Origin of the sequence: Pseudoalteromonas sp. SG44-5 (assembly GCF_014164175.1) — a bacterium.
GTDB classification, from domain to species: Bacteria; Pseudomonadota; Gammaproteobacteria; order Enterobacterales; family Alteromonadaceae; genus Pseudoalteromonas; species Pseudoalteromonas nigrifaciens.
Genome location: NZ_JACJES010000006.1, coordinates 115,344 through 173,014, shown reverse-complemented (window position 1 = coordinate 173,014; position 57,671 = coordinate 115,344). Strand labels below are relative to the sequence as shown.

55 protein-coding genes and 1 tRNA gene (2 of these 56 cut by a window edge) are annotated in these 57,671 nt (G+C 39.8%); 26 read left to right on the top strand and 30 right to left on the bottom strand.

Going from position 1 to position 57,671, the window contains the following annotated elements; all coding sequences use genetic code 11:
- The 6 genes from H5079_RS09460 to H5079_RS09435 all read right to left on the bottom strand — a co-directional run.
- Positions 1-163, bottom strand: the beginning of a protein-coding gene (locus tag H5079_RS09460; RefSeq protein ID WP_182683951.1) for an HD-GYP domain-containing protein. The gene continues 1,052 nt to the left of window position 1, outside the view; 163 of the gene's 1,215 nt are visible here — the first part of the coding sequence; it begins with the start codon at positions 161-163; its stop codon lies off the left edge, out of view.
- A 128-nt stretch (positions 164-291) separates the two neighbouring features.
- The gene (locus H5079_RS09455) at positions 292-492 is read right to left on the bottom strand and encodes a Rho-binding antiterminator (RefSeq protein WP_182683950.1); all 201 of its coding nucleotides are present in this window, start codon (positions 490-492) and stop codon (positions 292-294) included.
- A 59-nt stretch (positions 493-551) separates the two neighbouring features.
- Positions 552-626, bottom strand: a tRNA-Arg gene (locus H5079_RS09450).
- Positions 627-836: 210 nt separating this feature from the next.
- On the bottom strand, positions 837-1,643 hold the full coding sequence (locus H5079_RS09445; protein WP_182683949.1) for a phosphotransferase: 807 nt from the start codon (positions 1,641-1,643) through the stop codon (positions 837-839).
- 7 nt (positions 1,644-1,650) lie between these two features.
- Complete coding sequence (pnuC, locus tag H5079_RS09440; RefSeq protein ID WP_041454551.1) at positions 1,651-2,274, bottom strand: nicotinamide riboside transporter PnuC; 624 nt, start codon at positions 2,272-2,274, stop codon at positions 1,651-1,653.
- A gap of 41 nt (positions 2,275-2,315) precedes the next feature.
- Positions 2,316-2,567: a hypothetical protein gene (locus H5079_RS09435; protein ID WP_011329082.1), complete on the bottom strand. Its 252-nt coding sequence runs from the start codon at positions 2,565-2,567 to the stop codon at positions 2,316-2,318.
- Between the two features lie 95 nt (positions 2,568-2,662).
- On the opposite strand from H5079_RS09435, the gene H5079_RS09430 reads away from it, so the two are divergent.
- Entirely contained in the window at positions 2,663-2,902 is a 240-nt protein-coding gene (locus H5079_RS09430; RefSeq protein ID WP_011329083.1) for a DUF2960 domain-containing protein, read from the top strand.
- A gap of 13 nt (positions 2,903-2,915) precedes the next feature.
- On the opposite strand, the gene alr is transcribed toward H5079_RS09430, so the two are convergent.
- From alr to rpsF, 9 genes are all read right to left on the bottom strand, one after another.
- Positions 2,916-3,995, bottom strand: a complete 1,080-nt coding sequence (alr, locus tag H5079_RS09425) for an alanine racemase (protein ID WP_182683948.1) — start codon at positions 3,993-3,995, stop codon at positions 2,916-2,918.
- The gene (dnaB, locus tag H5079_RS09420; protein WP_041454554.1) at positions 3,995-5,374 is read right to left on the bottom strand and encodes a replicative DNA helicase; all 1,380 of its coding nucleotides are present in this window, start codon (positions 5,372-5,374) and stop codon (positions 3,995-3,997) included. The genes alr and dnaB overlap by 1 nt, the downstream gene beginning before the upstream one ends.
- A gap of 114 nt (positions 5,375-5,488) precedes the next feature.
- Entirely contained in the window at positions 5,489-6,427 is a 939-nt protein-coding gene (locus tag H5079_RS09415; protein WP_182683947.1) for a DUF4097 family beta strand repeat-containing protein, read from the bottom strand.
- A 9-nt stretch (positions 6,428-6,436) separates the two neighbouring features.
- The gene (locus H5079_RS09410) at positions 6,437-6,922 is read right to left on the bottom strand and encodes a hypothetical protein (RefSeq protein WP_089368705.1); all 486 of its coding nucleotides are present in this window, start codon (positions 6,920-6,922) and stop codon (positions 6,437-6,439) included.
- Positions 6,909-7,457, bottom strand: coding sequence for an RNA polymerase sigma factor (locus tag H5079_RS09405; RefSeq protein WP_011329088.1), 549 nt, complete (start codon positions 7,455-7,457; stop codon positions 6,909-6,911). The genes H5079_RS09410 and H5079_RS09405 overlap by 14 nt, the downstream gene beginning before the upstream one ends.
- A gap of 230 nt (positions 7,458-7,687) precedes the next feature.
- Positions 7,688-8,140, bottom strand: a complete 453-nt coding sequence (gene rplI / locus H5079_RS09400) for a 50S ribosomal protein L9 (protein ID WP_011329089.1) — start codon at positions 8,138-8,140, stop codon at positions 7,688-7,690.
- 36 nt (positions 8,141-8,176) lie between these two features.
- Positions 8,177-8,404 (bottom strand): 30S ribosomal protein S18, encoded by a 228-nt coding sequence (gene rpsR, locus H5079_RS09395; protein ID WP_002962753.1) that lies wholly within the window; start codon positions 8,402-8,404, stop codon positions 8,177-8,179.
- Positions 8,405-8,416: 12 nt separating this feature from the next.
- Positions 8,417-8,734 (bottom strand): primosomal replication protein N, encoded by a 318-nt coding sequence (gene priB, locus H5079_RS09390; RefSeq protein WP_182683946.1) that lies wholly within the window; start codon positions 8,732-8,734, stop codon positions 8,417-8,419.
- A gap of 44 nt (positions 8,735-8,778) precedes the next feature.
- A complete protein-coding gene (gene rpsF / locus H5079_RS09385) occupies positions 8,779-9,120 on the bottom strand; it encodes a 30S ribosomal protein S6 (protein WP_011329092.1) in 342 nt (113 codons plus the stop codon).
- Between the two features lie 363 nt (positions 9,121-9,483).
- On the opposite strand from rpsF, the gene H5079_RS09380 reads away from it, so the two are divergent.
- Both H5079_RS09380 and H5079_RS09375 read left to right on the top strand, forming a co-directional pair.
- Complete coding sequence (locus tag H5079_RS09380; RefSeq protein WP_011329093.1) at positions 9,484-11,367, top strand: propionyl-CoA synthetase; 1,884 nt, start codon at positions 9,484-9,486, stop codon at positions 11,365-11,367.
- A gap of 117 nt (positions 11,368-11,484) precedes the next feature.
- Entirely contained in the window at positions 11,485-12,756 is a 1,272-nt protein-coding gene (locus H5079_RS09375) for a mechanosensitive ion channel family protein (RefSeq protein ID WP_011329094.1), read from the top strand.
- A gap of 84 nt (positions 12,757-12,840) precedes the next feature.
- Here the strand turns inward: H5079_RS09375 and H5079_RS09370 are convergent, their stop codons facing one another.
- A complete protein-coding gene (locus tag H5079_RS09370; RefSeq protein WP_197107643.1) occupies positions 12,841-13,758 on the bottom strand; it encodes a LysR family transcriptional regulator in 918 nt (305 codons plus the stop codon).
- A 118-nt stretch (positions 13,759-13,876) separates the two neighbouring features.
- On the opposite strand from H5079_RS09370, the gene H5079_RS09365 reads away from it, so the two are divergent.
- Together H5079_RS09365 and H5079_RS09360 are read left to right on the top strand one after the other, a co-directional pair.
- Positions 13,877-15,019 carry an alkene reductase gene (locus H5079_RS09365; protein WP_182683945.1) on the top strand — a complete coding sequence of 381 codons (1,143 nt, stop codon included), beginning with the start codon at positions 13,877-13,879 and terminating at the stop codon, positions 15,017-15,019.
- A gap of 110 nt (positions 15,020-15,129) precedes the next feature.
- Complete coding sequence (locus tag H5079_RS09360) at positions 15,130-16,005, top strand: endo alpha-1,4 polygalactosaminidase (protein ID WP_182683944.1); 876 nt, start codon at positions 15,130-15,132, stop codon at positions 16,003-16,005.
- A gap of 32 nt (positions 16,006-16,037) precedes the next feature.
- Here H5079_RS09360 and H5079_RS09355 read toward each other — a convergent pair whose 3' ends face one another.
- Complete coding sequence (locus H5079_RS09355; RefSeq protein ID WP_182683943.1) at positions 16,038-16,511, bottom strand: VOC family protein; 474 nt, start codon at positions 16,509-16,511, stop codon at positions 16,038-16,040.
- A 186-nt stretch (positions 16,512-16,697) separates the two neighbouring features.
- Here H5079_RS09355 and H5079_RS09350 point away from each other — a divergent pair, with 186 nt between their 5' ends.
- On the top strand, positions 16,698-17,084 hold the full coding sequence (locus H5079_RS09350) for a lipoprotein (RefSeq protein WP_011329099.1): 387 nt from the start codon (positions 16,698-16,700) through the stop codon (positions 17,082-17,084).
- A 40-nt stretch (positions 17,085-17,124) separates the two neighbouring features.
- A complete protein-coding gene (locus tag H5079_RS09345; protein ID WP_089368711.1) occupies positions 17,125-17,487 on the top strand; it encodes a DUF1971 domain-containing protein in 363 nt (120 codons plus the stop codon).
- Between the two features lie 103 nt (positions 17,488-17,590).
- Here H5079_RS09345 and H5079_RS09340 read toward each other — a convergent pair whose 3' ends face one another.
- Positions 17,591-18,712 carry a glycosyltransferase family 4 protein gene (locus H5079_RS09340; RefSeq protein ID WP_011329101.1) on the bottom strand — a complete coding sequence of 374 codons (1,122 nt, stop codon included), beginning with the start codon at positions 18,710-18,712 and terminating at the stop codon, positions 17,591-17,593.
- 232 nt (positions 18,713-18,944) lie between these two features.
- On the opposite strand from H5079_RS09340, the gene H5079_RS09335 reads away from it, so the two are divergent.
- The 6 genes from H5079_RS09335 to H5079_RS09310 all read left to right on the top strand — a co-directional run bounded on the left by H5079_RS09335 (position 18,945) and on the right by H5079_RS09310 (position 29,617).
- Entirely contained in the window at positions 18,945-20,288 is a 1,344-nt protein-coding gene (locus H5079_RS09335) for an L-cystine transporter (RefSeq protein WP_182683942.1), read from the top strand.
- A gap of 248 nt (positions 20,289-20,536) precedes the next feature.
- A complete protein-coding gene (locus tag H5079_RS09330; RefSeq protein WP_011329103.1) occupies positions 20,537-21,133 on the top strand; it encodes a DUF6515 family protein in 597 nt (198 codons plus the stop codon).
- A 120-nt stretch (positions 21,134-21,253) separates the two neighbouring features.
- On the top strand, positions 21,254-23,122 hold the full coding sequence (gene gss, locus H5079_RS09325) for a bifunctional glutathionylspermidine amidase/synthase (protein WP_182683956.1): 1,869 nt from the start codon (positions 21,254-21,256) through the stop codon (positions 23,120-23,122).
- A gap of 294 nt (positions 23,123-23,416) precedes the next feature.
- Entirely contained in the window at positions 23,417-23,932 is a 516-nt protein-coding gene (dps, locus tag H5079_RS09320) for a DNA starvation/stationary phase protection protein Dps (protein WP_182683941.1), read from the top strand.
- A gap of 852 nt (positions 23,933-24,784) precedes the next feature.
- A complete protein-coding gene (locus H5079_RS09315; RefSeq protein ID WP_011329106.1) occupies positions 24,785-27,724 on the top strand; it encodes a TonB-dependent receptor in 2,940 nt (979 codons plus the stop codon).
- 153 nt (positions 27,725-27,877) lie between these two features.
- Entirely contained in the window at positions 27,878-29,617 is a 1,740-nt protein-coding gene (locus tag H5079_RS09310) for a SulP family inorganic anion transporter (protein ID WP_011329107.1), read from the top strand.
- 62 nt (positions 29,618-29,679) lie between these two features.
- Here the strand turns inward: H5079_RS09310 and H5079_RS09305 are convergent, their stop codons facing one another.
- Both H5079_RS09305 and H5079_RS09300 read right to left on the bottom strand, forming a co-directional pair.
- Positions 29,680-30,390 (bottom strand): VC0807 family protein, encoded by a 711-nt coding sequence (locus tag H5079_RS09305; RefSeq protein WP_011329108.1) that lies wholly within the window; start codon positions 30,388-30,390, stop codon positions 29,680-29,682.
- 173 nt (positions 30,391-30,563) lie between these two features.
- Positions 30,564-31,466 carry a LysR family transcriptional regulator gene (locus H5079_RS09300; RefSeq protein ID WP_011329109.1) on the bottom strand — a complete coding sequence of 301 codons (903 nt, stop codon included), beginning with the start codon at positions 31,464-31,466 and terminating at the stop codon, positions 30,564-30,566.
- Between the two features lie 101 nt (positions 31,467-31,567).
- On the opposite strand from H5079_RS09300, the gene H5079_RS09295 reads away from it, so the two are divergent.
- The 3 genes from H5079_RS09295 to H5079_RS09285 all read left to right on the top strand — a co-directional run bounded on the left by H5079_RS09295 (position 31,568) and on the right by H5079_RS09285 (position 33,456).
- Positions 31,568-31,906, top strand: coding sequence for a multidrug efflux SMR transporter (locus H5079_RS09295; RefSeq protein ID WP_011329110.1), 339 nt, complete (start codon positions 31,568-31,570; stop codon positions 31,904-31,906).
- Positions 31,903-32,229, top strand: a complete 327-nt coding sequence (locus H5079_RS09290; protein WP_011329111.1) for an SMR family transporter — start codon at positions 31,903-31,905, stop codon at positions 32,227-32,229. The genes H5079_RS09295 and H5079_RS09290 overlap by 4 nt, the downstream gene beginning before the upstream one ends.
- Positions 32,230-32,478: 249 nt before the next feature.
- On the top strand, positions 32,479-33,456 hold the full coding sequence (locus tag H5079_RS09285) for a GGDEF domain-containing protein (protein WP_182683940.1): 978 nt from the start codon (positions 32,479-32,481) through the stop codon (positions 33,454-33,456).
- A 392-nt stretch (positions 33,457-33,848) separates the two neighbouring features.
- On the opposite strand, the gene H5079_RS09280 is transcribed toward H5079_RS09285, so the two are convergent.
- Complete coding sequence (locus H5079_RS09280) at positions 33,849-34,187, bottom strand: YajD family HNH nuclease (RefSeq protein ID WP_041454557.1); 339 nt, start codon at positions 34,185-34,187, stop codon at positions 33,849-33,851.
- A 366-nt stretch (positions 34,188-34,553) separates the two neighbouring features.
- Between H5079_RS09280 and H5079_RS09275 the strand changes: the two genes are divergently transcribed.
- Complete coding sequence (locus tag H5079_RS09275) at positions 34,554-34,862, top strand: hypothetical protein (RefSeq protein WP_011329115.1); 309 nt, start codon at positions 34,554-34,556, stop codon at positions 34,860-34,862.
- A gap of 52 nt (positions 34,863-34,914) precedes the next feature.
- On the opposite strand, the gene H5079_RS09270 is transcribed toward H5079_RS09275, so the two are convergent.
- A complete protein-coding gene (locus H5079_RS09270) occupies positions 34,915-35,529 on the bottom strand; it encodes an ACP phosphodiesterase (RefSeq protein WP_182683939.1) in 615 nt (204 codons plus the stop codon).
- 523 nt (positions 35,530-36,052) lie between these two features.
- On the opposite strand from H5079_RS09270, the gene H5079_RS09265 reads away from it, so the two are divergent.
- Positions 36,053-36,424: a hypothetical protein gene (locus H5079_RS09265; protein WP_182683938.1), complete on the top strand. Its 372-nt coding sequence runs from the start codon at positions 36,053-36,055 to the stop codon at positions 36,422-36,424.
- Positions 36,425-36,517: 93 nt separating this feature from the next.
- On the opposite strand, the gene H5079_RS09260 is transcribed toward H5079_RS09265, so the two are convergent.
- Positions 36,518-37,492, bottom strand: a complete 975-nt coding sequence (locus H5079_RS09260) for a transposase (protein ID WP_182683937.1) — start codon at positions 37,490-37,492, stop codon at positions 36,518-36,520.
- A gap of 199 nt (positions 37,493-37,691) precedes the next feature.
- On the opposite strand from H5079_RS09260, the gene H5079_RS09255 reads away from it, so the two are divergent.
- Both H5079_RS09255 and H5079_RS09250 read left to right on the top strand, forming a co-directional pair.
- Positions 37,692-39,527 (top strand): type I restriction enzyme endonuclease domain-containing protein, encoded by a 1,836-nt coding sequence (locus tag H5079_RS09255; protein ID WP_231613351.1) that lies wholly within the window; start codon positions 37,692-37,694, stop codon positions 39,525-39,527.
- Between the two features lie 4 nt (positions 39,528-39,531).
- A complete protein-coding gene (locus tag H5079_RS09250; protein WP_182683936.1) occupies positions 39,532-40,443 on the top strand; it encodes a hypothetical protein in 912 nt (303 codons plus the stop codon).
- Between the two features lie 129 nt (positions 40,444-40,572).
- Here H5079_RS09250 and gcvP read toward each other — a convergent pair whose 3' ends face one another.
- From gcvP to H5079_RS09230, 4 genes are all read right to left on the bottom strand, one after another.
- Positions 40,573-43,464, bottom strand: a complete 2,892-nt coding sequence (gcvP, locus tag H5079_RS09245) for an aminomethyl-transferring glycine dehydrogenase (protein ID WP_182683935.1) — start codon at positions 43,462-43,464, stop codon at positions 40,573-40,575.
- Positions 43,465-43,628: 164 nt separating this feature from the next.
- Positions 43,629-44,018: a glycine cleavage system protein GcvH gene (gene gcvH, locus H5079_RS09240; protein WP_011329122.1), complete on the bottom strand. Its 390-nt coding sequence runs from the start codon at positions 44,016-44,018 to the stop codon at positions 43,629-43,631.
- A 59-nt stretch (positions 44,019-44,077) separates the two neighbouring features.
- Complete coding sequence (gcvT, locus tag H5079_RS09235; protein ID WP_011329123.1) at positions 44,078-45,160, bottom strand: glycine cleavage system aminomethyltransferase GcvT; 1,083 nt, start codon at positions 45,158-45,160, stop codon at positions 44,078-44,080.
- Positions 45,161-45,317: 157 nt separating this feature from the next.
- On the bottom strand, positions 45,318-45,917 hold the full coding sequence (locus tag H5079_RS09230; RefSeq protein WP_182683934.1) for a hypothetical protein: 600 nt from the start codon (positions 45,915-45,917) through the stop codon (positions 45,318-45,320).
- Between the two features lie 127 nt (positions 45,918-46,044).
- Here H5079_RS09230 and H5079_RS09225 point away from each other — a divergent pair, with 127 nt between their 5' ends.
- Together H5079_RS09225 and H5079_RS09220 are read left to right on the top strand one after the other, a co-directional pair.
- Positions 46,045-46,890, top strand: coding sequence for a LysR family transcriptional regulator (locus H5079_RS09225; RefSeq protein ID WP_011329125.1), 846 nt, complete (start codon positions 46,045-46,047; stop codon positions 46,888-46,890).
- 173 nt (positions 46,891-47,063) lie between these two features.
- Positions 47,064-49,220: a TonB-dependent receptor domain-containing protein gene (locus H5079_RS09220; protein WP_086993267.1), complete on the top strand. Its 2,157-nt coding sequence runs from the start codon at positions 47,064-47,066 to the stop codon at positions 49,218-49,220.
- Positions 49,221-49,400: 180 nt separating this feature from the next.
- Here H5079_RS09220 and rlmB read toward each other — a convergent pair whose 3' ends face one another.
- The 3 genes from rlmB to H5079_RS09205 all read right to left on the bottom strand — a co-directional run bounded on the left by rlmB (position 49,401) and on the right by H5079_RS09205 (position 53,612).
- Entirely contained in the window at positions 49,401-50,144 is a 744-nt protein-coding gene (rlmB, locus tag H5079_RS09215; RefSeq protein WP_011329127.1) for a 23S rRNA (guanosine(2251)-2'-O)-methyltransferase RlmB, read from the bottom strand.
- Entirely contained in the window at positions 50,141-52,633 is a 2,493-nt protein-coding gene (gene rnr, locus H5079_RS09210) for a ribonuclease R (protein ID WP_011329128.1), read from the bottom strand. The genes rlmB and rnr overlap by 4 nt, the downstream gene beginning before the upstream one ends.
- A 244-nt stretch (positions 52,634-52,877) precedes the next feature.
- On the bottom strand, positions 52,878-53,612 hold the full coding sequence (locus H5079_RS09205; RefSeq protein ID WP_086993265.1) for an enoyl-CoA hydratase/isomerase family protein: 735 nt from the start codon (positions 53,610-53,612) through the stop codon (positions 52,878-52,880).
- Positions 53,613-53,923: 311 nt separating this feature from the next.
- Here H5079_RS09205 and H5079_RS09200 point away from each other — a divergent pair, with 311 nt between their 5' ends.
- The 4 genes from H5079_RS09200 to queG form a co-directional block, all read left to right on the top strand.
- Positions 53,924-54,790 (top strand): DMT family transporter, encoded by an 867-nt coding sequence (locus H5079_RS09200; protein WP_179806989.1) that lies wholly within the window; start codon positions 53,924-53,926, stop codon positions 54,788-54,790.
- Positions 54,787-55,479 (top strand): glycerophosphodiester phosphodiesterase family protein, encoded by a 693-nt coding sequence (locus tag H5079_RS09195; RefSeq protein WP_182683933.1) that lies wholly within the window; start codon positions 54,787-54,789, stop codon positions 55,477-55,479. Before H5079_RS09200 ends, H5079_RS09195 begins: the two co-directional genes overlap by 4 nt.
- Positions 55,480-55,503: 24 nt before the next feature.
- Entirely contained in the window at positions 55,504-56,724 is a 1,221-nt protein-coding gene (locus tag H5079_RS09190; RefSeq protein ID WP_041454561.1) for a methyl-accepting chemotaxis protein, read from the top strand.
- 109 nt (positions 56,725-56,833) lie between these two features.
- Positions 56,834-57,671: the 5' portion of a tRNA epoxyqueuosine(34) reductase QueG gene (queG, locus tag H5079_RS09185; protein WP_220488969.1), read on the top strand. The gene runs 302 nt beyond the window's last position; 838 of the gene's 1,140 nt are visible here — the first part of the coding sequence; the start codon lies at positions 56,834-56,836; its stop codon lies off the right edge, out of view.

The following is a 57,671-nucleotide window of genomic DNA, read 5'->3' as shown; positions in this document are numbered from 1 at the left end:
GTAGCTCTAGCACCCCTTCTGTTACTAAACGCTTAATTATTGACTTATCACGCACTAGTCCACTGGTTTTGATTTTTATACTACTAATGCTTTCATGCTGCTTGGTAACATTGTCAACAAACATGCCAGGGACAAGCTCAGATATAGGTAAAGTGATAAGCATAAGTGTGGGAGGTTCTACAATTATAAGGCGTGTCTCTTAAATAGCACTTTTTAACCTTAAATGTCTACTTTTAAAGTTTTTACTAGTAATAAATAGCTACAAACTAAGCGAGTGAAATCGTTTTAATTTTATCTAGCCGTATTTTTATTATTTTGTTTGTTGGCTCTTTCTTGCAGCACCAAAAACTCGCCTTCGCCTTTAATATTTTCTAAGGTTTTAGCAACACCCACTAAGGTTTGGGTATCTAATGTGATAGCCACTTTATTTGCACGCATGCAATAAAGCTCAAGCTGATCGTAGTCGCCACATTTAATTGGTAGATAAGTCATAATGAATATTTTTTAAAGGATAATACTAAAAGTTAGCAAGTGTATTAGAGGAATGCAAATGGCGCTCTCGGTAGGGATCGAACCTACAACTCAGCCTCCGGAGGGCCACGTGATATCCATTTCACCACGAGAGCACATTTGTTGCCGCCACATCAACTCGCGATATCAATGCTTTGGCATGCGTAATGATAAAGACATCTAAAGGTAAATGCTAGCGCCATTCGTTCATATGCTTATTATTTAAACGCTTTTAAATAAAAGACTTAGTGGTAGCTGGTAAATCAGCTATTTGTTGCTAAAAACCAAGTGGGTCACTAGCTAAAATTAGCCACTAAAGAGATAAGTTAATGTTGCAGCGCTATTAATGCGTCTAATTGCGCGCACAGAGGCATCACTTTTTCATTTATTGAGCGATCGCTATACCAGCAAACACACAGTACTAAAAACACTACTTGATAATACTCTAGCTTATTAATAGAGCAGTAAAAGCGTTGCGAAAACGGTAACTGCTGTTGATAGGTTTTAAGTAACTGTTGCTTACCCTCCCTGTCTAGTTCAAAACTTACAGCTATTGCGGCTAAATCAAAGTAAACGTCGTTGGTTTTGGCGTACTCAAAATCGATTAAAAACATGCCTTGCGGGTTCTCTATGATGTTTTCTTTTACTAAGTCATTATGACAAAAGCCTTCATCACGTGGTAGCTTTTCTATTTCTGCTACCGCCACACCTACAGTTTGGCTATATTGTTGATATAACGCTGTATGTTGATAAAAATCCAGCTCTTGCTTTATATTCATCGCCTCGCTAACCACATTATGACAATGTAAGCCAACCAACTTTTTAATTAGCTCAGGGGTATAATTGCTTTGGGCTGTGTCGCCTTCTATGTATTCAAAAATAGCGAGCCTGTTAGCTTTGTCTAACCAAAGTGGTTTAGGGCACAATTGCATCTGTGCAAATCGAGCTTGTGCAGCTAAGCCTAATGTAGGCCAGTGATCGCGGTAACTTTTTAATAAATAAGCATACTGTTGATTATTTAGCGCAGCGCGCACTAAAAAGTTGTCATTGCTTAAACCACTATGTAATCGCTCACTACTAAGTAGTGTTAATTGTGCATTAAACCCGTTGATAATATCGCTAATTGACTGCATGAATGTCTTATAACTGCGCTATAGGTTTAGCTTGTTTTTGCTCGTACTCTTCGTACCAAGTTTTAAACCCCCATGCAGCCACTATGGTGTAAAAAATAAAGAGCGCGAGCGTTGGGTAGTAGCCTTTTTCGTAATATAAATACATAGACGCGGCATCTATTACAATCCAATACAGCCAATTTTCGAGTACTTTTTTTGCCACTAAATAAGTAGTAACTACCGCAAAACAGGTTGTAAAGCTATCAAGGTAAGCAAAGTCTGCATGGGTGTAATTTTTCATAAAGTAACCAATGGCAAGAGCAACTATGCTGGTCACTATTATCAATATTATATGACGATTCATTGACCATGAGGTAATACTTAAACTATCGTTGTTAGTTTTGCCTTTACGCCATACTAGCCAACCAAACACCGCCATATACATATAATAAAAATGCAGTAACGACTCCATTAATAACGCGCCATTCCAATACATAATAGTATAAATAAGGGTGCTAAAAAATGCGGCTGGCCAACACCATAAACTCTCTTTTATTGCTAATAATAAATAAGCCATAGACAGCCCCACTGCAATATACTCCCAATGCGACATTGCTGTAAAACCGCTTAAGGTTTGTGTTAAAAAATCCATATTGTGTGGTTCCGTGTTACTACTAATATGCATATTAGCCGTTATTGTGGAGACAAATCGCCAGATAGAAATTTACATACAAAAATAGCTTTACCAAACTCTTCATACGAGCGTTTAATTTCGGTACTTAACACTTGCATTACTAAATCGTAATCACCAAAAATTTGCGTTGATAAGGTATTAGTAATTACTTTTAAATTATCGTACTCGTTTAAGCGATCTATAAAGCCTTTTATAAACGGGATATAGTCTTGATGAAGTGGGTATTTGCTGATCTCTACTGTTAATTTCATTTTTATCTCTTTATTATTTCATTTTAAAAAAATCATTCAATGGTGATTCAATACAGTGTAAAATCACCCTAATTCGCAATCGAAATGAGCTTAATATGGCACGCAGAATAACCTATACATTTAAAAACCAACCGCGCGAAATTAATTTCGCTAAAGATAAATACCACGACATGTATCAGGCAATTGCCGCCGCTGAGGGTATCGATCTTACTAATTATTTATCTATGGTACAGCAAATCGAAATGACTTCGAAAGGCTCAGCGTCGGTGCGTAATTTTCGCGACCAAGAGTTTGCCCGTATGGGCTTTAGCGATATTTACTTTATAAAAGAGTAATAGTACCAGCAGTTTAACGCTGATACTGATAGCTTACCCTTGGTGTAATATTACACAATAACTCGTAAGGTATAGTATCGGCGCACTGGGCTATTTCTTCTACTGGTAGCTCAGGCCCCCACATAGTTACCTCGTCACCTACTTTAATATTATGTGTATTATTGCCTATATCTAAGGTGATCATATCCATAGCTACGCTACCTACAATACCATAACGCTGCTTATTTATTATTACCGGAGTGCCCGCCCTCGCATGGCGCGGATAACCATCACCATACCCCATAGCAACAACCGCTAACTGGGTCGGCTTATCACTTTTCCAACGCCCGCTGTAACCCACCGCTTCATGGGCAGCTACATTACGCACTGCAATTACTTTTGTGGTTAAGCGCATAACCGGCTCTAATTGATACGTTTTACCTGTGGTATTTGCCATAGGCGATACACCATAAAGCATTAACCCTGGGCGTACCCAATCACCGTGGCCACTTGGCCAAGCTAAAATACCGGCAGAATTTGATAAACAATGTGCCTGCTCAACGTTTTCTGCCAAGCGATTAAATAATGCTATTTGTTGCATTGTTTTACTGCTATCAACATCATCCGCGCACGAAAAATGGGTCATTAAATTAACCGTATTATTCGCATTGGCTGTTTTTTGTAAGCGATTATAAAACTCATCAAATTGCTCAGGTGCAATACCTAATCGATGCATGCCGGTATTTATTTTTAACCAGCAGTTTATAGGAGCCTCAAGCTGCGCATTTTCCAGTGCTGCTAATTGGTTTTCGTCATGAATAATGGTTTGAAAATTATTAGCTAATAAAATGGGTAAATCGGCTTCATCAAAAAAGCCTTCTAACAATACAATTGGCTTAGTTAAACCGCCAGCACGCAGTGCCAGCGCTTCATCTATACGTGCCACAGCAAATGCATCGGCATCGTTTAAGTGCTGCGCTATGGTTACTAAGCCATGCCCGTAGGCATTGGCTTTTAGCACTGCCATTACTTTGCTATTAGGCGCAAAGCTCTTAACTTGCGCAAGATTATGCGCAAGTGCTGTTAAGTTAATTTCGGCTATAGCTAGGCGCATTAATAATCGTCATCTACTGCTGGCCCCGCATAATTATCAAAGCGAGAAAATTGACCTTGGAAGGTTAAACGTACTTTACCAATAGGACCGTTACGTTGCTTACCTATGATTATTTCGGCAATACCTTTATCGGTACTGTCTTCGTTGTACACTTCATCACGATAAATAAACATGATTAAATCGGCATCTTGCTCAATAGAGCCCGACTCACGTAAATCTGAGTTAATTGGACGTTTATCGGCACGTTGCTCAAGCGTACGGTTAAGCTGCGAAAGCGCAACAACCGGACATTTTAGCTCTTTTGCTAATGCTTTAAGTGAACGTGAAATTTCGGCAATTTCAAGCGTTCGGTTATCAGCAAGGCTAGGTACTCGCATTAATTGCAAGTAATCGACCATGATCATACTAATACCACCATGATCGCGGGCAATACGTCGTGCACGAGAGCGTACATCAGTAGGTGTTAAGCCCGAGGCATCATCAACGTACATTTTGCCTTTTTCCATCAACAAACCCATGGTTGATGAAAGTCGTGCCCAATCGTCATCATCTAACTGACCAGTACGCACTTTAGTTTGGTTAATACGCCCAAGAGACGCCAACATCCTCATCATAATTTGTTCTGAGGGCATCTCTAGTGAGTAAATTAATACCGGCTTGTCTTGGGTCATTGCAGCATGTTCTGCAAGGTTCATCGCAAAAGTGGTTTTACCCATAGATGGACGTGCCGCAACTATAATTAAGTCAGATGGTTGCAAACCTGTGGTCATTTTATCAAGGTCGGCATAGCCGGTACTCACACCTGTTACACCGTCTTGCGGTGATTGATAAAGCTCTTCTATTTTATCAACTGTTTTTTCAAGTATGCTATGAATGCTTTGCGGGCCTTCATTGTTTTTTGTACGTTGCTCAGCAATTTTAAATACTTTACTCTCAGCAAAGTCGAGCAAATCGTGGCTGGTGCGCCCTTCGGTATTAAAACCTGCTTCGGCAATTTCATTTGCTACACCAATCATTTCACGTACCACAGCACGTTCGCGCACAATACTTGCGTAAGCGTCAATATTAGCAGCACTTGGGGTGTTTTTGGCTATTTCAGCTAAATAAGCAAAACCACCAATTCCTGCTAATTTATTATTTTTTTCTAGGCTCTCTGAAATAGTAATTAAATCGATCGGATCGCCAATTTCAGCAAGCGTTGTCATCGCTTCAAAAATAAGCTTATGCGTGCGGGTATAAAAATCCTGTGATACAACAAGCTCTGCTACGCGGTCAAATGCTTGGTTATCAAGCATTAAGCCACCTAAAACAGATTGTTCTGCTTCTATTGAATGGGGAGGAACTTTAAGGGTATCGACTTGCTTATCTCGTTTGGCCATGACTTCACAGTACTAAAATACAATGGTGCCTATTCTATCTACTTGCAGGGGCTGTGCAAATAGAAAAGCAGGAAATCTTTTCCTGCTTTTTGTAATCATAGCCAGTAGCGAATGTTATTTAGTATGAAGTTCGAGTCGCCCGCTAATTGTATTCATTTCAACGTTAGCATTACCGCCATTAATACTAAATTTTAAACTACTGGCTGGGCCATATTTAGCTTTACTGACTTTATCGCTAGTCACTTTATTAATTATTTTGCCATTCGCATGCGCTTCAATTTCAAACTTAGCCGATACATCTGCCGCAAAGTAAAATTCACCATCGCCACTTACCGATTCAAAACGAACATCTGCGCCCTTTAGCAGCTCTTTAATATGCACTTCGGCCTCACCATTAACGGTATTAATTCGTAAGTTTTTAATGCTCGACAAAGTAAAGTCTATATCACCATTTACGTTTTCAAGGCGAACATCGCTTGCCGTTGAGTTTGATTTAACATCGCCATTTACGGCGCTAAAGCGCAACTTCCCGCTTGAGTTTTTATCGTTAATTTCGCCATTTACGGTTTCAAATACAATATTACCACTTAAGTTCTGCGCCTTTACATCGCCATTAACACTGGTAAGTTTAATATTACCCGCTAAATTACTTGCGCTTATCTCACCATTAACCACATCTATTTCTGCACTGTTTTGTAGCTCTTTTGCACTGACAGATACATTCACACCAGCAAACTCAAGCGCACTACTTCTGGGCATAAATATAGTTAACTTTGAACCATCACCACTGTTACCCCAATCCGTATTACGTGGCATGTTTACAATAAACTGGGTTCTATCACCACTGGTTTTAAGCTCATAGCCATCGGCTTTGTCATCAAGTTCGCCCGACACTTTAAATTCGCTTTTATCCCAGCCCGTTATGTTTATATCACCACGTTGGTTTTCAATATAAATAGTGCCGCCATTGGCTACCTCTATTTGCTTATCTATTTTTTCACCCGCTAATACCGCCAGTGGAAATAAGCTCAACCCTAGTAAAATCGCTTTCATGTTATGCTCCTAAATATGCTGCCAACGAGGTGCGTGCACCTTATTAATCAAATCAAGTTGTTGTTGATATATTTGCGCTAACATAGTTAATAGCGCTTGGTTTTGTGGTTCGTTTTCAAGAACCTGCTTTATGGCTAACTCTGCTTCTTCGAGTTCTTGCAATTGCACTTGCCAATTGCTGGTAAGTGCGTCTTGATTTTTATACGCAACTAACAAACTGTTTTTTTGCGCTAAAAAGTAATCACTTATCGCCACGGCAGGCTTTGGCTCAGGCGTTATAAAAACGATGTTTACTGCAATTAAAACCGCAACACTGCATGCAGCTACTGCCGTTAACTTTGGCCAAATAGTAGTGTGTTTTTGTGTAGAGCGTTCAGCATTAATAATCGCTCGCTCAATCCCTGGCCATAAATTTTTGCGTGGCGTTATGTCTTTATCAAGTGTATTGAGTGACTCGTTTAAGTAGTCATCAAAATTTTCTTTACTCATTTTCATACCACTCTTGTAATAACAGCCTAGCACGATGATATTGCGACTTACTTGAGCCAACAGCCATACCTAGTTGCTCGGCTATTTCCTCGTGTCTGTAGCCTTCAATGGCAAACAGCACAAATACCATACGTGCTCGCTCTGGAAGCCTTACTATTAATTTATCTAGGCCATTTAAACCTTTACAGTCGTTAACTGATTGCTCATCCATACCGCTGTGCTCAATACTCACCACTTTTTGCAGCCAATTTTTTTGTTTGCGTAAGTAATTAATCGCAACATTACTCGCTACGCTGTAAAGCCAAGTAGAGAACTGCGAGCGCCCATCAAACTGCGCTACTTTGTGCCACACCTGTACAAACACTTCTTGGGCCGCATCCTCTGCATGCGACTGATCAGCTAATAGACGTAAACATAACCCGTATACTCGTTTTATGTGTAGTTCATAAAGTAGTGTGTATGCAGCTTGATCCCCCGACTTAACACGCTTAATGAGTGCTGCTTCGCACAATTGCGACTGTTCGGGTTTAACGTGTAACATCCGTAATGTCGCCTTTAAATTATAATTACTGGGTTAGCATTTAAGTGTATTGATAAGTTAGACGTAATGACAGTTTGAAAAGGTTTAAATGAAATGAAAAAATAATTGCAAAAAGGAAAGATGATTTAGAAGAGGTTTTATTAAGCGTGTTTTTAGATCTACAGCTAGCTAAATTTTAGGCACAAAAAAGCCGCGCTAAATAGCACGGCTTTTTTTTGCTTAATTAAAAATTAAGCTTCAGCAATAACGATTACTTTAATAGTAGCCGTTACTTCTGAATGTACTGCGATTGATACGTCAAATTCGCCAGTCTCACGGATAGTACCTAGAGGTAGACGAACTTCAGACTTAGCAACTTCAACACCAACAGCTGAGATAGCGTCAGCGATGTCACGAGTACCGATTGAACCAAATAATTTACCTTCGTCACCAGCTTTAGATACTAATGTAACTTCTGCTAATGCTTCAAGTTTGTCAGCGCGTGCTTGTGCAGCAACTAACTGATCAGCGATTTTCGCTTCAAGTTCTGCGCGACGAGCATCAAATGTTTCAATGTTTGCTTTAGTTGCAGGAACTGCCTTACCTTGCGGGAAAAGGAAGTTACGTGCGAAGCCAGATTTAACAACAACCTGGTCACCTAGGCCACCTAGGTTAGCGATCTTATCTAGTAGAATAACTTGCATGTTTCTACACCTTTTAAAAACGTGTTAATCCGCTGCTTACTTATGTAAGTCAGTGTATGGAAGAAGGGCTAAGTAGCGAGCACGCTTAATAGCAGTTGCTAGCTGGCGCTGGTATTTAGCGCTAGTACCTGTGATACGGCTAGGTACGATTTTGCCACTTTCTGTAACATAGTTTCTAAGAGTAGCTAGATCTTTGTAATCGATTTGTTGTACGCCTTCCGCTTTAAAGCGGCAAAACTTACGACGTCTGAAATAACGTGCCATGAGATTAATTCCTCAAATAATTCTTTCGATATGCTGAGCATGCAAAACCAATTGGCTAAGGCCGTTACGACCTTCGTGGCGATTTAAAAAACCACTCACTTGCAATGCCTGCCCAACGTGCAAATGTTGAGTCTGTTGTTGCATTTGCTTTCCACTGGCAACCACTTGAAGCCGAACGTAACTATTACGGTTAAGATCTGCTTCTGTTTGCATTGATTTATGTTCAATAACAAAAATACAATGCGCTATACCAGCAGGACTTTGGCTTAACTTGGGAGTTTTACAAACTACCCCAGATAAAACCAGTTGATTCATAAAAGGGCTAACCATTTATATTCATCACCAGTTAAACGCCATGCTAGGACTCAAAACAATTAAGCAGCTGGTGCTTCTTTCTTCTCTTCTCTTACAAGAGGAGACGCTTCAGTTACCGCGTTTTTAGTACGCATAACTAAGTTACGAAGCACTGCATCGTTGTAGCGGAAAGTAGTTTCTAGCTCGCTGATTACTTCAGTTGGTGCTTCAACGTTCATAAGAACATAATGAGCTTTATGAAGCTTGTTGATTGGGTAAGCCAGTTGACGACGGCCCCAGTCTTCAAGACGGTGGATAACACCACCAGCTTCAGTGATAGAACCAGTATAGCGTTCGATCATACCAGTTACTTGCTCACTCTGATCAGGGTGAACCATGAATACGATTTCGTAATGACGCATGGATATTCCTTACGGTTAATAGAGCCTTCTACCGTTTCGGCCGGTCGGTTTAAGGCAAGGAATTAATAGTTTAAAAGCCGAAATGAGCGCGCATTTTACGCTTAGTTTGATAATTAAGCAAGCCAGTTTTCTATCGAAAATAAAGAAAAAGCCGTACAAATAGAGTTTAATTGACGATTTTTATAAAAACATAACAATTTCAATTAGCTTGCTATGTATTAAGTCGTAATTAGGCCTTGCAAAACAAACTAAAAAACAACCACCTTGCTCAGCTTTTAGCCGACCAAGGTCTAATATAATAATTAAGTAAAAACGCTTAGTTTTTAATGTCTCTCACACTCTTTTTTAGTTTTAGGATCATTTATGTCAGGTCAATATAAACAGCACTATAACGCCTTCAAACAAAACCCAGCTGAATTTTGGTTAGCACAAAGTAAGTGTATTCCTTGGTATAAAACACCCCAAAATGCCTATACACAAGACAGCGATGACTTATACCATTGGTTTGATGATGGCCAGCTTAATACTAGCTACTTAGCACTTGACCAACATGTTGAAGCCGGCTTTGGCGAGCAAACTGCGCTTATTTACGACTCTCCTGTTACCAATACTAAACAAACTTATAATTATTCACAGCTACAACAAGAAGTGGCTAAGTTTGCCGGTGTAATGCAATCGCTAGGTGTGCAAAAAGGCGACCGTGTGGTTATTTACATGCCCATGATCCCACAAGCAGTGATTGGCATGCTAGCTTGTGCTCGTTTAGGTGCAGTGCACTCTGTGGTTTTTGGTGGCTTTGCAGCTCATGAGTTAGCGGTGCGTATTGATGATGCTAAACCTAAATTAGTATTAAGTGCTTCTTGTGGTGTAGAAGTAAGTAATATTATTGAATACAAACCCTTATTAGATGATGCCATTAAGCGCGCCACACATAAAGTTGATCACTGCGTAATTTATCAACGCGAACAAGCAACAGCAACACTCAATAGTGGCCAAGATATTGATTGGGCAAAGGCTATGCAAACAGCACAAGCTGTTGACCCTGTACCTGTAAGTGGTAGTGATCCGCTATATATTTTATATACCTCAGGCACCACAGGATTACCTAAAGGTGTAGTACGTGAAAATGGCGGCCATGCTGTTGCCCTTAATTACAGCATGAAAAACGTATATGGTATGGAGCCTGGCGAAGTTTTTTGGGCTGCGTCTGATATTGGCTGGGTGGTGGGTCACTCATACATAGTATATGCGCCGTTAATGTATCGTTGTGCAACTGTACTTTACGAAGGCAAACCAGTGCGCACCCCAGATGCCAGTGCATTTTGGCGAGTAGTAGAGGAGCATAAGGTAACAGCCTTGTTTAGCGCGCCTACTGCATTTAGAGCAATTAAAAAAGAAGACCCTGAAGCTGAGGGTTTTAAAAAATATGATACATCTAGCTTAAAACGGTTATTTTTAGCCGGTGAGCGCCTTGATGCCGCTACTTACGGTTGGTTAAAAGAAAAAACCGGCCTACCTGTGCTCGATCATTGGTGGCAAACAGAAACCGGCTGGGCTATTGCTTGCAACCCTATTGGCATTGAACACTTAGAAACCAAAGCAGGTAGTTCAACCGTTCCTACACCGGGCTTTGACGTACGTATTTTAAATATGGAAGGCGAAGAATGTGCCCCTAACGAAAGTGGCGCAGTAGTAATAAAACTGCCCTTACCGCCGGGTTGCTTGTCTACAATTTGGCAAAATACCGAGCGCTATAAACAAGGTTACCTGAGCGAATATGAAGGCTATTACCTGTCGGGAGACGGTGGCTACATAGACGAAGACGGCTACTTATTTATTATGGGTCGTACCGATGATGTAATTAACGTTGCTGGCCACAGGCTATCTACCGGCGAAATGGAAGAAATTGTTGCCGCCCACCCTGCGGTTGCAGAATGTGCTGTATTTGGTGTAAACGATGCGCTTAAAGGGCAAAACCCAATGGCGATGATAGTACTGAAAGACGGTTTTACCGGCTCTCACCAAGAAGTACAACAACAGCTTGTGCAATCTGTACGTAACCAAATTGGTGCTATCGCGTGTTTAAAAAATATTATGTGTGTTGAGCGCTTACCTAAAACACGCTCAGGGAAAATTTTACGCAAAAACTTACGCCAGCTTATTGATGGCGAAGAACTGCAAATTCCATCGACTATTGACGACCCCAGTATTTTTGCCGAGTTAAGTGAACAACTTGCTGAAAAATAAAACGAACTGTTTATAGTTAAAGTCTATCGGCACCGAGTGAAGATAGACTTTAACTACGCCTTCTGCTTAAATAACCTTGGAATAAATAAATAACTTTATGATGTAAACGGAGATTAAATGACAGATATAAGAGCTGAACTACGTGAGTATTTACTGGGGTGGTTTGGCCAATATTTACCCGCCAACCCTCTTTTATGGTACGACATTTTAGTACTTTGCTGGCTCGCCATTTTTGCCATAATTTTACATTTAATTATCAGAAACTCAGCTAAGCACTTTCTTAAAGGTCGCTTTAGCGAAAGAATTGTTCAGCCTGATGCAAAAACTCCCGCCGATTTAGCATTTAAACTTGCAAAACATATCTCTTTTGTAATTCAAGGTGCGGTTGTCGTTATTCAAGCTAGGCTTTGGATCCCCGAAGGGAGTAGCTTTTTACATATTATTGAAATGGTTACCGACCAATGGATCATTCTCTTCTCTTTACTATCACTGTTTTCGTTGCTCGATATTTTTCAGGTTATTTCTGATAGGCGCGCAGTCAGAGCCCACTTCCCGATACGAGGGTTATTACAAACCATTAAGTTAATTGCCAGTGTATTAACCGGTATTTTAGCTGTGTCGTTATTAATGAATAAATCACCATTAATTTTATTAAGTGGTTTAGGTGCGTTATCAGCCGTTATGCTGTTGGTGTTTAAGGATGCTATTTTAGGTTTAGTGGCAGGTATTCAGCTCTCTGCTAATAATATGTTAGCGGTAGGTGATTGGCTAGAAATGCCCAAGTATGGCGCTGATGGCGATGTAATTGACATTGCACTTACCACGGTAAAGGTAAGAAACTGGGATAAAACCATCACTACAATACCTACGTATGCGCTTATTTCTGATTCATTCAAAAACTGGCGCGGCATGTCGGAATCGGGCGGTCGTAGAATAAAACGTAGTATTCATTTAGAAATGAACAGTGTGCGCTTTTTAAATGAACAAGAGCTCACTGAGCTTAGAAAAGCAAATTTACTAACCAAATATATAGATACCACAATATCATCTATTAGCGCCGAAAACGCTAGCAAAGATATGAGTTGCCTACTTAATGGCCGCCGCTTAACTAACGTCGGTACCTTTAGGCATTATTTAATAGAACTGTTAAAACAACACCCTAAAATCCATCAAAATATGACCCTAATGGTAAGGCAATTAGAGCCAACTAATAAAGGCTTACCTATCGAGATTTACACCTTTACCAACACCACAGTGTGGGCAGAGTACGAAGGTATTCAAGCTGATATTTTTGACCATATACTGGCTATTTTACCGGTGTTTTACCTTAAAGCACATGAGTCGCCAACAGGTAACGATGTGCGATCTTTGTCGATAGGTAAGCTCTAAAATTACGGCTTACTTTATCGTTAGCTCCTATATTAGCGAGTAACACTATAAAACGAGTGTTGCTCGCTAAAATTTATTCACACTTCAAATTACTTTTAATTGCTCCAGTATCCAGCGATGAATTGGGCTTTCACTGGTACGTGGATGCCATGCAGCTATTACTTTAAAAGGCGGCGGCAATGCTTCCACGGTTAGCTCTTGTACTTTATTGTTTGGTAGTAATCGCGCCGGGTAAAACGCGATCATATCGGTTGTATGAAGAATGTTTGGTACTGCCGAAAAGCTAGGTACCGACATAACAATATTGCGTTTAAGGCCCTTTGCTGCAAACCACTGATCGTGAGAACCACGTAAATTGGCACGCGAAGGTGATACCACTAGCTGCGGATAAGCTGCAATTTGTGCCAGTGTTAACGGCTCATTTGTTAGCTTGTTGCCACAACCTGTAACGCATAAATGCTGCTCTTCAAGCAAAGTAACATAAGCTAAGTTATCTGGAATAAATTCAGGAAAACTAATCAGTAAATCAAGCTCGCCCGCCGTAATTAGCTGGTTAACATTATCTGAGGCAAAGTCGCGCACTATTAGTTTTAACCCGGGGGCTTCTCGCCTAGTTATATTAAAAAGCTGCGGTAACAAGGCTTGAGTTGCGTAGTCTGTCGCGCTAATAGTAAATACACCTTTGTATGTTTGCGGTGTAAATACATCGGGCTCTAACAGCATTTCAAGTTGCTTTAAAATATGGCTAATAGGTTGCTGCATAGATAACGCTTTAGGCGTTGGCACCATGCTATTTCCTTGGCGAATAAACAAACGATCGTCAAATAAGTCACGTAGTTTACGCAGTTGCTCGCTAATTGCTTGCTGGGTTAAGCCCATTTTACGTGCAACCTGCGACAAGCTTTTTAAATCAAGCAAGGCATTTAGTACCCTAAGCTGTTTAATATCGAGTCGGTTAATACCATTCATAATTGTATCTAAAACAATAAAGTTTTGTTTCAAATTGTACCCTTAAAGCTCTACGCTTACCAACATTGCTTAAACAGCTAAGCATCAACATACTTTACTTTGTTAATTACGAGGTAATAAGCCACTAAGTTTGCTTTAAGAGAGAGTTTTAATGAATCAATCTATTTCTGATACCAGCTCGTTATTTTCATCTGTAGAACTTGGCCCTTATACACTTAAAAACCGTATAGTAATGCCACCACTTACACGTTCTCGTAGCACCCAACCAGATAATATTCCTAACGACTTAATGGCAACCTATTATGCGCAGCGTGCCAGCGCTGGTTTTATGGTTACCGAAGGCACGCAAATAGAGCCAAGAGGTCAAGGCTATGCATGGACTCCAGGTATACATTCTGCGGCGCAAATTGAAGGTTGGAAAAAAGTAACTCAAGCTGTGCATGCTAAAGGGGGCATTATATTTGCTCAACTGTGGCATGTTGGCCGTGTATCGCACACCAGTTTGCAACCTAATGAAGCCAAGCCAATAGCTCCTTCGGCAATTACAGCTGACAACGTTAAGGTGTTTATTGAAACCGGCCCAGGCCAAGGTGCTTTAAGTGAACCAAGTACACCGCGCGCTTTAAGTACTGATGAAGTGAGCGAGTTAGTTAATATGTATGCGCAAGCAGCAAAAAATGCATTAGAAGCCGGCTTTGACGGCGTTGAACTACATTGTGCTAACGGTTATTTAGTTAATCAATTTATTTCAGAGCACACTAATGTGCGTGACGATCAATACGGCGGATCACTTACTAATCGTCTGCGTTTTTTAAAAGAAATTGTTGCTGCTGTGAGCGCGGTTGTAGGCGCTGATCGCTTAGGCGTTCGCTTTGCACCACTTTTTAGCAGCACAGATGAAACCCGCGTTTATTTGGGTTTGGTCGAGTCTGATCCACAAAATACCTACATAGAAGCGATTAAGGTACTTGAACAAGCAGGTATTGCTTACTTATCGATTGCTGAAGCCGATTGGAATAACGCACCTGATTTACCTGAGCAGTTTTATAAAGCAGCTAGAGCGCAGTTCTCTGGTCGAATTATATATGCAGGAAAATACACGGTAGATAAAGCACTGCGTATTTTAAATAATGGCTACGGTGACTTGTTTGCTTTTGGTCGGCCTTTTATTGCGAACCCCGATTTACCTGAGCGTATTAAACAACAATGGCCTTTAAATGAAGCTGATGCAGCCACTATGTATGGCGGCACAGAGGTTGGTTATAGTGATTATCCATACTATAAAAACATTTAATTTAAGCAGGCCATGGAAGGCCTAATACTCAATATAAAAATCGACATCCTTAATGCAATATCAATAGTTTTCAGCTAAATTTATAACTACTAATACCGTTTGAGTATGTTATGTTTTTGTCTTTATTTAATAAACAAACCGCAGGCCACTGTGTTATATTTTTACTGCTAATCAGTATTAGTAGCTGCGGTGAAAATGACAATACACCAGCAACTTCCTCTAGCCAAGTCGAGCCTGCAATTGCCCCTATTACTACCGGTAACTGGTATAAACCCGCATTGGGGAGCACCTGGCAATGGCAGCTAACTGGCACAATAAATACTAACTACAATGTTAATATTTACGACATAGACCTATTCGATTCCCCAGTACAGTTAATACAAACATTACAAGCTCAAGGTAAGCGGGTTATTTGCTATTTTTCAGCGGGTTCTTATGAATCGTGGCGAAGTGATAAAAGCCAATTTTTAATCAACGAATTAGGTAACTCTTTAGCTAATTGGCAAGGAGAGCGTTGGTTAGATATTCGCTCACCTAATGTGCAAGCAATAATGGCTAGTCGTCTAGATTTAGCAGTACAAAAAGGATGTGATGGCGTAGAGCCCGATAACGTTGACGGCTATATGAATAATTCGGGCTTTAATTTAACTGCAAACGATCAGCTTGTATTTACTCGCTTTATAGCAAATCAGGCGCATACTCGTGGCTTGGCGGTTGGCTTAAAAAACAATCTTCATCAGGTAAATGAGCTGCATAGTTATTTTGATTTTGCAGTAAACGAGCAATGCTACGAGTATCAAGAGTGCGAATTACTCACCCCTTTTATAAATAGCAATAAAGCTGTTTTTCATGTTGAATATAATAGTAAGTATAGTAATGGTAGCGCTGAACTGAACAATATGTGTGATGATGCTATTAATAGGCAATTTAATACACTGGTTTTGCCAATAAACCTAGATGACGAATTTAGGATTAGCTGCTTGTAAAAGCCTTGTTTACTTACCTTTATTTTATAAAGCTAAGCATCTTGATCTTTACTCATAAGATCTACCATTCTTTTTCTGAGCTCTTGCTCATTAATGTCTTCTTTATGAGTGCCAATGGTCCATACGTGGCCAAAAGGATCTTGCAGCGTACCTGCTCTATCACCATAAAACTGATCATGAACGGGGCGTATTTCTTTCGCTCCTAACGCAATGGTTTTTTCAAATACCGTATCTACATCATCAACATACAACATTATGCTTACGGGTGTACCGCCTAGCTCTGTAGGGCTTTTAAAATAAACATCTGGGCACATATCTGAGATCATAATATGTGAATTACCAATTTTAATTTCTGCATGAGCAATGCCGCCTTCAGGCATAGGCATTTGCATAACTAGCTGCGCATCAAAAGCGGCACAATAAAAATCAATTGCTTGTTGCGCACCGTTTATAATTAAATAAGGGGTTATTGAATGATACCCTTTTGGAATAGCTGATACCGCCATGTTGTGCTCCTCGTTATATGCTCTCCTTACAAAGGTTAGTCTAAAGTGGCAAACAATATAAAATAAACACGTATTTATTTATCAATATTAGTGGCACTTATTTGCAAAATTATTAGTAAATTTTGCTAGTATCTACCACTTAATAATATTTACTGATACGCTGCATATTTAAACAAAAGGACTAACATGAAAAAACAAACAACACTTTTTATAGCCACTGCGTTATTCGCACTCGCGGGTTGTTCAACTTCAGTGCCAATTAAAAACTTTGAACAAAACCTTATTCCACAAACATCTAAAATAATTAATAACACAGCAGATGTTGAAACAGGTATTTTAAAAGCCTGCATTCAACTAGGTTGGCAGTGTGCTCCTGTTAGTGAAGGTAAAATAAAGGGAATTCTTAATATTCGTACTCATCAATTAATCGTTAATATTAATTATGACAAAACAGCCTATTCTATCAATTACCAAGATTCGACTAACCTTAATTACAACGGTAGTAAAATACACCGTCAGTATATTAATTGGGTAACTAATTTAATGCGCCATATTGATGCTGAAATGATTTAAACTTTTATATTTGTTTCACTAATACAAAAAAGGAATTGTTATGAGTCACTTAACTATACCAAGTCACTGGAAAATAAAACGCTCCACTCACTTTTTTACTAAAGATAACATTCCAAAAGCGTTACTTACTCACCACAACACAGCCGAGGGTGTGTTTGGCCAAATTTGCGTTATGCAAGGCACTGTTACCTTTTACGGATTTGCAAATGAAGCCGCCACAGAGCCTGAGCAAACTATTGTAATTAACGCGGGGCAATTTGCTACCAGCCCGCCACAATACTGGCATAAAGTAGAGCTAAGCGACGACGCGCAATTTAATATCAACTTTTGGGCCGAAGCCGATACAGGCAATAAAGCCCTGTTTAAAAGTTCACGTATTCATAGCAAACCTATTTTAGATTAATACCACTTAAAATAACTAATTTACGTACAAACAAAAAAGCACCTAACATTTAGTTAAGTGCTTTCATAAATAACGGTGCAATTAATGCCAAATGCACTGCATATTAGCCTTGTTTATGTTTGATCATATCAATCCAATCTTGCGCCCAATTTTCTTTAGAGCACACTTTCGCTATTGATGTTAACCCGTTATATGCCAACGTTTTACTTTGCTGATAGTCATTCAAGCTAGTTGTTAGCGCTTGGGTAAACTCGGCAGTATTAGGCATCACTAATCGACCATTAAAACCATTAATTATAAGATTAGATAAGCCTCCAACGTTACTACTTATAACCATACAACCTGCGGCCATTGCCTCTATCATAGATAACGAAGTACCTTCTGAACCTAGTGTTGGAATAATGGCAATGTGTTGGCGTTTATGTACGCTAAAGCTTTCATTTGGTCCGTACTGCATTAATTTCACTTTTACTTCATTAGCAAATAGTTCTGTTAAATATGGTTTTAATGGCCCATTTCCGGCAAAGCTTACTTGAATATTATATTGCGGTAAAAGCTGCTTAATAATAGGTGCTATTAATTTAATACCACGGTAATCAACAAAACGACGAGCAATAATAATATTTAGTGTTGCGTTATCATCTGACCATTTTTTGGCAAATTCACTTTCGCTAATTTTTTCACTATAAAAGTTATAAATAACCTTCATATGTTGCTGCTCAATATTAAACCAAGTGCGATACCAGTTAACAAAGTTATGATCTACACACACCAAACTGCAATCTGATTTTATATAGGATAAATATTTGTACTGACTTAATAGCGAGGAGCAATATTGTGATATGGCTGATTTTGCTGCGCGAGGTTTATCCCAAGATATACCATGCTGAATCGCTAGCGTTTTATAATCAGGCATTTTTACTGAATAAGAGTCGGTAGCAAAAATAATAATATCGTTATTTTTGTCTGCATTTTCACTGACCCAGTTTGCAAGGGCGATTTTTTTTAAGTTACCGCGATATAAACCGGTAGTAACGCTATGAATAGTGTACTGGGGAGTAGTTAAGGTAAACGCTTTTTTAGCCGGTTGTACTATATGACATGGCCAACCTTGGCGAGTAAAAACATCGCACAAACTTAAGATATAGTTTTCAATGCCACCAATGGTATGCATAGTGCCGTTATGATCAAACATAGCACGGTAAATAATATAAATATTAGGCATCATATATCCTGACAAACTTGTTTAGTTTGCTGCAATTACAGCGATTACTCTTTTGGTAATATAACATTTAGCCATACATCTTTGAAGATATTTACAAACGCTTGCCATCCCTTATAACCAAATATTAGCAATACATAACAATTTCTTCTAAGTCATAGCGAAAGTGTATTTTCTTAAATAAGTTTAAAGCGTTAAAGTGCGCCGCTAAATCACAGCTAATGAAGAGGATATTATGTCGCTTGCTGTACTATTAATGCTGGCATTGTTTGTTGGTCTGTTATTCGCGATTTATCTTTTTTCGCAAAAAAGTAAAACGTTATCACGCACCGTTTTATTTGGCCTAGTACTGGGCAGTGCTTTTGGTTTGGCTTTACAGTTTTTATTTGCCGAACAACCCCAAGTTATTAACCATGTTTTAAGTTGGGTTGCCGTCGTTGGTAAAGGCTATGTTGGGCTATTAAAAATGGTCATTATGCCTTTGGTATTAGTGTTTATGATTGCCGCGGTAGTCAAACTTGAAAACCAAGGCTCTTTAGGTAAGATTTCATTTGTAAGTATTTCTATTTTACTGGTTACCACAGCCCTTGCTGCATTGGTTGGTATTGCGGTTACTTATGGCTTTAACTTAAGCGTAGAAGGATTAGTGGCCGGCACTCGTGAAGCGGCACAAATGACTACTTTAGAGAGTAAAGCGGCTAATGTTACTAACTTAAATGTGCCACAAATGTTGCTTAGCTTTATTCCAGAAAACCCATTTGCCGATTTAAGTAATACACGTTCAACCTCTATTATTGCCGTCGTTATTTTTGGCGTGTTAATAGGCATTGCAGCACGTAAAGTAATGATAGAGCGCAGCGAACTTACAGCGCCTATTCGTACTGGTGTAAACGCTTTACAAGCCACTGTAATGAGCTTAGTTAAAATGGTTATAGCTTTAACGCCTTACGGTGTTGCAGGATTAATGGCGAATGTAGTCGCAAACTCAAGTGGTAACGACATTCTTAATTTATTGGCGTTTATTATCGCCTCTTATGTCGCTATTTTATTAATGTTTGTTGTGCACGGCATACTGTTAAGCCTAGTTGGGGTTAGTCCAAAACATTATTTTACTAAGATTTGGCCAGTAATGACCTTTGCTTTTAGTTCGCGCAGTTCAGCGGCATCAATTCCAATGAACATAGATACACAAGTAAACCAACTTAAAGTTCCCCCAGCTATTGCTAATTTATCAGCCTCTTTTGGTGCTACGATTGGACAAAATGGCTGTGCAGGTATTTACCCTGCAATGCTAGCAATGATGGTTGCACCTAGTGTGGGAATAGACCCGATGACTTTTGAGTTTATTCTACCCTTAATAGGTATTGTAGTGATTAGCTCTTTTGGCATTGCCGGTGTAGGCGGCGGCGCAACTTTTGCTGCGCTAGTGGTATTACCAACAATGGGATTACCCATAGAAATTGTTGCGTTACTTATATCAATAGAACCATTAATTGATATGGCACGTACTGCGCTTAATGTGTCAGGCTCTATTACTTCAGGTGTGATCACCAGTAAAATAATGAAAACGCCACAGTAAGACTAATTAATAATTAAGCCCAGCTTTGCTGGGCTTTTTATACTGCGCTACAGTTATATATAAAACCCGCAAAACAGCCCATAATCAACCACTTCTCTGCTCATCTAGCATGCTCAAAACCCTACCAACAAGCATTTTAGTTATGTAAACATATGTAAAGCTTTGTGTAATTACTGCCGCTATCAGTTGCTATTCAGTTTCAGGCTCTAATATCGGTTATGTATAAAAAACATAAGCGAGACATTACTATGAAACAAATAACTGTGAAACTAACACCTATAAAGCTAAACACTATTAACTTAACTGTTTTGTTAGCAGTGTTTTTAACACTTACTATGCTCTCAAGTAACGCCTTTGCAAATCCGCAAAATGTACATAACAAACACCATAAACCAGGTAAAGTGATACGTCATATTCCTAGTAATAGTGTATCGGTACGTTTTAATGGTGCAGTATTTAATACCCATAATGGCACTTACTATCGTAAACACAGCAGAGGCTATCGAGAGGTAATGCCACCAAGAGGTTTACATATTAGATCACTGCCTAGATACCACTCACGTTTAAGGCATCGCAATAACACTTATTATACCTATCAAAATGTATATTATATTGCCGAAAATAACGGCTACACAGTAGTAGATACGCCTAAAATACAGGTTAACCGAGCAATCAAAGTAAATAACAGCAACAATTATAAGCTTGGGCTGTTTTACGACTCGCTACCAACGGCAGCAAAGCCCGTAACTATTAGCTCGGTGCAGTACTTTAAATATGATGACATTTATTTTTTACCGCAAGTTAGTGATGATGTAATTAAATATCTCGCTGTTAAACTCAATTAATACTGTCTTTATCTGTCGCAAATAAAAACCTAAATAAGGGCATAGCATTTTATCTTGCTATCAAGCTACTTCGCTCCTATAGTCAGCAGATTATAGGCCTTTATTTTGAACAAACTTGTTATGAAAACTAGCACTCCAGCTCGTGATTTTGGTGAACTATTAGGTTACGCACCTGGTAATGTTGCTGTTTACTCGTCTGACTATGACTCTGCCGACGAAAGCATTTACCCTAACCGCAGTGCCTATCGCAGTTATTTAGATGGCATTTATATGGGTTATAAATGGCAGTGCGTTGAATTTGCTAGGCGCTGGATGTATCTCAATCATGGTTATATTTTTGATGACATAGCCATGGCTTACGATATTTTTGAGCTACGCTCAGTACGTGAAGTTAACAGCCAAAATAGACTTCCCTTACAAGCATTTAAAAATGGCGCAAAGCATCACCCTCAAGTTGGTAGTTTACTTATTTGGGAAGAAGGTGGTGAGTTTGAAGAAACCGGCCATGTTGCCATTGTAGTAGAAGTTCACCCTGATAAAATTCGTCTTGCTGAGCAAAATGTTGGCCATCAAACATGGCCACAAGGTCAAAATTGGTGCCGCGAGCTTAAAGCTAAAATAACCAAAGATGGCGACTATTGGATTGAATGCTCTTATAACGATGCAACTATTTTAGGCTGGATGACCCAAACTGATCAAATTGAACACGCAGAACCTACCACTGAAATAAACACCGATTTATTTACAATAAAATCTAATTACATTGCCGATACAGGCCAAGCTGCAAAGTCATGGTTAAATATTGCTAATGATGACGAAGCCGCCTATGTAGACATGATGCAAGGCCACAAGCTTACCTCCAATGCAGAGGATCAACATAGCTACTTTACTATTTCACACACAACCCAACAAGTCATTGAGCACGCCACTAATGAGCTGCATGGCTTATTTATGCATGCCACCGATTATGTGTTACAGCACCCTGAGCTATTAAAAAAGTTTAATTTACCTGAAGTAGTACTCAATAAAATTCGTCAATCGTGGGATAACCGCTTAAATCAATTGATCACCAGTCGCTTTGACTTTGCACTAACCCCCGCAGGCTTAAAAGTGTATGAATACAACTGCGACTCCGCTTCGTGTTATATGGAAAGCGGTAAAGTTCAGGGTAAATGGGCAAAGCACTTTGGGGTTAAAACGGGTATTGATGCAGGCCAAGACTTATTTAAAGACTTAGTAAAAGCATGGCGAAAAAGTGAAGTAAAAGGTTTAGTTCATATTCTTCAAGATGACGAGCCAGAAGAGCATTACCACGCTTTATTTATGAAAGAAACAATTGCGGCAGCAGGTTTTGAGTGCAAAATTATTATTGGTTTAAATACTCTGTCTTGGGATGCCTTTGGCAATATTATTGATGCCGATGGCAATAAACTTAATTATGTATGGAAAACCTGGTCGTGGGAAACTGCACTTGAGCAAATTCGTGAAGAATGCGAGGCTGATCAAGCTCAAAATCATAATTTTGAGCCGCAATGGCAAGCAGGAGCAACCCCGCGGTTGGCTGATGTATTATTGCGTAAAAATGTCATGGTTTTTGAACCACTATGGACACTGATCCCCAGTAATAAAGCAATCTTACCGGTGCTGTGGAGTTTATTTCCTAATCATAAATATTTGCTCAATACCGCGTTTGAGCTCAGTGATGAATTATTACAAACCGGCTATGTAGTAAAACCCATTGTTGGCCGCTGCGGAGCAAATATTCAACTAGTCGATCAGCAACAACAAACCATTGAGGAAACCGCCGGACACTTTGCATCCCAAGAGCAAATATATCAGCAATTATTTGCGCTACCAAAAGTAGACGATTACTTTGTACAAATATGCAGTTTTACCACAGCAGGAAAATATTCTGGTGCGGGTGTGCGAGTCGATAAAAGCATGATTATTAATGGCAATAGTGACTGTATGGCACTGCGGATTGAATAACTCGTCAAATTAATAAACAATACTTTGCGGGCTTAGTTTTAGGGCTTAGCATTAAATATAATAGCTAAGCCCTTTAGCTATTATATTTATTACACTGTGCATAATTTACAAAAAAGTGCATAGTTTTCAAATATGTAATATTTAACATCATTCTTCCCCTCATATTGAAAACCCTATCTGATTGTATATAAACAACTTTATTTAAAATCCCTTCTCGGCATGGTGATTGCTTTAAATAAAGTAAAGTATGTTCATATAGTAATTAATAGGCAAAATAATTAAGTAGGAGAAATTATGAGTAATAGTAACAAAACAGCTAAATTTACCGCTCCAGGTATGAGTAACGATTCAGCAGAAAAAACTATCTCTACACTCGACAATCGTATGGTTGCGCTAATTGACTTACAACTTACCCTTAAACATATTCACTGGAACGTAGTTGGCCCTAATTTTATTGGCGTGCATGAAATGCTAGACCCACAAGTTGCGGTTGTACGCGAAATGACAGACACCATTGCTGAGCGCATCGCAACGCTAGGTGGAGTACCTGTTGGTACGCCAAAATCAATTGTTGATCGCCGTACATGGGACGAGTACTCAATTGGTAAAGCCCTCGTTACCGAGCATTTAACTGCACTCGATAATGTATATAGCGGTATTAATAGCGATCATCGTAAAGCCATAGATACGCTTGCTGATCTTGATCCGGTTTCTGAGGATATGATCACCAGCCAACTAGCCGAGCTAGAGCAATTTCAATGGTTTATTCGTGCTCACCTTGAATCATCAACAGGTGAACTACAAAAGTAGGTGCACTATTATAACTGGCATACATAGCTAAATATTTATTGTTAGTTAATAATTTAAAATTAAGAAAAGCCCGCATTATTAATAATGCGGGCTTTTTAAGTGCTAATAACTTACTAAAATAATAACCTACTAAAATAATTGCACATCATACATAGCAAAGTATCTACATTTTGCTCTTAAAAAGTTTACCCCCAAGTAGCCATTAAATAATGTCACGCTCAGCAAGTGCATAAAAAAGAACTTCCCCCGATTAACCCCTCGTACATCTGCATTTAAATTTTATACTATTATTACCAGTCGATATTTTATTTATATTAGCAACTAAATTGGTTAACCAACTACATTTTAAACTTAAAATAAAAACTACAAAGCCATTACCAGTAAGTAATTTACATTTCTTATTTTAAATAAACGCCTCATACACCCTCAGTAAGTTAATTTCTTTTTATCGCCTTGGTACTTATCAGCACTTTCTTATCTAAAACAATGAATTTTTTTATAGGTTAAAACCCCAACCTTCCCAAATAAGTAAGGTTAAACTCACCTTGCTTTTAAAAATTATAATTAATAAATAGCAATAACAAACCTATATACCAACATTAAATTAAACTTTTTAACTGCGATTACAAAATAAATTAAAAACATAACTTGTTAAATTTGTTAAATATTAAACAAAAAGAAACCAAAATTGTAATACCAAATTCACATTACTGGTAAACAAAGCTTGAAATTAAAACTTAATTGGACTAATTTTAACCACACTTTACGCATTACCAAAAAAAAGTAAAACGCTGAAAAATTGGTAAACCAAAGCGCATCATCAACACACAATTACCCAAACGGGAGAGATACATGAAGCTTAATCGAATTACTTCCTCACTAATCAATAAACAACATAAAAGTAATCCTGCACTTATTAGCGCGGCCGCACTTATTTTAATGACATCATCTACTTTAGCTGCACAAGAGTCTGAAAACACCTCAGCCACAGCAGATAAAAACATAGAGGTTATTGAAGTAAAAGGAATTCTTAACAGTATGAAAGCAGCTGCAATGCTTAAACGTACTGACGGTCGTATTGTTGATGCTGTTGTTGCTGAAGACATTGGTAAATTACCAGACAATAATATTGCCGAAGCCCTGCAACGTATTACTGGTGTATCTATTAATTCTGACTTTGGTGTGGGTGATAGTGTTTCGATTCGTGGTTTACCGCAAAACCGGGTTGAATTAAATGGTCGCTCTACTATTGGCGATTCTCGTGATGGCATTAGCCTTCAAGATTTTCCATCAAGTTTCTTAAAAACAGTAGAAGTTGTTAAGTCGCCAACTGCCGATATGATTGAAGGCGCACTGGGTGGTACGGTTAGTTTAAGAACGGTTCGCCCATTAGAATTAGATAAACTAACAGCGGCCATGTCATTAGATGCAGAATATGCAGATAAAACCGAAAACGTAGCGCCTATTTTCAGTGGATCTGTTGGTAATAATTGGGATTTTGATGAAATGGGCACGTTTGGTGCCATTGCTATGTTTTCATATCAAGATCGCGAAATTCGCCAAGACGAAACGTCTAGCCGCGTAAAACCTCAAGACATAGTAATTAACGCTCAAGAAGGAAACACACCAAGCGGTAACGCCATCGTCAGAGATGAGCACAGTATTGAGCAATATGTAGAGAAACGTGAACGTACTGCTGTAAATTTATCACTTCAGTGGGCACCACACTCGGGTAATGGCATGGTATACCTTGATTTAAGTGGTACTAAGCGCTCTGGTGAGCAAGCTGGTAACTCTATTTTAGGTGTAGCAGGTTCACTATCAACAGATGCAAACACCACACAAGACGCTAACGGCGTAAATAACTATACGTTAACTAACGAATTTGGTATTCCTAAAACATACAGTGATTTTCGTGATACTGACTCGTTTTCAAATGCACTTGGTGCAGAATGGAGTCTTACCGATAGCATCAAAATTTCTGGTGAAGTTGCTGTTGCATCCTCTGAAAGCATAAGACCAGACTCAGAATTTACATTGCGTCCAATCGAAAAATCGACGTTTGAAGCCAGTGGCGGTGTTGATTTAGTAAACCATTTATATGATGGCGCATTTTCACAAGACGGTAATCGCTTACCAAGCATTATACACTCAGATCCAACTGCATTTACTAATCCACAAAACTTAGCATTAAGAACATTCAAAAGTGAAGATAGAAAAACCAATAATGATGAAACAGCGGTTCGTTTTGATATTGAAATGTTTGAGCCGTTAAGCAGTGCAAACTGGATCTCTAAAGTAAAAGCAGGTGTTCGCGCTACTAAACGTGATTACGAATATGAACAATACAAAGTAGAAATTAAAGATATTTATAAAAACGCTATTAACGACTCAGATGGGTCATTAGCAACTTTATGGGCCGATGATTATAACGCGCTGTTCCCTGGCAGCTTTACAACTATGAGCCACGATAACTCTTTTAATCAACTGGGTCACTCTGGTCAAAACGATCTATTAACATTCCTTACTTATAATGGCTTATCTAACCCAAGTAATACGTATGCTCAATTACAACAACTATTAGCAGGCACTAATTTAGCGTCTACTGGGAGCTTACACGACAATCAAGAGTTTCAAGAAAGCGCATACAAAAATGTAGTTGAAGACACCGCTGCAATTTATATATCGGCTTATTTAGATTTTGATAGCGTTACAGCCATTGTGGGCGCTCGTTATGTAACAACAGATCTTGAGTCAAGTGTTTACCAAAACGGTGTAAAAGTGACGGGTGAAAATGATTACACCGACTTTTTACCTAGCTTAAACGTGACATATAACTATTCAGACGAAACACTATTTCGCTTTGCTGCGGCAAAAGTTATGCGCAGAGCCGACTTTAGCGAGCTAAGCCCTGCATTTGACGTAAATAACGACCGAACCGGTGCAACTCAAGGAGCTATTGATTTAGAACCATACCGCGCAACCCAATACGACTTATCTGTAGAGCATTACTTTGACGAAGGTAACGTATTGTCTTTTGCACTATTTTATAAAGATGTTAAGTCATTTTTAAGCAACGAAAGCACGTGTGTTGCCTCATCAACTACCGCTGCACTGCAAAACGTAACACAGTGGAACCAAGTATGTCAGCTTGATACTGCCGGCGTATCTCAAGATAATATGGTTTACTCTGATGCAACTAACTATCCTGTAGATGCTGATGGTTTTAATCACGTTGCGGGCCTTAGAGATGCAGGACTTACCGGCATCGATACCGTTAAAAACATTAACGGTGAAAACGGCTCTGTTCAAGGTTTTGAAGTAGGTTACCAGCAGTTCTTTACAAGCCTGCCGGGTGCGTTTTCTGGTTTAGGTATTAATGCAAACTACACCTACGCAGACAGCGAACAGCCAAACGGCAACCCACTATTAGACATTTCTAAAAACACTTATAACTTACAAGTATTTTGGGAACACGAAGGTTTCTCTACTCGCCTTGCTTATAACTACCGTGACGGTTTCTTAAGTACTGAAAACGAAAAACGCGTAGAAAACATTAACTCTAACGGCAGCATTTCACAAGACGGTACTGTTTATGGTAATAACTACCGCGATGACAGAGGCCAATTAGACTTTTCTGCAAGTTGGGACATAAACGAAAACTTTACCCTAGTAGGTAACGCAACAAACTTAACCGGTGAACCTTCAATCTACCTATCTGAACTAGGCGGTGCTTGGAAGTACACTGAGGCGGATCGCCGTTATAGCTTAGGCATTCGCGCTAAATTTTAATTTTCCCTGAAGGCTAAAGCCTGCTTTTATGCAGGCTTTTTTATGCCTAAATAAAAGTAGCTTTATATTGCATAAAAAACCCACTCCCTAGCTATACTTATCTTAATATAAAACTTAATATCAAAGAGCAATTACTATTAATAAGGAAAGGTAGTGCTGTCGCGTTTATATAATTTTATGCCGGGTTTAAATACTTTACTTCATTATGAACGACAATGGTTTGCTGATGATTTAAGAGCGGCATTATCGGTTGCCGCCGTGGCGCTACCCGTTGCTATTGCTTATGCACAGTTAACTGGTGTTAATGCTGCAGTTGGGCTGTATTCCTGCATACTACCCATGATGCTATATGCACTTTTTGGCACCTCAAAACAATTAATAGTTGGCCCCGATGCAGCAACCTGTGCAGTTATAGCTGCAGTAGTTACCCCGCTTGCCGCAGGCGACAGTTTTAAGCACTGGCAGCTAGTTGTAACCATGACCGCCATGACCGGTTTTTGGTGTTTTATAGCCAGTAAATTTAAATTAGGTGTATTAGCAGACTTTTTATCTAAGCCTATTTTAATGGGCTTATTAAACGGTGTAGCCATAACTATCATTGTGGGTCAGTTTTCTAAAGTATTTGGTTTTACCTTTGATGAAAGATACCTACTTGAACGCTTAGGGGGGGTACCCACTTATTTATCACAAACCCATATTCCCACTTTATTAATGGCCTTATTTACTGTGGTTATTTACTTTGTTATGAAACGACTAAAGCCTACATGGCCCGCATCAATGTTTGCCATTACCTTGGGCGCAATATTAGTGTGGTTTTTTAATTTAGAGCAATTTAATATTAAAACCATAGGCACAGTAACCGGCGGACTGCCGGTATTTAACACCCCTGTATTTGATATTGGTATTATTCGTGAACTAGTTGTGCCGGCACTTAACTTAGCCATAGTGAGCTTTGTAAGTATGATGCTAACAGCGCGTAGTTTTGCCGCAAAAAATGGCTACGACATAGATGCAGATAAAGAGTTTAGAGCCCTAGGTATTGCCAACTTCGCCTCTGCGTTGTCGCAAGGCTTTGCCGTAAGTGGCGCCGACTCTCGCACCGCAGTTAACGACGCTAATGGCGGTAAAACGCAATTAGTGTCGATTATAGCCGCCACTATTATTGCTATTATTGCTATTTTTTTAACCGCCCCGCTCGAGTTTATACCTAGCGCAGCACTCGGCGTGGTACTTATTATTGCCTCTGTGCATTTGTTAGATTTAAAAGCGGTATGGCAACTAAAGTTTAAAGATAAGCAGGCGTTTTACCTTGCCTTAGCCACCTTGTTTGCAGTGCTGTTTATTGGTGTTATTCCGGGTATTACGCTTGCTGTATTACTGGGTTTATTTCAATTTATTCGCACCGTAATGCGCCCTACCGACAACATATTAGGCGTAGATATAAAAGGCGTGGTAAGAAGCTTAGATGCCACCGATAAAGCAAAAGCCGTGCAAGGGGTATTTATTTACCGCTTTAATTCGCCATTAACTTACTTTAATGCCAGTTACTTTAAACGCAGATTACTTGAGCAATACGCAAAACAAAAAGACGATACCCAATGCGTTATTATTGATGCCGTACCTTGCTTTACCCATTTAGATTTAAGCGTTATGGCCATGCTTGCCGATTTAGACGTTATATTTAAAAAGCGTGGCATTAGCCTTGAGCTAGCAGGTAGAAAACGCCAGCTTCTATCGTGGTTTGAAATTGCCGGAATGGTATCGGGTAAAAATGGCATTTATGTTCACTCCGATCTATATGTTGCGCTACAAAAAAATAGCGTAAGCCAGCCTACCGACGAAGTCGCCTTATTTGAAGCTCATACCAATGAGGCAAAACCCGAGCCGCTATAAACGCAAAAAGGCTTACAACACATAGTTGTAAGCCTTTTATACTAAAAACTTAGTAACTTAAATTACTGTGAATGAACCATTTGTTCAAACTTCATGCCGGTTAATTTAGTAATTACTTTAATCACATAAAAGAAAATACCAATCATTGCCAACATAGACGGAATAGCAATAATAGGGTAACTGAGCAAGGTCATTTCACCAAGCTGCTCGTTAAACTCTACCGTACCCGCAGGGCTGGTCACTATCCACTTAGCAAGCACGTAATTCATAGTTGATGAAAAAGCAAAAGTAAGCGCTAAAATATAATTAGCCTTGGTAATTTGCTGCTTAAAACGCTGGGTATTACCGCGCGCATCTAACGTATCGTAAATTACATCTAACTTAAATAAAATCGAGTTTAACAGCACCTTTGCCAATAATGGCTTACCAAAAAAACCCGACATTAAAACAGTCAGGCCAATAATACCCGGTATAGCCGCTTCTTTTATTGCCAACCATTCTACATTAAGCTCAAACAGCGCAATGCCACCCGTTAATAAAGTACTTAAAAAACCTAATAATGAAATAAAATTTAACGAGCGTGCTTTAATAAAATCATAAATACCGTAACCCACAGGAAATATAAGCGCGACAATTAACCCTACAACGGTTCCTAAATATTCAGGCCCCGAAAACTTCATTAAAATAATTGAAGGCACTATAATATTAAAAACGACCTCAAATAATGGATTGTTTTTTTTACCTTTACTGTTATTTTGACCACTGGTTGTCATTCGTTACTTCCATTAATATATTATTGCTAAGACGAAAAGAGCACCTCTTCGCTACTGCCAAAGGCTATAATACTCGCAATACCTTCGCCATTCTAGCTTGTCGTTTTTGTATTGATTAAAAAGCCGAAAGGGAGCAATTATTTTTTGTGTATAAGTGCACAAACAGCCCTCTATTACGCAGGCAAACTCATATCGATGCCAGGTAAAGCCACCATCTGATCGCTAATAAGGCGGCGAATATCACGAATTATTGGCTGCTCGTTTTCAACTACTTGCTGCGATATAGCCACATACCCATGCCACGAAACATTATAGCCATGAGCAATGCGCGCCACCTCTTGTGGTTGAAACCCTTTTAATAATGGCTCTGGCACATAACCCCAACCTAGCTTGTCGCGTATTGCATCCCTAATTAACTCAAAGCTACTTAACGCAATATCGTAACGCTCAGATACATTAGTTTGAATGTCACTTTGGCTTAAATCTAAATAAGCAATTTGCGGCACACTGGCTAAGTCTTCATTACTTACATAGCGCATTTGCGTTAACGGATGATCTTTGGCAATAACCATATGCAATGCCACCCAGCCCAAAACTTGTAAAGGTAGCTGAGTATTTGCATACAAGCTCTGATCTAAGCAACAAGCTAAGTCCATAAAGCCCTCTTCAACCATTTGCTGCAACGCATTTGCACTCGCATAGTGCATTTCTAACGATATACCTGGGTAGCGCTTGCGAATACTGCGAATAATTTCGCGCCAAAAGGCTTCGGGTAAAGCATCATCACGGCCAATAACTAAGCGGTGTGGCAGTTGCTCGTCATCGTGCAGGCAGCGGTGCTTAATACTCTCAGCAAGGTTAATTAAGCGAATGCTATCGTCAATTATTTTTTCACCCGCGGGGGCTAATTGCATACTATTACCAGTGCGAATAAATAGCGCAGTACCCAACTGATCCTCTAGCGTCGATAGCGCCATACTCATAGTGCTACGATTAACCGACAAGCGCGCTGCCGCCTTAGCAATAGAGCCGGTTTGTGCAATCATCACAAAGTACTGTAACGACTCTAATTTCATCAAGCCCCCTTAGTGTCAATTATTTTGACTCTGAGCAATTATAGTATAAAAATAATAAGCAGTATTATACGCACAATGTTTTAGTATTAAGAGCAGGAAAAATGCATTGGATATATTTAATAATAGCTGTAACTCTTGAGGTTATAGGTACAACAGTAATGAAGTGGCTGGTAAACGAAGACCAGTTACTATTAGGTAGCTTATTTGTAACTTTAATGGTTGGCTTAGCTTATCTTGCTCTTAGCCAAGCCACCAGCAAAATTCCTATCGCACTTGCTAACGCCTTCTGGGAAGGTTTGGGGATGATATTAATTGCATCTGTGTCATTTGTATTTTTAGGCGAAGCTATTTCTATTGGCCAAATGTTTGCACTTTTATTAGCTATTATCGGCATTGTTATAATTAACAGCGGCCACGCTATGCAAGAGCAAAAACAATGACAGTATATTGGCTTTATATTCTTGGCTCAGTAATTTTTGACATTGCCGCCAACGTATTTTTAGAAATGTCGCACGGATTTAAACATAAACGCTTTGGCATACTTGCCATTGTTTTTATTATGGCCGCGTTTGCCTTACTCACCCTCGCTGTGCAAGGCATCCCACTGTTTATTGCCTACGCCACGTGGGGAGCTCTTTCAATTAGCGGTACTGCGCTGGCAACTTGGTTGTTGTTTGGTCATAAATTAAACTGGGTTGTTTGTTTTGGTTTAGCAGTACTTATTTTATCTATTGTGACAATGCAATTAGTTGGCCCCGCGTAAATACCTCTTATTAAAAACTAGCTAAAGTGCTCTGCAGTTCAAGCTAGTTTTTCCTGCTGTTTTGCCTTAGTTAACTTTAGGCTAAACTTCTAACTTAGTTGACTATTTTATAGCGCAACGCTATAACTTGTAACACGTTGCGCTGTGCCAACCTACAAAGTAGTAAATAAAAACTTAAAAGCGCACCGCTTGCTTAAGCTATCACTAGTTTAGGTTTGGCATTATTATACTTATTACCTTGAGGCATTTATGTTCAAGCAACTACAAGAAAAACATCAGCTTTCTATTCTGCTTATACTCAGTATTGTGTCAGTATTTGGTATTACGCCATTTATTATTATTCGTTTTATAGAAAATAACATAGTCGCAGCGCTAATTGACTTAGCCATTGTAAGCGGTATTTTAACCTTAGTCGGTTATGCCCATTACACTAAAAAGCCGCGCGTTATTAGCGCCGTTATTGCATTGCTTGTTAATATTGGCGTTATTGCCATTATAATTACCAACGGCATTAACAGTATGCTATGGGTTTATCCGGTAGTAGCCGTTACGTTTTTTTTAGTTAAACCAATAGAAGCGCTCATACTCACCCTTAGCAATGTGGCAATTATTGCGAGCATACCTAATTTATTCGATGTTATGCCACTAAACTCTTACTTTACAACCAACTTAATGCTAGCTGCCTGTGCTTTTGTATATGCCTCTTTTGGCAACAAGCAGCTTGCTTTACTTGCAGAACTAAACAGTACCGATCCTTTAACCGGCGCATTAAATCGCCGTGCGCTTAACGACGATACACTAGCCGCCATTTCGCGAGCAGAGCGTTATAACAGCACTTATTTATTAGCGTTTTTAGACTTAGACTTTTTCAAAAAGGTAAACGACGAATTCGGCCACGCCGAAGGAGACAGAGTACTAAAGCAATTAGTGTCAATTACCAATTCACATATAAGAGAATCAGATAAGCTATACCGCTTTGGTGGCGAAGAGTTTGTGCTAATAATTCCCGAAATCCCGCCCAAAGAGCAAGTTAGCTTTATAAACAAGCTACGCGAAACAATAAAAAACGAGTTGAAAACACCTACAGGTAACTCAGTTACTGTATCTTTTGGTGTTGCAGCTTGGGTACCGGGCACCACAGTTGCTAGCTGGTTTAAACGCGCCGACGATGCTATGTATCAAGCAAAAAAACAAGGCCGCGACTGCGCCGTATTTAGTAACGATTAGGTTCTGCTGACCTTTGCGGATTAAAATTCGTTCAAACTAGGGGCGAGTTAATCACGGCGCGAGGTTTGTAACCTAGTGGGCTCGACAACTGCTCCTGCGTTATTCTACTGGCTTACATCCATGTAAGAATAAGCAAAAACCGAGCAAAGCTTTTGCATCCTGCTCACGCCCCTAACAAAGAGTTAATTGCCCCTAAGAACCCTTCGGGCAGCGCATGTTTGGTATTGATTCTACGTTATCGCCTATTTATGGGGAATAACCACACCACATAGGCTCTGCCTTGCCTAAATACCAAACACACTGTTGCAAATTTAACCTTGAAAGATAAACAGACCCTAAAGCTTTGAAATAAGTAAGCTAAACTAACCACTTGGCCAAAATGGCTTTACCCATTATTTATCTTTGTTTAGCAGCGCCTTTAAGTCGGCAAACGGGTTATGTGTAGCCACCACCACTTTTTGCTCTGTAGTGCCGCCGTACAACACATATTCGTGATATTTATTATGCTCATTATCATGGCAATAAATACACAATAACTCCCAGTTACTACCATCATCAGGGTTATTATTATGGTCATGATCAATATGATGCACCGTTAACTCTCGTAAATTAGAATACTCAAACTCACGTGCACAGCGCCCACATACCCAAGGGTACAATCTTAACGCTTTAATTCGATAACCTTCTTCTTGCTGCTGATAAGCCTGCATACCACTCGTGGTTTTACTCATTAACTTATTACTACCGTCTTTTTACAATAAGCCCAGATTAGCCTTTAAAAACCACTTTGAACAGCGCCTTTTATTTTAACCACCGAGCTTTGGTTAAGATATTTACTAACACATTGAATAATAATAATGATGTTTAAACTTATTTTCTCTAGCCAGAGATTATCAGTGAAAATAAGGCGAATTTACGCGTTAATGGCTGGCCTATTGCAAATAAATTCAACGCAGTTAGCGCTGAAAATAGCTGCTTGAGATAAATTTATTATCCAGAGTTTAGGTTAACTATCCTCAAAGTTGTTGCTCACCTAAAAGCTTGGGTATAATGAGTACTTATGGCTGTATTTGTTAGCCTACAACTTGGATAAAACAATGAAAAAACTCTCTGCAGTGCAAATAAAACAGCAAGCGCTTGTCCTTAATATTGCCGATACACTCGAAAAACAAGGCCTAGCAGAACTCCCTGGTATGCTGCAATGCTGGTTTGACGTTCAATATCACTTATTCCCTGGCTCCTTATTACTGTGCTTTCAATTTGACAACGAGCAAGCCTTAGCTGCAGCAAAGCCAGAGTTATTAAAATGGCAAAAGCGCTTAAGCGCAGCCATGCTAAAAAAAGGCGTTGTTTTAAAAGATATGCGTAAACATTTAGTATTTACATTAGAAGCACCCGATAGCTAAATCAGGTTTATTACCGAGGATAAAAAGTAGATTCGGGGATTAAATCCCCCGGCTATAAAGTATAAAACCCACGGATGTTTTTAGCGTTTTCAAGATTAAACTGATTTACATGCGTAATCAGCTCAGGGAAAAATGCTAAAAATACAACATTCAATTCATCATAATGCTTTGCTATATCATCAACAGCACCAGCAAAGGTATTAGTAAAGCGAATGCGCTTGGCTATATTATCAAGTGCTAGCCCTACCCCATCAAGGGTTTCGTACTCTTTAAACCAATCGTTGTCGGTCATGTGTTTTACAACGTGCTGCATTCGCGGCGGCATTACAAGCATACGCTTATGCAAAAGCGCAAAGCTAGTTTGTTTAAAGTCGTTTAATGGCTGTAGATTATATTTTTGCCAATGCATAATTAAAAAGTGATCAAACACCACATCAATAGCCACCCCTGCAAAACGCTTACGCTTAGGTGAAAAATACTGTTTAGCCTCTTTAACTATAGGATGAGAGTCAGTAAATTTATCCACTAAATAGTGATTATCGAGCGCATTCTTTACCGTTATAGGTATCTGGTTTAAATGCCGTTGACCACCAAAGTCGCCCAGTAAATTACCAAAGTGCGAATCGGCCGTAGGCTGTGCTAAATAAAGATGAGCTAAATAATTCAACGTGTTCTCGGGTTTGGTTAATACCTTTTAGATAATAACGCAGTTGTAGATGAAATTCATATAAAGGAAAAGTGAAAGGCTTTAAGCTTCAAGGGAATGATATTTTAGTTCGTGATTTTTTCACCAATAAAACACAGGCTCCTGCGCTCCCCATAAAAAAGACAACACAAACCTGCTCCCCACCCAATTACAATTATGTTTGATTAGTTCAGTAAAGAGTCAGCCCTATTTTGCTATCAATGTTGCTGTATTTTTCGGTACTGCATGAGTCATAAAACGCCTTGCTTAACCTTAACTATTAAACCTGAACTCTGGTTAAGAGATTTACTAACGTATTGAATCATATTTATATTTAATTTTATTTTCTCTAGCCAAAGGCTTTCAGTGAAAACAAGGCGAATTTACGCGTCAATAGCTGGCCTATTGCAAGTAAATTCAACGCAGTTAGCGCTGAAAATAGCTGCTTGAGATAAGTTTATTATCCGGAGATCAGGTTATTAAGCTCACAGAGGCACAACACGTTATGACAACTACTTTTTTAAGCCAATTACAGCAAGTCGCACTGCAACAAGCCCTTATCAGCACCAAGCTTTTAAACAGCTACACATTAAAGAGCAATAACGCACCATCGCCCAAGCAACAAGCCTATAGCTTAATTGCTGTCGCGCTATACCGCTTTAATCTACAAAAAATAAAATGGTCATCTTTTTTAAAAACAGCCATAAATACAGCAAACAACACATGCCAATGGTTAGCCACCGAACTTGTCAGGTGCCAACAAGACTATAAAGCCCAACCTCATGACGCTGTAATTAGCGAACAAAGTGCATTCATTAGTGGTATTTTTAGCGAAGAACTCGCTTATATTGATAGTTTATTGGGGGCTGAAGCGTAAGCTCTTAAGTTTATTTAAGCAATTATGTAAACTGTCGGATGGCACGGCTGCGCCGCTTATCCGGCCTACCTTATTTGCGTTGAAGGTTTGGGGTCAAATCTTGACTTCACACATCAAGCTATCTCGCAGTTTTTCGAATTGTAATTTGACCTTATCATCTTCAATTATTAACTTATTTAGCCTACATACCGTTTGAGATATGGCTGAATAATGTTGAACATTAAAAATAACGGCTAACGCTTTTAAATTTTGCCCAGTTAAATCTTGGCATAATTTAATAGCAAACATACGTGGCAAGTTTTTCTCTTTTCGCCCTTTTTTAACCGTTACAATATCATGTGTATCTATACAAAAATATTTAGCTAAGTAATCAATTACATCATCCGTTGAGCGTTTTTTAATAACAATACTTCTTTCGCTATCTGGTATTGCTATATACCCCTTTATTTTTTCAATAAATGCGTCACAACCCAAAACTGAAAGTAACTTTTTAGCGCCATAAAACGTAATTACCTCTTTATTATTTTCATATTCAACAAACTGTTTGTACGCAGCATATTTACGATTTTTTCCTTGAAGCGAAAATATAAAGTCTCGAACTAGCCATTTTGGCGTCGCTGTTTTTTTGATGAAAGCTGAATAGCTAGACCATTTATAGTCAATAAGTACATCTACTAACGGTGTACTTGTTTCTATTGGGTTACGATGTATATAACGGCTAACATGTAGTAAGTAATTATCAGCATCCACCAGCACCGCCTTGTAGCGACCTCTAAACAGTGCACCATCTGTATTATGTGCTCTATTAAAATATTGCGTATAGAGGCCATTAATATGCTTCATGGCTCTGCCTAAATTTGCATCTGGGGTTTTTATTAACAGGTGGTAATGATTGGTCATTAAACAATACGAATGTACTTCAATATTAAAACGAAGGCTTGCTTGCTCAATGCAGTATAAAAAACACTTAAAATCGTCATCACTCAAAAAGGTATTTTCACGCCCTCTTCCGCGATTCATCACATGATAAAACGCATTTTCATACTCTATTCGCAGTGGTCTAGACATAATAATAAACTCAATGAGCAATAAACTATAAATCTAGACCATTGATGTATGAAGTCAAGATTTGACCCCTTTGGTTTGATGTGGTTTGATGTGGTTTGATGTATGAAGTCAAGATTTGACCCCTTTGGTTTTAGACATAATAATAAACTCAATGAGCAATAAACTATAAATCTAGACCATTGATGTATGAAGTCAAGATTTGACCCCTTTGGTTCAAAATGATGATTTAAGCGATGAGTTTTATGAGCTGCTAGAGGATGAAAGCTTAGATGAAGCGCAGCAGCAAAAGCTAGAAAAGAAATTTTCAAAAGAGATGCACGTAATTGTGCGTGATGACCGCCTTGAAACACTGGCTAAGGATATTGTTTATCACTTTCCAAGGCGTGGATACTTAGGTAAAGGCATGGTAGTCACGTTGGACAAGTTCACTGCTGTGAAAATGTATGACAAGGTTCAAAATCACTGGAAAGAAGAAATTAAGCGCCTTCGAGGTCTTGTTAAAAAGTCTACAAGTGACATTGAGAAAGCTCGATTTAAGAAAATTGTTGATTACATGCGCTCTGTCGAAATGGCAGTTGTTATTAGCGACCCGAAAGCGGATGAAGAAAGATTCGAAAAAGCTAATTTAGATATCAAGCCGCATATAGCTCGATTAGATCAATTAGATAAACACGGTCGCGATGTTGAATATAACTTTAAAGATCCAGAACATCCTCTTCAAATAGTTTTTGTTTGTGCCATGTGGCTAACAGGCTTTGATGCTCCTACTATATCAACGCTTTATTTAGACAAGCCTATGAAGGGACACACTTTAATGCAAACTATCGCGAGAGCGAACCGGGTGGCATCTCATAAAATAAAAGGATATAGCGGGAAGTTCATCGAAAAGAAAAATGGTGAAATTGTCGATTACTACAATGTTTTCCGCAACATGAAGGAGGCACTAAAAGACTATGGACAAGGCGACGTTGTTGGTGAGGATGAAAAAGAAGGTGAAATACCTTCAGTACAAGAAAAATCTGAGCTATTCAGATTGTTAGACGATGCAATCACTCAAGCTGATCATTGGTGTAAAGAAAGAAATATAAACCTCAAATCAATTGCTGATAGTGACGATATATTTCAAAACATAGAATTATTTGAAGAATTTGCAGATACCCTGTTGAGCAAGGATGAGTGGAGAAAGAACTTTTATGTTTACGATAATACCGTTTCTTCCCTGTTCGAGGCATGTAAACCAGAAATTTTGAAACAAAGTCGCCGCCCTCTTATTGCAGTTATCCAATATTTAAGAGGTATTGTTGATGCGCATGTTGAGCAAGTAGACATTGATGACTTAACTCGGAAAGTTTCTGATTTGCTTGATGAGAGTGTTGTTGTAGACAATACTGAAAAGTTTGCGGTTAAAGAACACAAAGCCAATTATCAAATAGTTCAAAAAGGTAAAACTTGGGACCTTTCCAAAATTAACTTTGAAAAGCTAAAGGAAGACTTCAAGGAAGCTAAATATAAAAACGTAGAGATTGCCGAACTCAAGGCATTTATTGAAGATAAGCTTCGCAAAATGATGGAGCAAAATCATACCCGAACTGATTTCGCCGAAAAACTTCAACAAATCGTAGAGCAGTATAACGCTGGCGGCTCATCAACAGAAAACTATTTTGATGACTTGATGAAGTTTACCGAAAGCATGAAGGAAGAAGATGAGCGTCATATGCGTGAAGGTTTGACCGAAGATGAACTCGAACTTTTTGATTTACTCAAAAAAGACAAAATTACAAGAGCTGAGGAACAAAAGGTTAAACTTGCAGCTAAGCACCTAATTCTAAGGCTACTTGATGGGCATCCGAAGGTATTGGTTCAAGATTGGTGGAAAGACGGTCAAACACAACTTCAGGTTAAGAATGCAATTGAAGAAGTGTTAGATAAAGACTTGCCTGAGAGCTATGGTCGAATTGAATTTAAAGAGAAGTGTGACAAGATTTATAGCTTGGTTGTAGATTTTTCTGCAAATAATAATAAGTGGGTAGCATAAGATAATGACATTAGTAGTAGCAGGATACAGACAAAGCAGTCTCTCTTGGGGAACACCCAGTACTTATGTGCCAGATAGGCGTTCAGGTATTTTTATGGTCGCTGACAGTATTATTAGTACTGTAACGGCAACAGGAAGAAAGCCTTTAGTCTCTGAGTTTAGAAAAATAATAGAAGTTCCGATTCATGTTTGGGAACCTCATTTTATTGGTGAAAACTTTCACGACTATATAAAAGTATTTAACTCTCACAAATGTTTAATCGCCTTTGCGGGCAGTACTCTAACAGCGCAGCACATAATCAACTGTATTACAGGTCATTTAGGGAAGCTAAGAATTGACTATAAATCAGGTGAGAAATTTGAATGTGTTGTTAGAAAAAGCTGCGATCCAAACAATTTGATATCAAATGGTAGATCTAGCATTTATGATGAAGATATCTTTATCCCAGATCGAGATTATCAAAATTTGTTATCTGCCGAGTTTGTCTCAGATGTTGTGGAGCATTCCATAAATAAGGCACTCGAATCGAAAATGAAACACGTCATAGACCAACAAGCCTTGGATGCAATGCGCACTGAAATTATGCTTGGTCTTACATGCCCGATAAAAAAAGTTGATCACCTTTACACATACTCATTTAGAATTAGAAATATCCCAGGAGGTGGGGTTGAAGCTTATTGCCAAAAGGATTTGGTACAAGCAAACGATATTGGCATCTTAGGAATGATTAATACCTATGGTCCACAGGCAAAAAATGTCGCTCAAAAAGCCATGACCACAGGCAATACATTACAAGAGGACATTACTGATTATGTAGTTCAAACAGTTAAAAACGATACTACATATGAAATTGGTTTTCCATTAGCAGTAAAAACTATTGATGGTAATCAAATAACTTTTAATTATATTAGATAATAACGCTTAAATAATTAATTCATATCCTCAAAAAAATAGAAAAGGTGAGCCACTAGGCTCACCTTTTATCCATTCGCAAACTTATTTATTCACGTTCGCAAACTTATTTATCATGAACAATAACAATTATTAATCGCGGTATGTCTCAACCGGTGGGCAAGCACACACTAAGTTGCGGTCGCCGTATACGTCGTCAATACGTGTTACGGTTGGCCAGAACTTGTTTTTAGCCACGCTTGCCACTGGGAATGCTGCGTAAAAACGGTCGTATGCACGGTCCCATTCGTTACCTAACACGTCGCCTTGGGTGTGCGGTGCAAACACTAACGGGTTGTTTTCGATAGACCATTCGCCAGAGATTACTTTGTCGATTTCGCTCTTAATTGACACCATTGCTTCGATGAAGCGGTCGATCTCAACCTTAGACTCAGACTCGGTAGGCTCTATCATTAACGTGCCCGCTACTGGGAACGACATAGTAGGTGAATGGAAACCGTAGTCTTGTAGGCGTTTAGCCACGTCCATTTCAGTAATACCCGACAACTCTTTAAGCGGACGCAAGTCAACAATACATTCGTGCGCAACACGGTTGTTACGGCCACGGTATAAAATTGGAAAGTGCTTGCTTAGCTCATGCGTTAAGTAGTTAGCATTTACAATTGCCATTTCAGTGGCTTGTTTTAAGCCCTCTGAGCCCATCATGGTAATGTAAGCCCACGAAATAGGTAAAATAGACGCTGAACCATATGGCGCTGCCGATACCGCTCCATTACCTTCGTTAGTACCTGGTACGTTAATAATGCTGTGGTTAGGCATAAATGGCGCAAGGTGCGATTTAACACCAATTGGGCCAACACCTGGGCCACCGCCACCGTGTGGAATACAAAAGGTTTTATGCAAGTTTAAGTGCGATACGTCTGAGCCAATAAAGCCTGGGCTAGTTACGCCAACTTGCGCGTTCATGTTTGCGCCGTCCATGTAAACTTGGCCGCCGTGCTGATGAATAATATCGCAAATTTCACGAATTGTTTCTTCGTATACGCCGTGTGTAGATGGGTAAGTGATCATAATACACGATAAGTTTTCGGCTACCGCTTCTGCTTTCGCTTTAAGATCGGCCATGTCTACGTTACCGTTTTTATCACAATCAACCACCACAATTTTCATGCTGGCCATTTGTGCCGACGCTGGGTTAGTACCATGCGCCGAGCTTGGAATTAAACATACGTTACGGTGAGCGTCGCCGCGTGACTCGTGGTATTTACGAATGGCAATTAAGCCTGCGTATTCACCTTGAGCACCTGAGTTAGGTTGCAATGAAACCGCATCGTAACCGGTAATGTTTACCAACCAATCATGCAGTTCGCCCATCATAATTTGATAGCCTTGTGCTTGATCTAGCGGGCAAAATGGGTGCAAGTTTGAAAATTCAGGCCAGGTAATTGGGATCATCTCAGCAGTCGCGTTTAGTTTCATAGTACATGAACCTAACGAGATCATTGAGTGATTAAGCGCTAAGTCTTTGTTTTCTAGGCGCTTAATATAACGTAGCATTTCAGTTTCGCTGTGGTACGAATTAAAGTTAGGGTGCGTTAATACTTCGTCATCACGCTCTAAGCTTGCTGGAATTGACGTGCTGCCATTGTTTTCAATATCGGCTGCAATTGCATCAACACTTAGGCCATGGCCTTCGCCTAATACAATATCAAATAACTGCGCTACGTCTGCACGTGTGGTGGTTTCTGATACGGCAATTGAGTATTCGCCATCGCGGTTAGTAGCAAAGTTAACACCGCTTGCTAGTGCACGCGCAATAACGTCGGCTTTGCTATCGCTTACTACCGTTAGGGTATCAAACCAGGTGTTGTGTTTAAGGCTCACGCCTTTAGCTTGTAAGCCTGCAGCTAAAATATCGGCAAAGCGATGAATACGCTGAGCAATAGTTTTTAAGCCTTGTGGGCCATGGTACACAGCGTAAAACGCTGCCATGTTGGCAAGTAATACTTGCGCGGTACAAATGTTTGAGTTGGCTTTGTCGCGGCGAATGTGTTGCTCACGCGTTTGCATTGCCATACGCAGTGCATCGTTACCTAAACGGTCTTTAGATACGCCAATAATACGACCTGGTAATGAACGTTTGTACGCGTCACGTGTTGCAAAAAATGCAGCATGTGGGCCACCGTAACCCATAGGTACACCAAAACGCTGCGCCGAACCTAATACTACGTCTGCGCCTAATTTACCCGGTGCTTTTAATAGTAATAAACTCATAATGTCGGCAGCAACACAGGCAATTGCCTTTTTGCTTTGTACGCCAGCAATTAGGTCGGTAATGTCTACCACTTCACCAGTTGTTGATGGGTATTGAAATAACGCGCCAAAAATCTCATGGTTAACAGCGTCGGCTGCTTTGCCAACAATTATTTCAAAACCAAACTGCTCGGCGCGGGTGCTTACTACGTCAATTGTTTGTGTGTGTACGTCGTCGGCAATAAAAAATGCATTGGCTTTTTTCGCTTTAGATACACGTTTTGCAAGGCCCATAGCCTCTGCTGCAGCGGTTGATTCGTCAAGTAACGATGCACTTGCTAAATCTAGGCCGGTTAAATCTAGGGTCATAGTTTGAAAGTTAAGTAGCGACTCTAAACGCCCTTGCGCTATCTCTGGCTGATATGGAGTGTACGCAGTATACCAACCTGGGTTTTCTAGTACGTTACGTAAAATTACGTGCGGTACATGTGTTGGGTGGTAGCCTTGGCCAATATACGATTTGAAAACTTTATTTTTGCTTGCTACTGACTTTAAGTAGCTTAGTGTTTCAACTTCGGTGCGGCTTTCGCCCACGGTTAAAGGCTGCTCAAGGCGAATACCTGCAGGTACAGTTTGACCGATCAGCTCTTCAACACTCGATACTTCAAGCGCGCTAAGCATATCGCTTACTTGCGCTGGGCTTGGCCCAATATGGCGGCGAATAAAATCTTGCGTTTGCTCTAACTGCTCAAGAGATTTGGCGTTTGACATGTGTCCAGATTCCTATGATCCAAAAAATGTGATTATTACTAATGGGTAACCAGCAATAACTTAAAATTAATATGATTTAATAACTTACAGTGTATGGAAAGGTAAGCAGCAAAATCATAAAAGCCCCAATGTTTTAAATAATGGGGCTTTTTACTCACTAAAGATTAATCTTCGTCAATAGTGTTTGCGTAGTCTTCTGCATTTAGTAGGTTTTCAAGCTCAGACTCATCTGATGCTTTAATGCGAAATAACCAGCCGTCACCAAACGCGTCGGTGTTAACTGTTTCTGGTGCGTCTTCTAGCTCTTCGTTAATTGCAACAATTTCGCCACCAATTGGTGCGTAAATGTCTGATGCTGCTTTTACCGATTCTGCTACTGCACACTCTTCGCCTGCATCTACTTCGTCGCCTACTTCTGGAAGTTCTACGAATACCATGTCGCCAAGTAACTCTTGCGCATGTTCAGTAATACCAACAGTAAACGTACCGTCACCTTCGTTGCGAACCCACTCGTGTGAAGAGGCATACTTTAACTCGCTAGGGATATTGCTCATTTTGTTTTGTCCTTTGGTTTATATTGGGTGATAGCACCAAAATTAAATTTATTTATACTTTAAAGTATTGATTTACCGTTACGTACAAAGCCAGGCTTTACTACTTTTACGGTAACTAATTTTTTACGCATTTCTACCTGAGCGGTGTCGCCCGTTGAACGTGGTACACGTGCAAGCGCTACACTGTAACCCAGTGTTGGTGAAAAAGTGCCAGAAGTAATAACACCTTCGCCACCATCAACAATTACTTTAGAGCCACTGCGCAAGATACCTTTTTCTTCTAGCACTAGGCCTACTTGTTTATCAGTGCTTTGGTCGGCGCGTTGTTGTACTAGTACATCACGGCCAATAAAGTCACGACTTTGTGGTTCCCATGCAATAGTCCAAGCCATGTTAGCCGCTAGTGGCGATACGCTTTCGTCCATATCTAGGCCATAAAGGTTCATGCCCGCTTCTAAACGTAGCGTGTCGCGTGCGCCTAAACCTGCTGGTGCAACTCCTGCGTCTAACAGTTGTTGCCATAAATCGGCAGCTTGCTCTTTTGGCACTACAATTTCGTAACCGTCTTCGCCAGTATAACCCGTTGTGGCAATAAATAAATCACCTGTTTGCACGCCAAAAAACGGTTTCATACCCTCTATTGCTGCATTTTGCTCAGCTGTTAATAATGTGGCAGTTTTAGCTTTAGCGTTAGGGCCTTGCACTGCAATCATGCCAAATTCGTTACGCTCTGTAACGGTAACGGCAAAATCGGCTGATATTTTAGCAAGGTGAGCTAAGTCTTTTTCGCGGGTTGCTGAGTTAACAACTAGGCGATAAGAGGTGTTACTGAAAAAATAAATTATTAAGTCGTCAATTACGCCGCCTTGCTCATTTAGCATTGGGGTATATAACGCTTTACCAGGTACGGTAAGTTTAGCAACATCGTTTGCTACTAGTTTTTGTAAAAATGCTTGTGCTTGCTCGCCTTGTATATCAACAATGGTCATGTGCGATACGTCAAACATACCGGCATCGTTGCGTACTGCATTGTGCTCTTCTATTTGCGAACCGTAGTTAATTGGCATTTCCCAGCCATGAAAATCAACCATTTTAGCGCCCGCTTCAAGGTGCTTAGCATAAAGTACTGTTTTAGAAGTCATGATATTCCTTCACTTTTAAATTAACCCAGTTATTTGGGCGTGGCCTCAATTTAATGAGGGGGAATAATATGGCCTGCGTTTAACGCCTGCCAAATTGTAATTAAACACAGCCAAATATTAATACTAAGCTGTGAGCACCCAAGTTAGGGTGAATATTTTACGCTGCAGCGCCTTGAATAAGGGCAAAGCCTTGGGCTTCCATATACTCTTGCCACTTTTGCAGCTCAGGAGTTTTAGCCACCAGTACAAATTGTTGCTGGTCGTTTTTATTTATGGCTGTGATAAATACGTCACCGCTTTGCGTACCGTAACATAATTGTGCATCTGAAAGACGTAAACCCGGCGTTAATTTAAAGGCTTCTACAATTGAGTCAAAGGCATTACTGCCGCTTAAAATAAAGCTTGCTAGGTCAGTACGCATAACATAATCAATGTCATAACGCAGTTGTTGCTCGTTTATAAGTGCTTGTAATTGCAGACTTGCGCAGTGCGGTAATATAAATCTAAAAGCAGTTTCGCTAAAGCAGTAAACGGCATAGCTATAATCAGAATTAAAATCGCCATCAAGGGTGCCAATTAAACCCAAACCACTGGCAGTTAACTTAGTTAAATCGTGGCCTAGTATATTACTTAAAAATACCGAGGCTTCTGTGCCGCTAAAGTCTATTACAACGTGGTTGTTGCTGGCCTGCAAAGAATTAATAACCGCGCTGTTAGCTTTGCTATGGCGGGCAAACATAATGGGGCTAAAAGTCATAACAAACACCTATCAAACTTATAATATCAAAAGTATATTGCTCCCGCTGTACAACAACAAATTGTAATTATTAATCAATTGATAAATAATGCTTATATATATGGCGATATTAATTGTGATTTTAAATATGAAAAACATTTCAACAGATAGTTTACGCACTTTTGTAATGGTAGTAGAGGCTAGCGGCTTTGCTAAAGCCGGCGATTTACTTGGCTTATCGCAACCTGCGGTTAGCCTGCAAATAAAGCGCTTAGAAGATTTGCTCGGTTATAAATTATTTAAAAAACAAGGCCAACGCCAAGTGCTTAATCAATATGGCGAGCTATTATTGCCAATGGCTAAACAAATGATGCAACACAACGATGCCATTTTGCAGCTATTTACCTCAGAAAGTATTACCGGCCGAGTACGTTTGGGTATTCCAAGCGAATTTGCAGCGCGTATTTTACCCTCTATTATTGGCGACTTTGTAGCTTTATACCCTGAAGTATCACTGGAAGTTAAATCGCGTTTAAGTAAGCATTTATTATCGCAAGAACGCCAAGATCAGTTTGATTTAGTACTGGCACTCAACGAGCAGCTCGACTCGGAGCAATTTCCTATTTTTAAGCAAGATCAGCTGGTATGGGTGGGCGACTTGTCGCTGGCACAAAACGACACTGTTACTTTGGTTACCGCTCCCGAGGGGTGTATTTACAGACGCCGAGCTATAGAGGCGCTAGAAAGGTCGGGAATAAAGTATCGTATTGTGTATAGCAACGCCGATTTAACTGGGCTTATTGCTGCGCTAAAAGAAGGCTTAGGCATTACAGTGCTGGCTAAAAGTACTGTACCAAACGAGCTAAACTATCAACTTAAAACCAAATTTTTACCATCCTTGGGTGATATTGGTATTAGCTTAGTAAAAACGGCCAGTGAGCCAGAAAATGCCGTTTTTAAACTGGCCGAATTTATAAAACTTCGCTTAGGCTAACCTGCTTTATACACATACTAGCCAACAAATCTTCATATATTAAAAGTTATATATATGAAGATTTTTAGTTATAAAAACTTACATACGTAAACGCTGAATAACATTGATTCTCATTCGTTAACGTGTTTAAATTGCGCCTATTTAGTTAATTGACCCAATTTAGGATAGTCTCAATGGCACATAAGTTTTTAGTATCTACCCTTGCAACTGCGGTTGCCTTGTCTATTAGTGCAACTGCAATGGCAAAAGATATGGGTAAGGTAGAGCGTAACTTTGAACAAATTACAGTTATAGGCTCACAACAAGCTATTAACGATATTCCGGGCTCTGCAACGTTTATTTCGGATGCTGAGCTGCAAAAATTTGAATTTACCGACATTTCTCGTGTTTTAGCCTCTGTACCTGGTGTTTACGTACAAGAAGAAGACGGCTACGGCCTGCGCCCTAATATAGGTATGCGCGGAACTGGCACTGGTCGTAACGACAAAATATCAGTAATGGAAGATGGTGTACTTGTAGCACCTGCGCCTTACTCGGCTCCTTCGGCTTATTACTTCCCTACTATGGGCCGCATGGAGTCTATTGAAGTATTAAAAGGTGCTGCATCGGTTAAATATGGTCCACGTACTACAGGCGGCGTTTTAAACTTATTATCGCGCAGCTTACCAACCGAGCCTAATAGCTCAACAGGTATGCTTGATGCTGCCTTAGGTAGCGATGGCTACTATAAAGGCCATGCTTATTTTGCCAAAGAAAAAAACAATACCGCGGGTTTAATTGAAGTATTTACCTACGGCGCAGATGGTTTTAAAGACCTGCCAGTTGGCGATGACAACACCGGCTTTGAAAAAACTGACTTACTATTAAAGTTAGGCCATACATTTGGTAAAAATGACGCGCATAACCTTGAGCTAAAAATTAAGTATTCAGACGAAACATCAGACGAAACTTACATGGGCTTAACCGATGCCGATTACCAAGCAACGCCATACCGTCGTTATGCGGCATCGCAAAATGATGAAATGAATACCCGTCACAATGCTTATCAACTTAACTATGCATATCGCTTTGGTGCAGGTTACGAACTACTTGCTACGGCATATTTAAACGACTTTCATCGTAACTGGTATAAAGCCAGTAAAGTAAGCGAAAGCTACCTTGAGCAATACAGCGAATTTGAAGCCAACCCTACCGCACAAGGTATTGAAGGCATTGCTATAAAAGCAAATAACCGCGACTACCAAGCTAAAGGTATTCAGTCTGAGCTGCATATCCCTGCTGGCAATCACTATATAACTGTGGGCATGCGTTACCATGAAGACGAAATGGATCGCTTTCAGTGGCAAGACGAGTACACGCTTAATCAAGACTTAAGCATGACACTGACAGAGCGCGGAGTTCCGGGTTCTGACAGTAACCGCGTAGATAGTGCCACTGCACGTACTTTATTTATTCAAGACGAATGGACGCTAGATGCATTAGTGATCAGTGCAGGCCTGCGCTTCGAAGACATTACGATTACCCGTGAAGAGTGGGCAAAGTCGGATCCTACACGCAGCAATGGTTTAACTAAAAATGTGTCGAACGACACTGATATTTTAGTGCCGTCACTCGGTGCAACTTACACAGTAAACGACAACATCACTCTACTTGCTGGTATTCAACAAGGTTATGCGCCAGCCGCGCCGGGTAATGCCGACCAAGAAGAAGAAAAAAGTGTAAATATTGAATTTGGTTCACGCTATAACGTAAGCGGTATTAATGGTGAAATTATTGCGTTTTATTCTGATTACGACAACATGCACGGTAATTGTACTGCCGCTGTAGGGTGTAGCGATGAGAACATTGGCGATCAATATAACTATGGTGAAGTAGCTGTTTCTGGCGTTGAATTTAGTGCAGGCCATACTTTTAACACCGATACTGTTATGTTCCCGGTTAAGCTAACTTACACCTACACCGATTCTGAATTTAAAAACACTTTTGATTCAGAAATTTGGGGCACAGTAGAAAAAGGCGACGCTATGCCTTACGTGCCAAAAAACCAAGTAGCACTCTCTATGGGTGCTGAATTATCAGCATTTGTTGTACACAGCCAACTGCGCTATGTATCTGACTCACATGCAGATTTAACCGACTCTGGCTTAAATGCTATTAATAGCCGTGTGGTATGGGATTTAGCCGCTAAATACCGCATCGACGACAATCAAAAAGTATACTTAAGCGTTGATAACTTGTTTGATAAAACCTACATTGCTAATCGTGCTAATGGCGGTATCCAACCAGGTAAGCCTCGTACCCTACAGTTGGGCTACACTTACAGCTTTTAAGCTGGTTAAACGGCTCACTAACAGCGGTAATAATTTTTTATGCAGGAAACACTACACATCTAAATTATTGCCTTGTTATTGAACCGTTTATAACAACCGCATTAAATTACGAACACAAAAAAACCGAGGTTGAATTTTCAACCTCGGTTTTTTTATTGCTTCAACGAGCCAGTTAATAACTTAGTTATTAACGCTACGTTGGCGTAATACTTCAAATAAACAAATACCTGTGGCTACCGATACGTTTAAGCTTGAAACCGTTCCCGCCATAGGTATTTTAACTAACAAGTCGCAATGCTCGCGGGTTAAACGGCGCATGCCTTCGCCTTCGGCACCCATAACAATAGCCATTGGCCCTGTTAAGCTGGCATCAAATACGTGGTTATCTGTTTCGCCTGCAGTGCCTACAACCCAAACACCAGCGTCTTTAATTTCGCGCAATGTACGTGCAAGGTTAGTAACCTGAATAAGCGGTACTGTTTCGGCTGCGCCACAGGCAACTTTACGCGCTGTGCCGTTAAGCTTAGCTGAGCGATCTTTAGGTACAATTACAGCATGTACGCCAGCGGCGTCGGCACTACGTAAACATGCACCTAAGTTATGCGGATCAGTAATGCCATCAAGCACTAACAAAAATGGAGTATCTTCACGTGCAATAATCGCATCAAGATCTTTTTCGTTAAACGTTGGTGCTGCTTTTACGTTGGCAATAATACCTTGATGCTGCTCGCCTTTTGATTTGCTATCAAGGGCTTTGCGTTGCATGTACTGTACTGAAATACCAAATTTAAGTGCTTCATCAATAATCGGGGTTGAGCGTTTATCGTCACGCCCTTTAAGCGCGTAAATTTCTACAAAACGCTCTGGTTCGCTTGCTAAAATCGCTTCAACAGAATGAAAACCAAAAATTAATTCATTACTCACGTATTTTCTGCTCCTGGGGTATTACGTTTGCGGGCATTTTTGCCTACTCTTTTAGGCTTTTTAACGGCCTTTTTTTTCGGTTTTTTATTTGCTGTGGCATCTACTGCTTTTTTGTCAGCTGGTTTAGTTGCCGACTTATTTGCAGGTTTACCTTTATCTTTGCTTGCTGGCCTTTTTTTACCTTTAGGTTTTTCATCGCCATGCGATTTTTTACCCGGTACTTTGCCTGCTTTTAACTGTGAACGTACACTCGCAGGTGCATGCTCAGATTTATCAGTGCCTTTTGGCCCACGGCGGCGCGTGTATCGGTCTTGCGCTTTATCGCCTTTAAGGGTTAAGTTTATGCGTCTGTCTTCTAAGCTAACCGATGCAACACTTACCGTTACTTTATCGCCAAGGCGATATACTTTGTGCGTTTGCTCGCCTATTAAACAATGTTTTGCGGCATCATGGGCAAAAAACTCATTGCCTAAGTTGGCAACATGAATAAGGCCATCAATTTGCAAATCATCTAAACGAATGAATAAACCAAAATTGGTTACCGATGAAATAACACCATCAAACTCAGTGCCAACGTGATCTTGCATAAACTCACATTTTAACCAATCGGCTACTTCGCGAGTAGCATCGTCGGCGCGGCGCTCTGTGGTAGAACACTGCTCACCTAACTTATCTACTTCGTCATCTGTGTATGCGTATTCGCCTGAAGTATGTTGGCCTTGTGCTTTTAGTACCGCTTTTATAGCTCGATGCACTACTAAGTCGGGGTAACGACGAATTGGTGAAGTAAAGTGCGCATAAGCAGATAAGGCTAAACCAAAGTGGCCTATGTTATCTGGTTGATACACAGCTTGCTTCATTGAGCGCAGCAGCATGGTTTGAATAAGCTCTGCTTCTGGGCGATCGCCTAAACGAGCTAGCACTTGAGTAATTTCTTTAGGTGTTGGCTCGTCGCTTAACGTGCTCTCAATACCAAGTTCGCCTAAAAACTTAGTAAAGTTACCTAGTTTTTCGCTATCTGGCTCGTCATGGACACGAAATAGCGCGCTGGCTTCGTGTTTTTCAAGTAATTTAGCCGCCGATACGTTGGCTAAAATCATACATTCTTCAATAAGTTTGTGCGCATCGTTACGAATAACCGGCACTATCGATTCTATTTTACGCTGTGCGTTAAATACAAAACGAGTTTCGAGAGTTTCAAACTCAATTGCACCACGCTCTTGGCGAGCCGATTTAAGCGCTAAATACATTTGCTGTAAATCGGTTAAATGTGGCACTACATGCGCATATTCTTTACGTAGTTTTTCATCGTTTTGTAAAATGGCATTTACTTTGGTGTAAGTTAAACGTGCATGCGAATTCATTATCGCTTCGTAAAACTTATAACCCGAAAGCTTGCCCGAATCTGACACTGTCATTTCGGCAACCATACATAAGCGATCAACTTCAGGGTTAAGCGAACATAAGCCGTTAGACAATACTTTAGGCAGCATAGGAATTACTTGCTCAGGAAAATACACTGAGTTACCGCGCTCTATGGCTTCTTTGTTTAGCGGGGTGTTCATACCTACGTAATGCGACACATCGGCAATAGCAACCCATAAACGCCAACCACCTGACTTTTTAGGCTCACAATAAACGGCATCATCAAAGTCGCGTGCGTCTTCGCCATCTATGGTTACTAAAGGTAGGTCGCGTAAATCTACGCGGTTTTGCTTGTCAGCCTCGTCAACAAATTCGCCAAGGTGGGCTACTTGCGCTTCAACTTCTTCAGGCCAAACGTGCGGAATATCGTGGTTACGCAGGGCAACTTCTATTTCCATACCTGGGGCTAAATGCTCGCCAAGTACGTCAATTACTTTACCTACCGCGTTCATATTTCGGGTGGGGTTTTGCGTTATTTTAACTTGCACCATTTGGTTATGGCGCGCGCCGTTTTCGCTTCCCGGTAAAATCATTATGTCTTGGGTAATACGCGGATCTTCGGCAACCACTACGGCAATACCATGCTCAACAAAATAGCGGCCAACAATAGGCGCGCGCTCGTTGGTAAGTACTTTTATAATACGTGCATCGCATTTTGAGCCAGAGCCACGTTTAGTGCCTTTAGCAAGTACAATGTCGCCATGTAACACCATGTTCATTTGGTGCTTAGCAATAAACCAATCTTTATTCTCGCCTTCAACTTCTAAAAAGCCAAAACCGTCTCTGTGGCCTACTACTTTGCCTTTAGTTAAACCGGCTTCGTCAATTAGGGCGTAACATTTATGCTTATTAAAATACAGCTGACCGTCACGTTCCATAGCACGAAGGCGGCGTTTAAATGCGATTTGCCGTTCTTCATCGTTTACCGCTAGTTCTTCACATAACTGTGCATAGTTAGCAGGTTTTGAACGCTCTTGAAGGTGAGTAAGTATAAACTCACGGCTAGGGACTGGGTTTTCGTACTTTTCTTGTTCTCGACTGAGATTTGGATCTTGGTTTGACATTCACTATCTTGTTAGTTTGGTTATGTAGGTATTTTAACCCATATAGCTAAAATGAGACAGGTAAAAGCTATTAAACTTTTAATAAAGCACTTTTACCTTACTTTTTGTATTTAAAAACTTAGCCTAACCGGGCTTAACCCGCCCTTAATTTTGTGGCGGGTTTATTCTGCTATAAGTTAAAATTAGTAACTAAAATTAGTAGCTCAAACAAACTCATTAAGGCCTGTTTGACGCTAAGTTAGAATTATTTTTGCTGTAAATTTTTCCATAACAATTTACTGATATTATCGATAAAGATCGGATCTTCTGTTTCCATGGTTAACACTATTTGTTTATTCATTTGGGTTTTATTTTGAGCGTAAATCCAACGGTTTTTATTAAACTGTTGTGCAAAGCCCAGCGCACCTGCTTGTAATTGAGCTTCATCGGCAAAAATAGCTTCTACTACTTTGTTATCTAATAACTCTTGTGCTCCTACTCGCATACCCGACATAGCTAAACGGTTAAAAAAGGCTTGTGGAATAGCTTTATTAATAATAGGAAACATTGAGGGTAAAAATGGCACCATCACATCGACTTCAGGAAAACAAAAAAATCCTTTATCAGATTTCATTAGCCTAAAATCACAAGCGCAGGCCAATACTGCACCATTACCAAAAGTATGGCCGTTTAACGCGGCAATAATCGGCATAGGAAACGTAACAATGCGTTTTAATAACGCGGTTACATCGCTCATAAAGCCGGCAATTGTTTCTGGGGTATTACTCGTATTAGCCATCCACTCTAAATCGATTCCCAATGACCAATTTTTTTCACTGTTAGATGTAAGCACCACCGACTTAATATTTTTATCGGCTTCTATTTGATCAAGATGCTGATTAAACTCAGCCAAAAACTCTGGATTATGGCGGTTTTCGGGGGTATTCATGGTTAAAACGGCCGTGCTTTCTTCGGTTTTTATTGCTATAAAACGTGTCATTTATTCCCTCATTTTTCATTATTTTAATTATTAATGCTGTTTCAGCAGCGCGTTTTTGTTATTAATACACTCAAGCTTGGTTTAGTGTTTTTACGCACAACTTTACAAATAAACGTTTAATTCCTGTATTTATCAATTTTAAACGCAGTAACCTACTAACGAGTGTAAGCTAAACGAATATTAAAAGTAAATTCGATTTTAGTTACATTACCTTAAATACAACTAACTTTGCTTACATTTGTCACGAAAACTCAAAAACTCATCTTAACCATTGTCTGCAATATTTAGATGAGCCAACATAAGGAAATAACATGCAGTCGCAACAGCAAAGTTTAATTTACCTACACATTGCCGTATTACTCTTTGGCGGCACTGCGCTATTTGCAAAGTTAATTGGTTTAAATGCACTCGACATTACCGTGTATCGTGCAGCCATAGCCGGCATCGCTATTTTTATTTTGCTCAGCATGCAAAAAAAGCCGATTAAGCTAAACCAAGGTAAAGATTACTTAATTGCCCTGTTACTCGGTGTGGCAGTAGGCATACATTGGGTAACTTATTTTGCGGGAATGCAACTTGCTGGGATCACCATTGGTATGTTGGCTTTTTTTAGCTACCCGGTAATAACCGTGTTTTTAGAACCGTTTTTTCATAAAAGTAAGCCCAAAGCAAAAGATATTATTAGTGCGGCGGTAGTGTTAATCGGCATTTATTTATTAATACCTAATGCAAATTTAGGGAATGATGTAACACTTGGGGTGATCACTGGGGTTATTTCGGCGTTCTTTTTTGCCATTCGTAATATCATTCATAAGCGCTATTTTAATCAATACGGTGGCCCGCAAACCATGTTTTATCAAACCTTGGTTGCCAGCCTAATGCTTTGCGCGTTTATTGAAGTGCCTATTTATGCGACCACTAATCACGATTTGGTGCTTATTTTAGTTGCGGGAGTTATATTTACCGCAGCTCCACACTCATTATTTGCTGCCAGTTTAAAGCATTTATCGGCGGCAACCGCGGGGCTAATTGCTTGCCTTCAGCCACTTTACGGCACATTATTAGCTATTATTATTTTGCATGAGCGCCCCTCTATCGCCACTTTTATTGGTGGTGCATTAATTGTTAGCGCTGCTTGTTTTGAAACTTGGTCTATTGCACGGAAATCACGCCAATGAAAGTATTTGCCCATCGCGGTGCCAGTGGGCACTTTCCAGAGAACACCCAAAGCGCCATTATTGCGGCCTTACAAATAGGCGTTGACGGCATTGAAGTAGATGTACAAAGCGCACTTGATGATTACATGATCATTCACGACACTTGGCTTGATAGAACCACTAACGGCGTAGGTAAAGTGTGTAACTTTACTGCTGCTCACATTATGCAACTCAATGCTGGTAATGGCGAAAAAGTACCAACTTTACAGCAACTTTTTGATTGGAATAATAATCAAACACTCTTAAATTTAGAGCTAAAACATACTTTTAATCTTGAACAGTTTGCAGCTCAAGTTGAAAAAAACATTACAGAAAAACGCATATCAGCAGATAACATTTTAGTGTCGTCGTTCGATCATCATCAACTAGCCTGGTTAAAAAAACGCTTACCTTGGCTAAAAATGGGTGCACTAACGTCATCTATACCAATTAATTATGCAAAGTTTGCTGAAGACTTAGGCGCGTACAGTGTTCATGTAGATAAAAACTTTATAAATAAAGCCTTTGTAGATGATGCAAAACAACGTGGTTTAATAATTTATGCGTACACTGTAGACAAACAACAAGATATAAAGCTGATGCTAGATTTAGGTGTGGATGGTATTTTTACAAATTATCCGGCACAAACTAAAGCTTACTTAGGTGATTAATAATAACCAAATGGTCTGTACATAATGAGTAGCTATATGCGAATTTATAATTTTTTAGAAAAAACACTTTTTTTTACCTTAACGCGCAAAATTGTGGGTAATTTAAGTTTTGTATTTTTATTTCAGGCTATTACTTTATTTTGGCTGTATGAAAGCTTAACCCTAAACCAACAAAGTACTGGGTTATTTTGGGCATTAGCTTTAGTGATTGTGGCTGGCTTTATTTTCACCCTATTTTATATGCGATTTTTAATGGTGCGCCCAGTAAAGGCAATGCGCGACACGCTAATAAATATAAACCAGCAAGATGCAGACTTATCGGCAAAGTTACCCCATTTTACTTATGATGAGTTCCGTGAACTAAGCGAGCAATACAATCTTTTTACTACTCATTTAAATCAGCTACTAAACACAACCTACAATAGCGCCCAAGCTGGTGTGCAAAGTACCGAGCAAGTAACTCAGTCTATGCAACAGACTGAGCAATTAAGCGGACAACAAATACATTTAAGCCATACAATTATAAATGCCAGCAACCAAATAGCGCAGAGCTTACAAAATATAGTAAGTAATACCGACAGCGTGCATAAAGTAAATAATGAGCATTTAAATTTTGTTAAGCTTTCGGCAACAGAGTTGTCGGCCTTAGTGCAACAAGTAAAATTAATAACCGATATGCTAACCGGCTTTTCGGCAACTATTTCAGGCTTAAAAGAAAACAGTGAAAACATTCGTAGCATTTTAAAAATGGTGGAAGAGTTTTCTGATCAAACCAATCTACTAGCCCTAAATGCCGCCATTGAAGCAGCAAGAGCCGGTGATGCGGGACGTGGTTTTGCGGTAGTTGCCGATGAAGTGCGTACTCTTTCAATTAAGGTAAGTGGTGCAACGCGGCAAATTAGTGATTTTATAAACCAAATGAACGAGCTAGTAAACGAAACAAATAAAGAGTCAGAGCAATTAATTACTCACTCACACAATGCGCAAAAATCAATTAATAGTACTTCTAATGGTTTTACTAATATGCTTACTGAATTTGAGCATAACCAGCAACAGTTACAACAAATTGCCGAGGCTGTGCACTTACTTGAGCAAACACAAAATCAAACCCACCAATCGGTAGAGCATATTGTAGCGCTTGGCGAGCAAGCCAAACAAACCATAGATACAGCACTTAATGATTGCCAACAATCACAAACCCTCAGCCAACAAACACAACAACAACTGAAACGCTTTGTGCAGTAATACCTATTTTATTAAAAATAGGTATTTGCTAACAAGCTTATGGGTATAACAAGCGTTTTACCCATAAGCTAAATATGTTAAATTACCCAGCTATTTATTTAACCGTGTGATGCATGTGAGCGACGCAGTTCCTGATTATAAAAACCTTGCCCAACAAATTAAAGCGTGGGGACAAGAGCTTGGCTTTAGCGAAGTAGGTATTACTGATATAGACTTAAGCAAGCATGAAACGCAGCTGCAACGCTGGCTCGACGCCGGCTACCATGGCAATATGGATTACATGGCCGCTCATGGTATGAAACGCGCTCGCCCTGCTGAGTTAGTGCCCGGAACGCAGCGTGTTATTTCGGTAAAAATGAATTACCTGCCCCCCGATGCAGGTTTTGCCAAAACCCTTAAAAACTCAGAAAAAGCGTATATAAGTCGCTATGCTCTTGGCCGCGACTACCATAAATTAATGCGTAATCGCTTAAAAAAATTAGGCCAAAAAATAGAGCTCGAAATTGGCGAATACGGTTTTAGGCCTTTTGTCGACTCAGCCCCGGTACTTGAGCGCCAACTTGCTGAAAAAGCAGGCTTGGGCTGGCGCGGTAAACACTCATTACTTATTAATAAAGAAGCCGGTTCTTGGTTTTTTTTAGGTGAGTTATTTGTTGATTTACCGCTGCCCATAGATGCAGAAAACACCTTTGAAGGCTGTGGTAAATGCGTAGCTTGTATAACGCTATGCCCAACTGGCGCTATTGTTGAGCCCTACGTGGTAGATGCACGTAAGTGTATATCGTACTTAACCATTGAGCTACAAGGCCCTATTCCAGAGCAATACCGAACATTATTAGGTAACCGCATTTATGGTTGTGACGACTGCCAATTAGTTTGCCCGTGGAATCGTTATGGCCAACTTACCGACGAAAATGATTTTCATCCGCGCACCCAATTAAAAGATA

Excerpts from the sequence above, each read along its gene's own strand:
- H5079_RS09455 (WP_182683950.1), bottom strand. The coding sequence starts at position 492 with ATGACTTATCTACCAATTAAATGTGGCGACTACGATCAGCTTGAGCTT.
- H5079_RS09445 (WP_182683949.1), bottom strand. The coding sequence starts at position 1,643 with ATGCAGTCAATTAGCGATATTATCAACGGGTTTAATGCACAATTAACA.
- pnuC (WP_041454551.1), bottom strand. The coding sequence starts at position 2,274 with ATGGATTTTTTAACACAAACCTTAAGCGGTTTTACAGCAATGTCGCAT.
- H5079_RS09435 (WP_011329082.1), bottom strand. The coding sequence starts at position 2,567 with ATGAAATTAACAGTAGAGATCAGCAAATACCCACTTCATCAAGACTAT.
- H5079_RS09430 (WP_011329083.1), top strand. The coding sequence starts at position 2,663 with ATGGCACGCAGAATAACCTATACATTTAAAAACCAACCGCGCGAAATT.
- alr (WP_182683948.1), bottom strand. The coding sequence starts at position 3,995 with ATGCGCCTAGCTATAGCCGAAATTAACTTAACAGCACTTGCGCATAAT.
- dnaB (WP_041454554.1), bottom strand. The coding sequence starts at position 5,374 with ATGGCCAAACGAGATAAGCAAGTCGATACCCTTAAAGTTCCTCCCCAT.
- H5079_RS09415 (WP_182683947.1), bottom strand. The coding sequence starts at position 6,427 with ATGAAAGCGATTTTACTAGGGTTGAGCTTATTTCCACTGGCGGTATTA.
- H5079_RS09410 (WP_089368705.1), bottom strand. The coding sequence starts at position 6,922 with ATGAAAATGAGTAAAGAAAATTTTGATGACTACTTAAACGAGTCACTC.
- H5079_RS09405 (WP_011329088.1), bottom strand. The coding sequence starts at position 7,457 with ATGTTACACGTTAAACCCGAACAGTCGCAATTGTGCGAAGCAGCACTC.
- rplI (WP_011329089.1), bottom strand. The coding sequence starts at position 8,140 with ATGCAAGTTATTCTACTAGATAAGATCGCTAACCTAGGTGGCCTAGGT.
- rpsR (WP_002962753.1), bottom strand. The coding sequence starts at position 8,404 with ATGGCACGTTATTTCAGACGTCGTAAGTTTTGCCGCTTTAAAGCGGAA.
- priB (WP_182683946.1), bottom strand. The coding sequence starts at position 8,734 with ATGGTTAGCCCTTTTATGAATCAACTGGTTTTATCTGGGGTAGTTTGT.
- rpsF (WP_011329092.1), bottom strand. The coding sequence starts at position 9,120 with ATGCGTCATTACGAAATCGTATTCATGGTTCACCCTGATCAGAGTGAG.
- H5079_RS09380 (WP_011329093.1), top strand. The coding sequence starts at position 9,484 with ATGTCAGGTCAATATAAACAGCACTATAACGCCTTCAAACAAAACCCA.
- H5079_RS09375 (WP_011329094.1), top strand. The coding sequence starts at position 11,485 with ATGACAGATATAAGAGCTGAACTACGTGAGTATTTACTGGGGTGGTTT.
- H5079_RS09365 (WP_182683945.1), top strand. The coding sequence starts at position 13,877 with ATGAATCAATCTATTTCTGATACCAGCTCGTTATTTTCATCTGTAGAA.
- H5079_RS09360 (WP_182683944.1), top strand. The coding sequence starts at position 15,130 with ATGTTTTTGTCTTTATTTAATAAACAAACCGCAGGCCACTGTGTTATA.
- H5079_RS09355 (WP_182683943.1), bottom strand. The coding sequence starts at position 16,511 with ATGGCGGTATCAGCTATTCCAAAAGGGTATCATTCAATAACCCCTTAT.
- H5079_RS09350 (WP_011329099.1), top strand. The coding sequence starts at position 16,698 with ATGAAAAAACAAACAACACTTTTTATAGCCACTGCGTTATTCGCACTC.
- H5079_RS09345 (WP_089368711.1), top strand. The coding sequence starts at position 17,125 with ATGAGTCACTTAACTATACCAAGTCACTGGAAAATAAAACGCTCCACT.
- H5079_RS09340 (WP_011329101.1), bottom strand. The coding sequence starts at position 18,712 with ATGCCTAATATTTATATTATTTACCGTGCTATGTTTGATCATAACGGC.
- H5079_RS09335 (WP_182683942.1), top strand. The coding sequence starts at position 18,945 with ATGTCGCTTGCTGTACTATTAATGCTGGCATTGTTTGTTGGTCTGTTA.
- H5079_RS09330 (WP_011329103.1), top strand. The coding sequence starts at position 20,537 with ATGAAACAAATAACTGTGAAACTAACACCTATAAAGCTAAACACTATT.
- gss (WP_182683956.1), top strand. The coding sequence starts at position 21,254 with ATGAAAACTAGCACTCCAGCTCGTGATTTTGGTGAACTATTAGGTTAC.
- dps (WP_182683941.1), top strand. The coding sequence starts at position 23,417 with ATGAGTAATAGTAACAAAACAGCTAAATTTACCGCTCCAGGTATGAGT.
- H5079_RS09315 (WP_011329106.1), top strand. The coding sequence starts at position 24,785 with ATGAAGCTTAATCGAATTACTTCCTCACTAATCAATAAACAACATAAA.
- H5079_RS09305 (WP_011329108.1), bottom strand. The coding sequence starts at position 30,390 with ATGACAACCAGTGGTCAAAATAACAGTAAAGGTAAAAAAAACAATCCA.
- H5079_RS09300 (WP_011329109.1), bottom strand. The coding sequence starts at position 31,466 with ATGAAATTAGAGTCGTTACAGTACTTTGTGATGATTGCACAAACCGGC.
- H5079_RS09295 (WP_011329110.1), top strand. The coding sequence starts at position 31,568 with ATGCATTGGATATATTTAATAATAGCTGTAACTCTTGAGGTTATAGGT.
- H5079_RS09290 (WP_011329111.1), top strand. The coding sequence starts at position 31,903 with ATGACAGTATATTGGCTTTATATTCTTGGCTCAGTAATTTTTGACATT.
- H5079_RS09285 (WP_182683940.1), top strand. The coding sequence starts at position 32,479 with ATGTTCAAGCAACTACAAGAAAAACATCAGCTTTCTATTCTGCTTATA.
- H5079_RS09280 (WP_041454557.1), bottom strand. The coding sequence starts at position 34,187 with ATGAGTAAAACCACGAGTGGTATGCAGGCTTATCAGCAGCAAGAAGAA.
- H5079_RS09275 (WP_011329115.1), top strand. The coding sequence starts at position 34,554 with ATGAAAAAACTCTCTGCAGTGCAAATAAAACAGCAAGCGCTTGTCCTT.
- H5079_RS09265 (WP_182683938.1), top strand. The coding sequence starts at position 36,053 with ATGACAACTACTTTTTTAAGCCAATTACAGCAAGTCGCACTGCAACAA.
- H5079_RS09260 (WP_182683937.1), bottom strand. The coding sequence starts at position 37,492 with ATGTCTAGACCACTGCGAATAGAGTATGAAAATGCGTTTTATCATGTG.
- H5079_RS09250 (WP_182683936.1), top strand. The coding sequence starts at position 39,532 with ATGACATTAGTAGTAGCAGGATACAGACAAAGCAGTCTCTCTTGGGGA.
- gcvP (WP_182683935.1), bottom strand. The coding sequence starts at position 43,464 with ATGTCAAACGCCAAATCTCTTGAGCAGTTAGAGCAAACGCAAGATTTT.
- gcvH (WP_011329122.1), bottom strand. The coding sequence starts at position 44,018 with ATGAGCAATATCCCTAGCGAGTTAAAGTATGCCTCTTCACACGAGTGG.
- gcvT (WP_011329123.1), bottom strand. The coding sequence starts at position 45,160 with ATGACTTCTAAAACAGTACTTTATGCTAAGCACCTTGAAGCGGGCGCT.
- H5079_RS09230 (WP_182683934.1), bottom strand. The coding sequence starts at position 45,917 with ATGACTTTTAGCCCCATTATGTTTGCCCGCCATAGCAAAGCTAACAGC.
- H5079_RS09225 (WP_011329125.1), top strand. The coding sequence starts at position 46,045 with ATGAAAAACATTTCAACAGATAGTTTACGCACTTTTGTAATGGTAGTA.
- H5079_RS09220 (WP_086993267.1), top strand. The coding sequence starts at position 47,064 with ATGGCACATAAGTTTTTAGTATCTACCCTTGCAACTGCGGTTGCCTTG.
- rnr (WP_011329128.1), bottom strand. The coding sequence starts at position 52,633 with ATGTCAAACCAAGATCCAAATCTCAGTCGAGAACAAGAAAAGTACGAA.
- H5079_RS09205 (WP_086993265.1), bottom strand. The coding sequence starts at position 53,612 with ATGACACGTTTTATAGCAATAAAAACCGAAGAAAGCACGGCCGTTTTA.
- H5079_RS09200 (WP_179806989.1), top strand. The coding sequence starts at position 53,924 with ATGCAGTCGCAACAGCAAAGTTTAATTTACCTACACATTGCCGTATTA.
- H5079_RS09195 (WP_182683933.1), top strand. The coding sequence starts at position 54,787 with ATGAAAGTATTTGCCCATCGCGGTGCCAGTGGGCACTTTCCAGAGAAC.
- H5079_RS09190 (WP_041454561.1), top strand. The coding sequence starts at position 55,504 with ATGAGTAGCTATATGCGAATTTATAATTTTTTAGAAAAAACACTTTTT.